The sequence below is a fragment of the Kitasatospora sp. cg17-2 genome (genome assembly GCF_054031055.1).
Map to the genome: position 1 here is coordinate 4,960,936 of NZ_CM132923.1, position 56,620 is coordinate 5,017,555.

General features: G+C 74.8%; 49 protein-coding genes (2 of these 49 running past the window's edge). 25 read left to right on the forward strand and 24 right to left on the reverse strand.

All coding sequences use genetic code 11. The features are described from left to right. From ACW14Y_RS21000 to hisC, 4 genes are all read right to left on the reverse strand, one after another. Positions 1 to 732: the 5' portion of an ABC transporter permease gene (locus ACW14Y_RS21000; protein WP_380388421.1), read on the reverse strand. Its footprint begins 480 nt before the window's first position; 732 of the gene's 1,212 nt are visible here — the first part of the coding sequence; it begins with the start codon at positions 730 to 732; the stop codon falls past the left edge of the window. Continuing rightward, positions 729 to 1,580 (reverse strand): ABC transporter ATP-binding protein, encoded by an 852-nt coding sequence (locus ACW14Y_RS21005; protein ID WP_456982908.1) that lies wholly within the window; start codon positions 1,578 to 1,580, stop codon positions 729 to 731. Before ACW14Y_RS21005 ends, ACW14Y_RS21000 begins: the two co-directional genes overlap by 4 nt. Continuing rightward, a complete protein-coding gene (locus ACW14Y_RS21010; protein WP_456982910.1) occupies positions 1,580 to 3,103 on the reverse strand; it encodes an efflux RND transporter periplasmic adaptor subunit in 1,524 nt (507 codons plus the stop codon). Before ACW14Y_RS21010 ends, ACW14Y_RS21005 begins: the two co-directional genes overlap by 1 nt. A 342-nt stretch (positions 3,104 to 3,445) precedes the next feature. Beyond that, a complete protein-coding gene (hisC, locus tag ACW14Y_RS21015; protein WP_327073744.1) occupies positions 3,446 to 4,516 on the reverse strand; it encodes a histidinol-phosphate transaminase in 1,071 nt (356 codons plus the stop codon). 333 nt (positions 4,517 to 4,849) lie between these two features. On the opposite strand from hisC, the gene ACW14Y_RS21020 reads away from it, so the two are divergent. The 3 genes from ACW14Y_RS21020 (at position 4,850) to ACW14Y_RS21030 (ending at position 8,423) form a co-directional block, all read left to right on the forward strand. Further along, on the forward strand, positions 4,850 to 6,007 hold the full coding sequence (locus ACW14Y_RS21020; protein WP_078879728.1) for a LacI family DNA-binding transcriptional regulator: 1,158 nt from the start codon (positions 4,850 to 4,852) through the stop codon (positions 6,005 to 6,007). Between the two features lie 148 nt (positions 6,008 to 6,155). Next, the gene (locus tag ACW14Y_RS21025) at positions 6,156 to 7,373 is read left to right on the forward strand and encodes a metallophosphoesterase (protein WP_380312079.1); all 1,218 of its coding nucleotides are present in this window, start codon (positions 6,156 to 6,158) and stop codon (positions 7,371 to 7,373) included. Between the two features lie 366 nt (positions 7,374 to 7,739). After that, on the forward strand, positions 7,740 to 8,423 hold the full coding sequence (locus ACW14Y_RS21030) for a hypothetical protein (protein WP_380388427.1): 684 nt from the start codon (positions 7,740 to 7,742) through the stop codon (positions 8,421 to 8,423). 9 nt (positions 8,424 to 8,432) lie between these two features. Here the strand turns inward: ACW14Y_RS21030 and ACW14Y_RS21035 are convergent, their stop codons facing one another. Next, entirely contained in the window at positions 8,433 to 9,386 is a 954-nt protein-coding gene (locus ACW14Y_RS21035) for a LysR family transcriptional regulator (protein ID WP_456982914.1), read from the reverse strand. A gap of 124 nt (positions 9,387 to 9,510) precedes the next feature. Between ACW14Y_RS21035 and ACW14Y_RS21040 the strand changes: the two genes are divergently transcribed. Beyond that, a complete protein-coding gene (locus ACW14Y_RS21040; protein WP_380388431.1) occupies positions 9,511 to 9,903 on the forward strand; it encodes a VOC family protein in 393 nt (130 codons plus the stop codon). A 268-nt stretch (positions 9,904 to 10,171) separates the two neighbouring features. Beyond that, positions 10,172 to 11,629: an LPXTG cell wall anchor domain-containing protein gene (locus ACW14Y_RS21045; RefSeq protein ID WP_380312071.1), complete on the forward strand. Its 1,458-nt coding sequence runs from the start codon at positions 10,172 to 10,174 to the stop codon at positions 11,627 to 11,629. 132 nt (positions 11,630 to 11,761) lie between these two features. Here the strand turns inward: ACW14Y_RS21045 and thiC are convergent, their stop codons facing one another. Then, entirely contained in the window at positions 11,762 to 13,534 is a 1,773-nt protein-coding gene (thiC, locus tag ACW14Y_RS21050; RefSeq protein ID WP_380390414.1) for a phosphomethylpyrimidine synthase ThiC, read from the reverse strand. 366 nt (positions 13,535 to 13,900) lie between these two features. Here thiC and ACW14Y_RS21055 point away from each other — a divergent pair, with 366 nt between their 5' ends. From ACW14Y_RS21055 to ACW14Y_RS21085, 7 genes are all read left to right on the forward strand, one after another. Beyond that, entirely contained in the window at positions 13,901 to 14,107 is a 207-nt protein-coding gene (locus ACW14Y_RS21055) for a hypothetical protein (RefSeq protein WP_266270557.1), read from the forward strand. A gap of 227 nt (positions 14,108 to 14,334) precedes the next feature. Further along, positions 14,335 to 15,876, forward strand: a complete 1,542-nt coding sequence (locus ACW14Y_RS21060) for an SPFH domain-containing protein (protein ID WP_380390378.1) — start codon at positions 14,335 to 14,337, stop codon at positions 15,874 to 15,876. Positions 15,877 to 15,956: 80 nt separating this feature from the next. Further along, positions 15,957 to 16,970 (forward strand): 3-oxoacyl-ACP synthase III family protein, encoded by a 1,014-nt coding sequence (locus ACW14Y_RS21065; RefSeq protein ID WP_380308297.1) that lies wholly within the window; start codon positions 15,957 to 15,959, stop codon positions 16,968 to 16,970. Further along, on the forward strand, positions 16,967 to 17,707 hold the full coding sequence (locus ACW14Y_RS21070) for a glycosyltransferase family A protein (protein WP_380308295.1): 741 nt from the start codon (positions 16,967 to 16,969) through the stop codon (positions 17,705 to 17,707). Before ACW14Y_RS21065 ends, ACW14Y_RS21070 begins: the two co-directional genes overlap by 4 nt. Before the next feature lie 302 nt (positions 17,708 to 18,009). Continuing rightward, complete coding sequence (locus tag ACW14Y_RS21075) at positions 18,010 to 19,497, forward strand: class I adenylate-forming enzyme family protein (protein WP_380437758.1); 1,488 nt, start codon at positions 18,010 to 18,012, stop codon at positions 19,495 to 19,497. Next, entirely contained in the window at positions 19,494 to 20,690 is a 1,197-nt protein-coding gene (locus ACW14Y_RS21080) for a cytochrome P450 (RefSeq protein ID WP_456982919.1), read from the forward strand. The genes ACW14Y_RS21075 and ACW14Y_RS21080 overlap by 4 nt, the downstream gene beginning before the upstream one ends. Beyond that, positions 20,681 to 21,619: an NAD-dependent epimerase/dehydratase family protein gene (locus tag ACW14Y_RS21085; protein ID WP_380390388.1), complete on the forward strand. Its 939-nt coding sequence runs from the start codon at positions 20,681 to 20,683 to the stop codon at positions 21,617 to 21,619. Before ACW14Y_RS21080 ends, ACW14Y_RS21085 begins: the two co-directional genes overlap by 10 nt. 57 nt (positions 21,620 to 21,676) lie before the next feature. On the opposite strand, the gene ACW14Y_RS21090 is transcribed toward ACW14Y_RS21085, so the two are convergent. The 3 genes from ACW14Y_RS21090 to ACW14Y_RS21100 form a co-directional block, all read right to left on the reverse strand. Continuing rightward, a complete protein-coding gene (locus ACW14Y_RS21090) occupies positions 21,677 to 21,877 on the reverse strand; it encodes a DUF5326 family protein (RefSeq protein ID WP_030305494.1) in 201 nt (66 codons plus the stop codon). Positions 21,878 to 22,104: 227 nt separating this feature from the next. Further along, complete coding sequence (gene tenA, locus ACW14Y_RS21095; protein ID WP_380308284.1) at positions 22,105 to 22,773, reverse strand: thiaminase II; 669 nt, start codon at positions 22,771 to 22,773, stop codon at positions 22,105 to 22,107. A gap of 79 nt (positions 22,774 to 22,852) precedes the next feature. Further along, positions 22,853 to 23,170 carry a cupin domain-containing protein gene (locus tag ACW14Y_RS21100; protein ID WP_380390390.1) on the reverse strand — a complete coding sequence of 106 codons (318 nt, stop codon included), beginning with the start codon at positions 23,168 to 23,170 and terminating at the stop codon, positions 22,853 to 22,855. Between the two features lie 103 nt (positions 23,171 to 23,273). On the opposite strand from ACW14Y_RS21100, the gene ACW14Y_RS21105 reads away from it, so the two are divergent. Next, the gene (locus ACW14Y_RS21105) at positions 23,274 to 23,648 is read left to right on the forward strand and encodes a phage holin family protein (RefSeq protein ID WP_456982922.1); all 375 of its coding nucleotides are present in this window, start codon (positions 23,274 to 23,276) and stop codon (positions 23,646 to 23,648) included. Between the two features lie 180 nt (positions 23,649 to 23,828). Further along, positions 23,829 to 24,356, forward strand: a complete 528-nt coding sequence (locus ACW14Y_RS21110) for an NUDIX domain-containing protein (RefSeq protein WP_380308282.1) — start codon at positions 23,829 to 23,831, stop codon at positions 24,354 to 24,356. Between the two features lie 44 nt (positions 24,357 to 24,400). Here ACW14Y_RS21110 and ACW14Y_RS21115 read toward each other — a convergent pair whose 3' ends face one another. The 4 genes from ACW14Y_RS21115 to pdhA all read right to left on the reverse strand — a co-directional run bounded on the left by ACW14Y_RS21115 (position 24,401) and on the right by pdhA (position 30,038). Next, a complete protein-coding gene (locus ACW14Y_RS21115) occupies positions 24,401 to 26,269 on the reverse strand; it encodes a globin domain-containing protein (protein ID WP_456982924.1) in 1,869 nt (622 codons plus the stop codon). A 231-nt stretch (positions 26,270 to 26,500) separates the two neighbouring features. Further along, on the reverse strand, positions 26,501 to 27,877 hold the full coding sequence (locus ACW14Y_RS21120) for a dihydrolipoamide acetyltransferase family protein (protein WP_380390416.1): 1,377 nt from the start codon (positions 27,875 to 27,877) through the stop codon (positions 26,501 to 26,503). Between the two features lie 5 nt (positions 27,878 to 27,882). Then, positions 27,883 to 28,902 carry an alpha-ketoacid dehydrogenase subunit beta gene (locus ACW14Y_RS21125; protein ID WP_380309935.1) on the reverse strand — a complete coding sequence of 340 codons (1,020 nt, stop codon included), beginning with the start codon at positions 28,900 to 28,902 and terminating at the stop codon, positions 27,883 to 27,885. Beyond that, entirely contained in the window at positions 28,899 to 30,038 is a 1,140-nt protein-coding gene (gene pdhA, locus ACW14Y_RS21130; RefSeq protein ID WP_380309910.1) for a pyruvate dehydrogenase (acetyl-transferring) E1 component subunit alpha, read from the reverse strand. Before pdhA ends, ACW14Y_RS21125 begins: the two co-directional genes overlap by 4 nt. Positions 30,039 to 30,202: 164 nt before the next feature. Between pdhA and ACW14Y_RS21135 the strand changes: the two genes are divergently transcribed. Then, positions 30,203 to 30,649 carry an Lrp/AsnC family transcriptional regulator gene (locus tag ACW14Y_RS21135; protein ID WP_078879731.1) on the forward strand — a complete coding sequence of 149 codons (447 nt, stop codon included), beginning with the start codon at positions 30,203 to 30,205 and terminating at the stop codon, positions 30,647 to 30,649. Positions 30,650 to 30,716: 67 nt separating this feature from the next. On the opposite strand, the gene ACW14Y_RS21140 is transcribed toward ACW14Y_RS21135, so the two are convergent. After that, complete coding sequence (locus ACW14Y_RS21140) at positions 30,717 to 31,301, reverse strand: TetR/AcrR family transcriptional regulator (protein ID WP_266270572.1); 585 nt, start codon at positions 31,299 to 31,301, stop codon at positions 30,717 to 30,719. A gap of 159 nt (positions 31,302 to 31,460) precedes the next feature. Here ACW14Y_RS21140 and ACW14Y_RS21145 point away from each other — a divergent pair, with 159 nt between their 5' ends. From ACW14Y_RS21145 to ACW14Y_RS21155, 3 genes are all read left to right on the forward strand, one after another. After that, positions 31,461 to 32,729 (forward strand): hypothetical protein, encoded by a 1,269-nt coding sequence (locus tag ACW14Y_RS21145; protein WP_456982927.1) that lies wholly within the window; start codon positions 31,461 to 31,463, stop codon positions 32,727 to 32,729. 171 nt (positions 32,730 to 32,900) lie between these two features. Then, entirely contained in the window at positions 32,901 to 34,601 is a 1,701-nt protein-coding gene (gene paaN, locus ACW14Y_RS21150; protein ID WP_456982929.1) for a phenylacetic acid degradation protein PaaN, read from the forward strand. A 167-nt stretch (positions 34,602 to 34,768) separates the two neighbouring features. Then, a complete protein-coding gene (locus tag ACW14Y_RS21155; protein ID WP_380309917.1) occupies positions 34,769 to 36,262 on the forward strand; it encodes an FAD-dependent monooxygenase in 1,494 nt (497 codons plus the stop codon). Between the two features lie 106 nt (positions 36,263 to 36,368). Here the strand turns inward: ACW14Y_RS21155 and ACW14Y_RS21160 are convergent, their stop codons facing one another. Beyond that, positions 36,369 to 36,935 (reverse strand): CGNR zinc finger domain-containing protein, encoded by a 567-nt coding sequence (locus ACW14Y_RS21160; protein WP_380309919.1) that lies wholly within the window; start codon positions 36,933 to 36,935, stop codon positions 36,369 to 36,371. A gap of 342 nt (positions 36,936 to 37,277) precedes the next feature. Here ACW14Y_RS21160 and ACW14Y_RS21165 point away from each other — a divergent pair, with 342 nt between their 5' ends. The 4 genes from ACW14Y_RS21165 to ACW14Y_RS21180 all read left to right on the forward strand — a co-directional run bounded on the left by ACW14Y_RS21165 (position 37,278) and on the right by ACW14Y_RS21180 (position 41,743). Then, positions 37,278 to 38,300, forward strand: a complete 1,023-nt coding sequence (locus tag ACW14Y_RS21165; protein WP_380309921.1) for a hypothetical protein — start codon at positions 37,278 to 37,280, stop codon at positions 38,298 to 38,300. A 200-nt stretch (positions 38,301 to 38,500) separates the two neighbouring features. Then, positions 38,501 to 38,968: a VOC family protein gene (locus ACW14Y_RS21170; protein ID WP_380309923.1), complete on the forward strand. Its 468-nt coding sequence runs from the start codon at positions 38,501 to 38,503 to the stop codon at positions 38,966 to 38,968. Positions 38,969 to 39,127: 159 nt separating this feature from the next. Next, positions 39,128 to 40,060, forward strand: coding sequence for a pyridoxamine 5'-phosphate oxidase family protein (locus ACW14Y_RS21175; RefSeq protein ID WP_402723117.1), 933 nt, complete (start codon positions 39,128 to 39,130; stop codon positions 40,058 to 40,060). A gap of 240 nt (positions 40,061 to 40,300) precedes the next feature. Continuing rightward, positions 40,301 to 41,743, forward strand: a complete 1,443-nt coding sequence (locus tag ACW14Y_RS21180) for a peptidoglycan-binding protein (RefSeq protein ID WP_456982933.1) — start codon at positions 40,301 to 40,303, stop codon at positions 41,741 to 41,743. 121 nt (positions 41,744 to 41,864) lie between these two features. Here the strand turns inward: ACW14Y_RS21180 and ACW14Y_RS21185 are convergent, their stop codons facing one another. Next, complete coding sequence (locus ACW14Y_RS21185; protein ID WP_380310688.1) at positions 41,865 to 42,629, reverse strand: TrmH family RNA methyltransferase; 765 nt, start codon at positions 42,627 to 42,629, stop codon at positions 41,865 to 41,867. Further along, positions 42,626 to 43,276 (reverse strand): TetR/AcrR family transcriptional regulator, encoded by a 651-nt coding sequence (locus ACW14Y_RS21190; RefSeq protein ID WP_380310690.1) that lies wholly within the window; start codon positions 43,274 to 43,276, stop codon positions 42,626 to 42,628. The genes ACW14Y_RS21185 and ACW14Y_RS21190 overlap by 4 nt, the downstream gene beginning before the upstream one ends. 103 nt (positions 43,277 to 43,379) lie before the next feature. Between ACW14Y_RS21190 and ACW14Y_RS21195 the strand changes: the two genes are divergently transcribed. Next, the gene (locus ACW14Y_RS21195; RefSeq protein WP_456982936.1) at positions 43,380 to 44,036 is read left to right on the forward strand and encodes a hypothetical protein; all 657 of its coding nucleotides are present in this window, start codon (positions 43,380 to 43,382) and stop codon (positions 44,034 to 44,036) included. Between the two features lie 79 nt (positions 44,037 to 44,115). Here ACW14Y_RS21195 and ACW14Y_RS21200 read toward each other — a convergent pair whose 3' ends face one another. The 5 genes from ACW14Y_RS21200 to ACW14Y_RS21220 all read right to left on the reverse strand — a co-directional run bounded on the left by ACW14Y_RS21200 (position 44,116) and on the right by ACW14Y_RS21220 (position 49,870). After that, positions 44,116 to 46,263, reverse strand: a complete 2,148-nt coding sequence (locus ACW14Y_RS21200) for an FUSC family protein (protein WP_380390404.1) — start codon at positions 46,261 to 46,263, stop codon at positions 44,116 to 44,118. 5 nt (positions 46,264 to 46,268) lie between these two features. Next, a complete protein-coding gene (locus ACW14Y_RS21205; protein WP_456982938.1) occupies positions 46,269 to 47,624 on the reverse strand; it encodes an HTTM domain-containing protein in 1,356 nt (451 codons plus the stop codon). Further along, positions 47,621 to 48,280, reverse strand: a complete 660-nt coding sequence (locus ACW14Y_RS21210; RefSeq protein WP_380437742.1) for a DUF5819 family protein — start codon at positions 48,278 to 48,280, stop codon at positions 47,621 to 47,623. Before ACW14Y_RS21210 ends, ACW14Y_RS21205 begins: the two co-directional genes overlap by 4 nt. 94 nt (positions 48,281 to 48,374) lie before the next feature. Further along, the gene (locus ACW14Y_RS21215) at positions 48,375 to 48,674 is read right to left on the reverse strand and encodes a hypothetical protein (protein ID WP_380310700.1); all 300 of its coding nucleotides are present in this window, start codon (positions 48,672 to 48,674) and stop codon (positions 48,375 to 48,377) included. Positions 48,675 to 48,709: 35 nt separating this feature from the next. Further along, positions 48,710 to 49,870, reverse strand: a complete 1,161-nt coding sequence (locus tag ACW14Y_RS21220; RefSeq protein ID WP_380310702.1) for a rhodanese-like domain-containing protein — start codon at positions 49,868 to 49,870, stop codon at positions 48,710 to 48,712. A 266-nt stretch (positions 49,871 to 50,136) separates the two neighbouring features. Between ACW14Y_RS21220 and ACW14Y_RS21225 the strand changes: the two genes are divergently transcribed. After that, positions 50,137 to 52,938, forward strand: coding sequence for a SpoIIE family protein phosphatase (locus tag ACW14Y_RS21225; RefSeq protein WP_456982941.1), 2,802 nt, complete (start codon positions 50,137 to 50,139; stop codon positions 52,936 to 52,938). A 111-nt stretch (positions 52,939 to 53,049) separates the two neighbouring features. Here ACW14Y_RS21225 and ACW14Y_RS21230 read toward each other — a convergent pair whose 3' ends face one another. Together ACW14Y_RS21230 and ACW14Y_RS21235 are read right to left on the reverse strand one after the other, a co-directional pair. Then, positions 53,050 to 53,817 (reverse strand): hypothetical protein, encoded by a 768-nt coding sequence (locus ACW14Y_RS21230; protein WP_360016839.1) that lies wholly within the window; start codon positions 53,815 to 53,817, stop codon positions 53,050 to 53,052. A gap of 218 nt (positions 53,818 to 54,035) precedes the next feature. Continuing rightward, a complete protein-coding gene (locus ACW14Y_RS21235) occupies positions 54,036 to 55,805 on the reverse strand; it encodes a phosphatidylglycerol lysyltransferase domain-containing protein (protein WP_380392953.1) in 1,770 nt (589 codons plus the stop codon). Between the two features lie 355 nt (positions 55,806 to 56,160). Between ACW14Y_RS21235 and ACW14Y_RS21240 the strand changes: the two genes are divergently transcribed. Then, positions 56,161 to 56,620: the 5' portion of a response regulator gene (locus ACW14Y_RS21240; RefSeq protein WP_266271776.1), read on the forward strand. Its footprint extends 191 nt past the window's final position; the window shows 460 of its 651 coding nt (coding positions 1-460); the start codon lies at positions 56,161 to 56,163; its stop codon lies beyond the right edge, outside the window.

The following is a 56,620-nucleotide window of genomic DNA, read 5'->3' on the forward strand; positions in this document are numbered from 1 at the left end:
CCGGGTGATCTCGGACTGGGCCTGCGCGGTGCTCTCCGCCGAGGCCGCCTGCACCATGATCTGGTTCACCGAGCCGAAGCCGGTGAAGGCGTTCTGCACGGTCGGCAGCGGGGCGATCAGCACGTCGTCCGGGTCGGTGAAGCCGGTGCCGCCCTTGGCCTTGAGCACGCCGACCACGGTGAACGGGGTGCCGCCGACGACGATCGGCTTCCCCACCGGGTCCGCGGTGGCGAAGAGCTGCTTCGCGGTGGTCGCCCCCAGCACCGCCACCTTGCGGGAGGCCAGCACGTCGTCCTGGGTGAAGTACTCACCGTGGTCGACCTTCTGGTTGGCGGTCTCGAAGTACGCCGGGTAGGTGCCGACGATCGAGCCGGGGCTGTACGAGATGTCCCCGTTCAGCGCGGTGCCGCTGGCGGTCACCACCGGCGCCACCGAGCGGACGGCGTGCGGGTCGGCCTCGGTGGCCAGCGCCTTGGCGTCGGCGACGGTCAGCTTCTTGGCGCCGCTCGCGGAGCGCGCGCCGCCGAAGGAGGAACCGGAGGAGACGGTGAGCGAGTTGGTGCCGAGCGAGGTGATCGACTCCTTGACCGCGACCGAGGAGCCGTTGCCGACCGCCAGCAGCAGGATCACCGAGGCGACGCCGATCAGCACCCCCAGCATGGTGAGACCGGAGCGGACCTTGTTGGCGACCAGGCCGCCGGCCGCGAAACGGAGGGTCTGCCAGAGGATCACGCGGGCACCCCCGCCGGGTGCGACGCGGGCGGCGGCCCGTCCACCGGCGCCTGCCGGACGTCCGAGACGATCATGCCGTCCACCAGCCGCAGCACCCGCTTGGCGTGCCGGGCGACCTCGTCCTCGTGGGTGATCAGCACGACGGTGCGGCCGGTGGCGTTGAGGCCGTCGATCAGCCCCAGCACCTCCTCGGTGGAGCGGCTGTCCAGGTTGCCGGTGGGTTCGTCGGCGAGCAGCATCGCGGGCGCGGTGACCAGGGCCCGGGCCACCGCGACGCGCTGCTGCTGGCCGCCGGAGAGCTCGTTGGGCCGGTGTCCGGACCGCTCGGCCAGGCCGACCAGGGAGAGCGCGGCGAGCGCCCGCCGGCGGCGTTCGGCGGCCCGCACGCCCGCGTAGGCGAGCGGCAGCTCGACCTGGGCGAGCGCGGTGGTGCGCGGGACGAGGTTGAAGGACTGGAAGACGAAGCCGATCTTGCGGTTGCGGACCAGGGCGAGCTGCTGCTCGTCCAGGTGGCCGACGTCGATGCCGTCCAGCAGGTAGCGGCCGTCGGTCGGGACGTCGAGGCAGCCGAGGATGTTCATCAGCGTCGACTTGCCGGAGCCGGAGCTGCCCATCACGGCGACGTAGTCGCCCTGCGCGATGTCCAGGTCCACGCCCAGCGGGGCCCCGGTGGCGGGGTCGTCCGGGCCGCGCAGCGCGTGCACGGTGGCGTCGCCGTGGCCGTAGGACTTGGTGAGGCGGCGGATCCGGATCACCGGCGGCGCCTGGTCCGGGTGGCCCTGGTCCGGATGGACCGGCCGCACCGGGCCGGCGCCCGGCCGGGAGCGCAGGAGGGAGCGGCGGGCCATCAGCGGCCACCGCCCCGGGCGGCGCCCGCGCCGCCCGCGGCCCCGCCGCCGCCGACCCCGGCCACACCCACACCGGCACCGGCGCCCGCGCCGCCGCCGTTCCGGCCGCCCTGGCCGCCGGTCGCGCCCGGGAAGGAACCGTTGGGGAAGCCGTTGGAGCCGCTGGTGGAGGCCAGTTCGACCTTGTCGCCCTCGTTCAGGCCGGTCAGCACCTGCACCGTGGTGTCGCCCTCGACACCGACCTCGACGGTCACCCGGTCGGAGCTGCCGTCCTGGTGGACCACGGTCGCGGTACGGCTCGAACCGGTGCCGGACAGGGCCGAGGTGGGCAGCGAGAGCGCGTTGTCCGCCTCGCCGGTGACCACCGAGACGGTCGCGCTGAGGCCGGTCCGCAGCTTGCTGGTGTCACCGGAGATCTGGAGCGTCGCCGAGTACTGCACGGCCGCCGCACCGCCCCCGGAGCCGCTCACCGGCAGCGGGCTGACCGACAGCACCGACGCGTTGAACTTGCTGTCGGACTGCGCGTTCAGGGTGACGGTGGCCGCCTCGCCCTTCTTGAGCTTGAGCGAGTCCAGCTCGGAGAAGTTCGCGGTGACCTGCATGCCGGTCGGGTTGGTCAGCACGATGAAGCCGCTGGGGGCGGTGGTGGAGCTCCCGGTCGACTTGGTGCCGCTGCCGGAGGAGGAACCGCCGCCGGTCGCGCCGACCGTGTCGCCCGCCTTGGCCGCCACCGAGGCGACCGTGCCGTCCACCGAGGCGGTGAGCGTGGTGCCGGCCAGCGCCGTCTGGGCGTTGGAGAGGTTGGTCTGCGCGGTGGCGAGCTGCTGCTCGGCCTGGGCGACCGCCGCCTCGTCCACCTTGGTGGTGGAGATGGTGGTGGTCTGCGGCTCGGGGACGGCGACCGGCGCCGCCGGGACGGTGGCCTGCGCGGACGGGGCGGTCTGCCCGGACGGGTCGGCCGCGGGGGCGGACGCGCTGCTCCCGCCCGCCCCCCGGCTTCCCGTGCCGCCGGTGCTCGCGCCGGACGTGCCGCCGGTGTTCGCGCCGGAGGTACCGCCGCCGCCGGACGAACCCGAGGAGCCCGACGAGCCGTTGGCCCTGGCCGGCAGCTGCTGGACGGTCGTCGTGGTGACGCCCGCCCTGGCCTTGGTCAGATTGACCGAGGCGGTGTTGAGCGCCGCCTGCGCGGCGTCCACCTGCTGCTGGGCGGCGGTGGTGTCGACGGTGGCGAGCACCTGCCCCTTGGTCACCTGGTCGCCGACCGCGACCTTGACCGCGGTGAGCCGCCCGCCGGTGGTGAAGTCCTGGGCGGCGTCGGTGGGCGAGGCCAGGGTGCCGGTTCCGGACACCGTGGCCAGGACCGTGCCCTTGGTCACGGTCGCGGTGCGGACGGGGGCCTTGGCGGCCGTGGTGCCGGAGCCGTCGTCCAGCACGGTGTACGCCAGGGCGGCGGCACCGAGCAGGGCCACACCGAGCGCTGAGTTGACGAGGACGGCACCTCGCCGTCGCGGGAACACCTTCATGGCGGACAGCTTCCCGGGGCGCTCTTGCACCGTCCTGGGCGCCGACTGGGAGAAGGCTGACCGGCCGAACCGGGCATTTGCCGCGCTCCGCCCGCCACCGGGGCCGACTTGGCCGGTTCCGGACGATCCGTTGACCGTTCTCCCAGCCGTCTCCCAGAAAACCCCAGGCACTCCTGAACGTCGGAGCCGCGCTCCGGGGCCCGCGACGGGCCGCCGCCGGGGCCCCGACGGGGCCCCGACGGGGCCCCGGGAACGGCCCCGGAACGCGCCGCGGCGGAGCGGGCGGCCGGTCCGGAACCGGGCCGCCCCGCTCCGCCGCGGGGCCGGACTGCGCGCGGGGGCCTACAGCTCCTTGCGGAACGCCTCCGCCACCGAGAGGAAGATCGAGTTGCCCTCGACCTCGCCGATCGAGATCCGCACGCCCTCCGGGAACGGCCGGACGATCACCCCGGCGGCCGCGCACGCGGCCGCGAAGTCCTGCGAGCGCTCGCCCAGCTCCAGCCAGACGAAGTTGGCCTGCGAGTCCGGGATCTCCCAGCCCTGGGCCCGCAGCCCGGCCACCACCCGGGTCCGCTCCTCGACCAGCGCGTCCACCCGGACCATCAGCGCGGCCTCGGCCCGCAGCGAGGCGACGGCCGCGTCCTGGGCGATCTGGACGACACCGAACGGCACCGCGGTCTTGCGCAGCGCGTTCGCGACCGGCTCGTGCGCGACCGCGAAGCCGACCCGCAGCCCGGCCAGGCCGTAGGCCTTGGAGAAGGTGCGCAGCACGCAGACGTTCGGGCGGTCCCGGTACAGGTCGAGGCCGTTGGGCACCTCGGGGTCGCGGATGAACTCGATGTACGCCTCGTCGACGACGACCAGCACCTCGGCCGGGACGGCGTCCAGGAAGCGCTCCAGCTCGGCGCGGTGGATCACGTTGCCGGTGGGGTTGTTGGGGTTGCAGACGAAGATCAGCCTGGTCCGCTCGGTGATCGCGGCCAGCATCGCGTCCAGGTCGTGGTCGCCGCCGGCGGTCAGCGGCACCGGGACCGGGGTCGCGCCGGCGACCTGGGTGATGATCGGGTAGGCCTCGAAGGAGCGCCAGGCGAACATCACCTCGTCGCCCGGGCCCGCCGTGGCCAGGATCAGCGACTGGGCGACGCCGACCGAGCCGGTGCCGGTGGCGATGTGCTCGACCGGCACGTCGAAGTGCTTCGCCAGTTCGGCGGTCAGCCCGGTGACGGCCATGTCCGGGTAGCGGTTGAGGTTGCCGGCCGCGGCGACCGCCGCCTCCAGCACGCCCGGGAGCGGCTCGTACGGGTTCTCGTTGGACGACAGCTTGTAGGCGTCGGGGCCTGCCGGCTTGCCGGGCTTGTAGGTGGGAATGCCGTCCAGGCTCGGCCTGAGGCGGGGGCCCTGTGCTGCGGTCACGGTCGGTCTCCTTCTGTCTTTCCGCTGCGTTCGCCCGCCACGGTCGGGGTCACCGCCGTGCCCGGGCAGTCGGAACGCGTGCGGTTCCACCCCGGTCGGGTGCCCTGAACGATACCGATCGCACTCACCCGTAGGGGTGAGATGCCCGGTCGGTTTACAGACGCGGATCAGCCATTCTGCTGGGTTCCTTTGGCACATGTCAGAGGTAAAGCAGCTGGTTTCGTACGGGGATCAAAGGGGCGCGCACGGGCTCACTCACGGAGAAACGTATCTCCACAGGCTCCCAATGCGCCGGTCACAGACCCTTGTCAGGAGCCATACGATCGGTCCGCCATGACAGCAGCAGCCAACCAGAGCGGTCGGCGGCCCACCACCTCACGGCGTCTGGAGCGGGCCGGCATCCGGGATGTGGCAGCAGCCGCCGGAGTGTCGATCACCACCGTCTCCGACGCGCTGAACGGGAAGGGCCGCCTGCCCGACGAGACCAGAAGCCGGGTGCGCGAAGTCGCCGAGCGCCTCGGATACCGCCCCTCGGCGGCGGCCCGCACCCTGCGCACCGGACGGTCCGGCCTGATCGGGCTGACCGTCACGACCTACGGCGAAGAGCCGTTCACCTTCACCGAGTTCGCCTACTTCGCCGAGATGGCCCGGGCCGCCACCAGTGCCGCCCTGGGACGCGGCTACGCCCTGGTGGTCCTGCCCGCCTCGTCCCGGCACGACGTCTGGGGCAACATCGCCCTGGACGGCACCGTGGTGATCGACCCGCCCGACCAGGACCCCCTGGTCAGCGAGCTGTACCGGTCCGGGGTCCCGGTCGTCAGCGACGGCAAGCCGGGGAACTGCCCGGTCACCGCCTGGGTCGACAACGACCACGAGGCCGCCGTGCTCGGCATCCTCGACCACCTCTCCGAGGCCGGCGCCCGCCGGATCGGCCTGCTCACCGGCACCAGCACCGACACCTACACCCGGCTCTCCACCGAGGCCTACCTCGGCTGGTGCGCCAAGGTCGGCCAGGAACCGGTCTACGAGACCTACCCCGCGCACGACCCGGCCGCCGGCGCCGTCGCCGCCGACCGGCTGCTCGCCCGCCCGGACCGTCCGGACGCCGTCTACGGCCTGTTCGACCCCAACGGCACCGACCTGCTCGCCGCCGCCCGCCGCTACGGCCTGCGGGTGCCGGACGACCTGCTGCTGGTCTGCTGCAGCGAGAGCGACGTCTACGCGACCACCGAGCCGCCCATCACCACCCTGTCGCTCAAGCCCCGGCGGATCGGCACCACCGTGGTGAACCTCCTGATCGACGCCATCGAGGGGGTGGACTCCGGCACCGGCGTGGACATCGCCCGGCTCTTCCCGCCGCGCTTCCGCACCGCCGGCACCGGCCCGCCGCCCGGCACCCTGATGCCGACCGAGCTCATCGTCCGCGCCTCCTCGCAACGACGGAGCCCGCGCACCACGGTCAGCCCGCCCCGCCCGCCGGGTGAGGTGTGACCCCCGGGACCGCACCCCAGCGGGCTGTGGTCCGGCCCATGCCGAGTCGGGACAAAACGGACCTGACGGACCGCCCGGCTGACGCTCCGGAGGATTGGATACCCACCAGGTGACGACGCCGGGAGAGTGGTCTTCCTATGATGGGCGAATGACACCCGAGGACCGCTTCCCCGGGCCTGAACACCCGGACTCAGGCCCACGCCACCAGCCGGACCTCGACGTGCTGCCGTACGGCACCTATTACGAACCGGACCCCAACGGCGGGTACTCCGCGACCGGCTACGAGGCCGAGACCTACAGCGGCTACGGCGGCGCCCGGTACCTCGAACAGCACTGGCCGGCCACCGGCCCCGAACAGGGCCACACCGTGCACGCCCAGAACGGTCCCCACGACCAGGCCGGTTACGAGCCCACCCTGCCGGACCACCCCTCCCCCGCCCACGGCGGCCACCCCGGCCCCGGACCGCAGAGCGACGACCCGCCGACCATCGAGCTCGGCCCCCCGCTCCCCGAACCCGGCCAGCCCTACCACCCGTACCCGGCCCCCGCCCCCGGCGAGCCGGTCGGCCCGCTCTACGTCGTCGGCGACGTGCACGGCTACCTCGACGAGCTCCGCACCGAGCTGCGCCACCAGGGCCTGATCGACGCCGACGGCCACTGGTCCGCCGGCCGGTCCCGGATCTGGTTCCTCGGCGACTTCACCGACCGGGGCCCGGACGGCATCGGCGTCATCGACCTGGTCATGCAGCTGGCCGCCGAGGCCGCGGCCGCCGGCGGCTACTGCCGGGCCCTGATGGGCAATCACGAACTGCTCTTCCTCGGCGCCGCCCGGTACGGCGACGAGCCCGTCCAGTCCACCGCGGGCACCGCCTCCTTCCTCGCCGCCTGGCGGCTCAACGGCGGACAGCAGAGCGACCTGGAGCGCCTGGAGGCGCACCACATCAGCTGGCTCTCCCGGCTCCCCGCGATCGCCCTGGAGGACGGCCACCTGCTGCTGCACTCCGACACCACCGCGTACCTCGAGTACGGCGAGTCCATCCCCGAGGTCAACGACGCCGTCCACGACCTGCTCGCGGACGAGGGCGTCGACGAGTGGTGGGACTGCTTCCGCCGGTTCACCAAGCGCTTCGCCTTCCGCGGCGACTCCGGCCCGACCGCCGTCCGCGAGCTGCTGGACACCTACGGCGGCGCGCGCGTCGTGCACGGCCACAGCCCGATCCCGTACCTCACCGGCGCGGTGCACGCCGACGACGGCATGCCGCCGCACGTCCCCGGCCCGTACGTCTACGCGGAGGACCTCGCCGTCGCCATGGACGGCGGGGTGACCATGGAGGGCCGGCTGCTGGTCTCCCGCCTGCCGATCTGAGGCGGCGGCACGCCGACCCCGGGGCCGGGCCGCACGCGGTCCGGCCCTTCCGCCGTCCCGGCACGCCCTCCGGCGCCCCCGGAGCACCCTCCGGCCCTTCGGAACGCCCTCCGGCTCCCCGGAACACCCTCCGCCCACGGTAGGTGACGGACCGTCGACCGAACGCGCGTTCCCGGCGCCCGGACGGTCGCGCACGCGCATCCAGGGGCGCGAAATTCCGGAAAGCCACTGTCGACCCGGCCGCACCCACCCCTACCATCGGGGGCACACCACACCCGGCCGCCCCACCGGCGGCCCGACTCCGCGCCCCCGCCCCGTGCCCGTATCGGGGCGGAGAGCGCGGGGGTCCGCACGAACGGGGTCCCCATGAACGACGCCCCGCACCTGCTCGCCGAGGACCGCCCGGACTTCGAGCGCCTCCTCGACGCGGCACTGCGCGACGACACCCTCCGCACCGTCCTGCGCGCGCCCGGCGCACCACCCCCCGACGACCTGCGCGCCCACGCGCTCGCCTCGGCCGACCGCGTCGCCGCCCCGGCGGCCACCGAGTACCAGCACTACCTGCGGCTGCGCGAGAACCTCCGCACCACCCCGCCCGCACCCGGCGAACCCGCCGCCCCCGGACTGCTCACCCAGCTGCGCTCGGAGAACGGCGGCGCCGGACTGCTCCCGGTCCTCACCGTCCTCACCCCGATCCTCGCCTGGACGGCCGCCCTGGTCCTGCTGCTGCTCGGCTACGCGCTGCGGGCCGCCTCCCCGGACAGCGCCCTGGCCCGCTCGCTGCTCACCGCCGGGTGGCTCGCCCTCGCGGCCGGGGTGGCCGCGATGGCGGTCGGCATCGTCGGGCTGATCCTCACCGCCCTGCGCGACGGCTCGGCCCCGCCGACCGTCCCGTTCCCGCCGGGCACCGACCCCGAGCTCGCGGCCGAGCTCGACGACGCCCGCCGCGACTGGCAGCGCGCCCTGCGCGAGCGGGCGCTCGTCCCCCACCTCACCGCCGCCGCCCGGGCGGGCAGCGCCCCGGCCCTCACCGGGCCCGACGACAGCTGACCGGCGCCGCTAGGTCCTCTCTTTCGGATCACGCCAGGCGGCCGCCCCCGGGTCGGCCACCGAGCCGACCGCCACCGAGCCGGCCGCCACCGAGTCCGCCGCCGCCCGGACGAACGCGCGGATCCGCTCGGTGGTGTTCCCCTCCCGCCAGACCGGACCGCGCTCGATCGGCGGAGCGTCCTCGATCGGCACATAGGCGAGGTCCGGACGCGGGTGGTACCGCAGCGAGAGCTCGCCGACCGGCAGCACGCCCCGGCCCAGCGCGACCAGCGTCAGCATCTCCGAGAAGGTCGCGCCGACCGGGCCGGGCGCCACCGGCCGCCCCGACGGGGTCCGGTCCGGTGTGCGGTCCCGCTTGAAGGCCGCCGAGGTCACGGCCGGGTACTGCACCACCGGGTGGTCGCCCAGCACCTCCAGCGACACCGAGGCGGCCCCCGCCAGCGGGTGCCCGGCCGCGACCGCGAGCACCCGGCGCTCGGTCATCAGCACCGGGCCGTTCGCCATGCCGTCGAACGGGAAGGCGGCGATCAGCACGTCCACCGAACCGTCCAGCAGGCTGGACCGGGTGTTGGCCAGCTGGGCCTCGCGGACGTCCACCCGGCAGTCCGGGTGCCGCTCGTTGAACAGCGCGACCGCCCGCAGCAGCACCGGCGCCGTCCCCTCGCCGAGGAACGCCACCCGCAGCTCACCGGCGACACCCCGGTTCGCCTCGGCCGCCCGGCGCACCGCCGCCGCGATGCCCTCCACCAGCGGCGCCAGCTCCTCCGCCAGCCGCAGGCCCACCGGGGTGATCCGCACCGACCGGCTGGTTCGCTCGAACAGCGCACCCCCGAGCCGCCGTTCGAGCTGCCGCAGCACCTGGCTCACCCGGCCGGTGCTGAGCCGCAGGCGTTCGGCGGCCCGGCCGAAGTGCAGCTCCTCCGCGAGTGTCAGGAAGACCTCGATCTCCACCCGTTCCAGCACTGTCCGCCCCCTCCACCGTTTACTCCGGCTCAATGATCGTTGACCGATGCCGTCTTGATGGCACCGGCCGCCTGGCGGATCGTGGAACACGTCACCGGCAGCACCCCTCCCGACTGGAGCCACCATGACCGCCATCCGTGTGAAGGCCTTCGACCACCTCGTGCTCAACGTCCGCGACATCGAACGCTCGCTGGAGTTCTACGGCGGCCTGCTCGGCCTGGAGCCGGTCCGGGTCGACGAGTGGCGCGCCGGCAAGGTCTCCTTCCCGTCCCTCCGGGTCACCCCCGAGACGATCATCGACCTGATGTCCCGCCCGCGCGGCGAGTCCAACGTCGACCACATCTGTCTCACCGTCGACCCCCTCGACTGGCAGCAGGTCATCGACAGCGGCGTCTTCAAGGTCCTGGAGGGCCCCGTCCCCCGCTACGGCGCCCGGGGCAGCGCCACCTCCGTCTACGTCCAGGACCCGGACGGCAACACGGTCGAACTCCGCTGGTACCCCCAGGACGCCGCCTGACCTCCGGGCCCCGGACCGCCGGTCGGCGAGGCCCGGCGGTCCGGGCCCAACGATCGTGGGGGCAAAGGGTCTTGAGTACCGGTACGACCCACCCCCGGGCGTCGGCGGAACCGTCCGGCGCCCCGTTACACAGCGGTGACCGTCACACGATGGTGAGTGGACGAATCTTCTGAGAGGATCTCCGCATCGCAGCTGCGGTACCCGCGAGAACGCGGTGGAGGAACCGTCGAACAGCTGCTGGTCATCAGTCCTCTGGGGGATCTCACTCATGCTGGCGCACTCGCCGACCCGCCGTTCCCGTCTGCTCGCCGCCACCACGCTGATAGCCGCCACCGGCGTCACCGTGCTCGCCCCGGCCGCGGCCTTCGCCGACACCGCACCGACTGCCGGCCCCACGCCGGCGGCCGTCGCCCCGGCCGCGGCCGCGCCGACCGCGAAGGCCGACGAGAACGCCGCCAAGCCCCTGGCCGCCACCCTGGAGACGGCTCCGGGACAGGCCCCGATCACTCGCGGCGGCGAGGGCGCGACCATGAAGCTGACCGTCACCAACAACTCCGACCAGGAGCAGCAGTACCACCCGGCGATCTCCGTCACCCCCCTGGGCACCGCCCCGTCCAGCTGGAGTTGGATCGAGTTCACCGCGAAGGAGATCTCGGGCGCGGAGGCGAGCTACGGCATCCGGACCTTCGGGACCGACGGCTTCGCCGGCTACGTCCTGCCCAAGAACGGCATGATGTCCAGGACCTTCACCGTCCCGGCCCGTACGACCTACAGCTGGTCGGTCACCGTCCAGGTCCGGGCCGCCCTGCCCGTGGACAACACCGCCGTGAAGCTCACGCTGCTGAACGACCGGGACAACAGCACCAACAGCGCGCCGATCGACCTGGCGGTCGCCGCCCCCACCGAGGCCCTGTTCCAGCACTTCAGCCCCTCCGACGGCACCATCAAGTTCGACCAGCCGTGGGAGACCGACCTCTCCCTGCTCAACAACGGTGCCGCCACCGCCTCGCCGATCACCCCCACGCTGCGGTACCCCGTGACCGGCGCCGACCTCAAGCTGGACCTGCAGCAGCCGAACGGCACCTGGACGACGGTCGCGGGCTCGAACAACACCTGGCAGCTGCCGCCGGTGATCGCCGGTATCGGCAAGGGCGAGAGCTACCACTACCGGCTCCGGTTCTCGCTCGACAGCCTCACCGGGACCGGGATGTTCTTCTCCGGCTGGCTCAGCCTCCTGCCGAACACCGACCAGGGCCCGATCGACGTCGCCGAGGGCGCGCTGGTGAAGGTGGACGGCTACCGCGCCACGCCGACCCCCCGGCCCGAGCCGACGCCGACCGCGACCACCCCGGCCCCGACCACCACGCCGACCGACACCCCGAGCACCGCCCCCACCGGGACCCCGACCACCACGCCGACCACCGCGCCGACCACCCCCCGGCCCGACGCGACCACGACGGCCGCCGCCCCGGTCACCGTCCCGACCACGACGCCGAGCGCGACCGCCGGCGCCAAGGTCGTCGCGGCGGGGTACAACTCCGGGAACCGGGCCGGCACCACGACCACCACCACGGCCACCGGCACCACCGGCGCGACCGGCACCACGCTGGCCTCGACCGGGGCCGGCGACTCCGTCGCCATGGTCGGCACCGCCGGCGCCCTGGTGCTGCTCGGCTCCGGCGCGGTCCTCTACGCCAAGCGCCGCCGCACCCGGCCCCAGGGCTGACCCGGCACGCCGGTGCCCCCGGACGGCCGAGGCCGTCCGGGGGCACCGGCGCTTTCCGGGCTCGGACCACGGCGGGGCCGACCCGCGGCCCCCACGGGTCGCGGGGCGGCCCCGCCGTTCCGGTGGACCCGCTCAGTCCGCCAGCGGCAGGTACACCCGGTTGCCCTGGGCGGCGAACTCCGCCGACTTCTCGGCCATCCCGGCGAGCGCGTCGGCCGCGTAGCCGGACTCGACGGCGGTCGAGCCGTCGCCGTGCTCCTCGCGGATCTTCTGCGAGATCTTCATCGAGCAGAACTTCGGACCGCACATGGAACAGAAGTGGGCGGTCTTGGCGGGCTCGGCCGGCAGGGTCTCGTCGTGGAACTCGCGGGCCGTCTCCGGGTCGAGGGCCAGGTTGAACTGGTCCTCCCAGCGGAACTCGAAGCGCGCGTCGGAGAGCGCGTCGTCCCACTCCTGGGCACCGGGGTGGCCCTTGGCCAGGTCGGCGGCGTGGGCGGCGATCTTGTAGGTGATGACGCCGGTCTTCACGTCGTCCCGGTTGGGCAGCCCCAGGTGCTCCTTGGGCGTGACGTAGCAGAGCATCGCGGTGCCCCACCAGGCGATCATCGCGGCGCCGATGCCCGAGGTGATGTGGTCGTAGCCGGGCGCCACATCGGTGGTGAGCGGGCCCAGGGTGTAGAACGGGGCCTCGTCGCAGATCTCCTTCTGGAGATCCATGTTCTCCTTGATCTTGTGCATCGGGACGTGGCCCGGGCCCTCGATCATCACCTGGACGTCCTTGGCGCGGGCGATCCGGCCCAGCTCACCCAGGGTCTGCAGCTCGGCGAACTGCGCCTCGTCGTTGGCGTCCGCGATCGAGCCGGGGCGCAGGCCGTCACCCAGCGAGAAGGTGACGTCGTAGCGCGCGAGGATGTCGCAGAGCTCCTCGAAGTTGGTGTAGAGGAAGTTCTCCCGGTGGTGCGCCAGGCACCAGGCCGCCATGATCGAGCCGCCGCGCGAGACGATGCCGGTCTTGCGACGGGCCGTCATCGGCACGTAGCGCAGCAGCACGCCCGCGTGCACGGTCATGTAGTCGACGCCCTGCTCGCACTGCTCGATGATCGTGTCCCGGTAGACCTCCCAGCTGAGCTCCTCGGCCCGGCCGTCGACCTTCTCCAGCGCCTGGTAGAGCGGCACGGTGCCGATCGGCACGGGGGAGTTGCGCAGGATCCACTCGCGGGTGGTGTGGATGTTGCGGCCGGTGGAGAGGTCCATGACGGTGTCGGCGCCCCAACGGGTGGCCCAGGTCATCTTCTCCACCTCCTCCTCGATCGAGGAGGTGACCGCGGAGTTGCCGATGTTGGCGTTGATCTTCACCAGGAAGTTGGTGCCGATGATCGCCGGCTCGACCTCGGGGTGGTTCACATTGACCGGGATGACGGCGCGGCCGCGGGCCACCTCGTCCCGCACGTACTCGGGCGCCAGGCCCTCGCGCAGGGCGACGAACTCCATCTCGGGGGTCACGATGCCGCGCTTGGCGTAGCCGAGCTGGGTGACCGCGGCGTCGCCCCGGCCGCGCAGCGGACGGCGCGGGCGGCCGGGGAACACGGCGTCGAGGTTGCGGAGGTTCCCGCCGCGCGGCGAGGTGTGCTTGATGCCGTCGTCCTCGGGACGCGCCTCGCGGCCGTCGTACTCCTCGACGTCGCCGCGCTGGCGGATCCAGGCGTCCCGCAGCGCGGGCAGTCCGCGCCGGACGTCGGGCTCGTAGGCCGGGTCGGTGTACGGCCCGGAGGTGTCGTACAGCGGGACGGTCTTCTCGTTGGTCAGCACGACCTCGCGGTACGGCACGCGCAGGTCGGGACGGGACCCCTCGCGGTAGGCCTTGCGCCAGGCGGGGGTGGGGTAGCCGGTGCCGGCGCTGGTCACGGCGCCGTGCCCGGACGGCGGCTGGGCGGACGGCGACTGGGCAGACTGCGGCTGTGCCTCAAAGGTGGTCAACGGACCTTCAACTCCCTACGCCGGCATTACCCGGTCAGGTTCCTGCGGTCGACGCAGCCTCCGGTCCGTCGTCCGACGTCCCGTTCAGCGCCCTCTCAGCCCGGTGCTCCGAGCTCCCGCGTCCGCAGGCGGTGTTGCCCGCGCATGACGTCCAACACCGTAGCGAGCCGACCGCCGGAGGTCCAGAGGGGGTCCCCGCGGGAGAACGGCGAGGTCCGGCGGGTGAACGGTGGGGCACGGAGGCCCTCCGCCGGGCAGACTGGCCTCGGAGCTGACGAGTCGAGGGAGGCCGGCGTGATCGGGAGCACGGGGCGGGTCACCGGAGCGGTGGGTGCCGGGCTGGTCGGCGAGGTGATGGTGCACGTCCCGGAACGGCGGGGCGCCGAGGCGTTCCTCGCCTACCTGGCCGTCCCCGGGGACCGGCTGGTGGTGGGGACGCCGGTGGTGGTGATCGAGTACCAGCCGCCACGGACCGTCTACGTCGCGCCGCTCGGGCCCTGAGGCCCGGCCCGGCGGGGTCCGAGGGCCGGACCGGCGGGGTCCGGGGCCCGGCCCGGCGGGTCCACCCGTCGGGTCCCCGCCGCCCGGCGCGCCGGTCCGTGACGATCCGCGGACCCTCCCGTGACGACCTTGTGACGGTGTGTCATGTCACTTCCCTTTCCCCGCGACCGACCCGGGCGGACAATCCATTTCGGCGCATCTCCTGCGCCAGAAGGGGGAGTTGAACCATGGGATTCGTCATCGCCGGGGCGGTCGCCGCGGCCGTGGTGGTCATGATCACGCTCTTCAAGCTGATGTGGCGGGTGGCCGAGCCGAACGAGGCACTGATCATCTCCGGTTCCCGCCACCGCACCGAGGGGGTCGGTGACGGGCTGGGCTTCCGGATCGTCACCGGCCGGGGGACCCTCGTCACGCCCGGCCTGCAGGGCGTCCGGCGGCTCTCGCTGGACCTCAACGAGGCCGAACTGAACGTCGAGTGCGTCACCACGCAGGGCATCCCGGTCCGGGTCAAGGGCGTGGTCATCTTCAAGGTCGGCGACGACGACGTCTCCATCGCCAACGCCGCCCGCCGCTTCCTCGACCAGCAGAAACTGATCAGCCAGCGCGTCCACAACGTCTTCGCCGGACACCTGCGGTCGATCGTCGGCGGACTCACCGTCGAGGACATGATCCGCGACCGCGAGCGGCTCACCGGCGAGACCAGGGCCGCCTCCGGACTGGAGATGGAGAAGCTCGGGCTGATCATCGACACCCTGCAGATCCAGGAGATCATCGACCCGACCGGCTACATCAAGAACCTCGCCATCCCGCACGCCGCCGCCGTCCAGCGGGACGCCAGGATCGCCCAGGCGGCGGCCGACCGGGTCGCCACCGAGGCCGAGCAGGAGGCGGCCGCCCGCAAGGCCGAGGCCACCCGCAACAGCGAGATCCAACAGGCCTCCTACCAGGCCGAGATGGACACCGCGACGGCCCGCGCCCGACAGGCCGGACCGCTCGCCGACGCCGCCTCCCGGCAGGAGGTGGTGGTCCAGGAGACCCGGGTCGCCGAACTGGAGGCGCGGCGCAAGGAGCAGCAGCTCCAGATCGACGTGCGCAAGCCCGCCGACGCCCGCGCCTACGACACCCGCACCAGCGCCGAGGCTGCCCGTGACGCCCGGATCTCCGCCGCCCAGGCGCAGGCCCAGGAGACCGAGCTGGCGGCCGCCGCCGAGGCCGGCCGGGTCCGGATCGCCGCCGAGGCGGACGCCGATGCCACCAGGGCGCGCGGTCTCGCCCAGGCCGAGGCGACCACGGCCACCGGACGGGCGGAGGCCGCCTCGATCGAGGCCCGCGGCCTGGCCGACGCCGCCTCCGCCCGAGCGGTCGCGCTGGCCAGGGCCGAGGGCATCAAGGCCCGGGCCGCCGCCCTCGCCGAGAACCAGGAGGCGGTGGTGGCCCAGGAGTTGGCCGAGCAGTGGCCGCAGATCGTGCGGGCCGCGGCCGAGTCCTTCGGCAATGTGGAGCACATGGTGCTGCTCAACGGCGCCGACGGGATGGGCGAGCTCTTCGCCAAGGCGCTCGCGATGGGCGGCACCGGGCTCGGGCTGGCCCGGCAGTTGCTGTCCACCGTCGGGGCGGACGGCGCTTCCGGCGCCGCCGCTCCCGCGGCCGGTGCGCCCGTTGCCGCGGCGACGGTCTCCGTCCCGGTACCGGTGGACGCCGTGCCGGCCGGCTTCCTCCCCCGCGACGGCGCCGACCGCCGCGAGGACGAGGAGCCCGAGCGGGACTGACCCGGTCCGAGTAGCCCGGCGGCGCCCGCCTGAGTACCCGTACTCAGGCGGGCGCCGCCCGTCCGCCGCACGATGGGGCCATGCACCCAGCAGCCACCGCGCGGATCGGCATCACCGCCGTCGGATCCCAGCTCCCCGCCCGCCGACTGACCTCCCGGCAGCTCCAGGACGAGATCACCGCCGGCGGCCGGCTGCGCCTGCCGGAGCGGACCTTCGAGAAGGCCACCGGCATCGTCACCCGGCACTTCGCGGCCGACGGCGAGTACGCCTCCACCCTCGCCCTCGGCGCCGCCCGGCGCGCCCTGGACAGCCGCGGCCTGGACCCGCTGGACATCGACCTGCTGCTGTTCGCCTCGGCCACCCGGGACGTCGCCGAACCCGCCACCGCGCATCTGGTGCAGTCCGAACTCGGCTCGCGCGCCCACGCCCTGGACGTCAGCAATGCCTGCAACAGCTTCCTCAACGGGATCGACCTGGCCCGCTCGATGATCCTGGCCGGCCGGGCCCGGCGGGCCCTGGTGGTCACCGGCGAGACACCCAGCCGGGCGATGCGGCGGGACCCCGGCGGGGCGGCGGAGTTCCGCGAGGGCTTCGCCGGCTACACCTTCGGCGACGCGGGCGCCGCCGTCGTGGTGGAGGCGGTGGAGCGCGGCGGCATCCTCGACGTGGAGACCGAGACCGCCTCCGAGCACTGGGGGACCGGCGGCATCCCCGGCGGCGGCTCGCGCCACCCGCGCGGTGACGAGTACAGCTACTTCCGCGGCGGCGGCACCGAGTTGCGCGGCGTCTTCGAGAAGATCGGCCTGGACATCCTGACCCGGGTGGCCGCCCGCACCGGCCTCGGCTGGCAGGACTACGCCCGGGTGCTGGTGCACCAGGTGACCGTCCCCTATCTGGAGCGCTTCGTGGAGGCCACCGGGGTGCCGGAGGAGAAGCTGGTGGTGACGGTGCCCGAGCTCGGCAATGTCGCCAGCGCCACGATCGGGATCCAACTCGACCGAATACGCGAGGAGCTGGCACCGGGCGACAGAGTGCTGATGCTCGGCCTCGGCGGCGGTGTGAGCCTGATGACGATGGTCTGGGAGGCGTCGTGACCGCGCTCTGGGTGGTCGTCCCCGCCTACCGGGAGGAGGCCAGGATCACCGCCACCCTGAACGCCCTCGCCGCCCAGCGGGACCGGGAGTTCACCCTGCTGGTCGCCGACAACGGCTCCACCGACGGCACCGTCGGGGCCGTCCGCGCCTTCGCCGCCCGGGCACCCTTCCCGGTCGAGGTGCTGGTCGAGCCGGAGAAGGGCGTCGGCTCGGCGGTCGACACCGCGTTCCGGCACGCCATCGCGCGCGGCGCCACCCTGCTCGCCCGCACCGACGCCGACTGCCTGCCCGACCCCGGCTGGACCGCCGCCGCCCGGGCCGCCCTGCTCGACGGCGGCGGACTCGTCTGCGGCCGGGTCACCGCCCGCCGGGACGAGCACGGACCGGCCGGGCGCGCCGTCTTCCTGGTCCTGGTCGCGCTGGGCTCGTTCTTCGGCCGGATCCGGCCCGCACACCGTCGGCGGCACGGCTACCTCACGCCGTACCGGATGCACGCGGGTAACAACATGGCGATCACCGCCGAGCTGTACCTGGCGGTCGGCGGCATGCCGCGCCGGCCCTCGCCCACCGACCGGCTGTTCATCAACCGCGTCCGCCGGCACACCACCGCGATCACCCGGCGCCGCGACATGGTGGTGCAGAACTCCACCCGCCGGATCCGCGCCTACGGGGTGGTCGGCACCGCCCGCTGGTACCTCGAACGCGGCGCCGGCACCCGCGCCGTCGACGTCCGGTGACTGCGGGCTGCGGGTTGCGGGCCGCGGGCCGCTTGCTGCTGACCGCTGCCACTTCCACGCCCACGTCCACACGCACCGCCACGCCCGCACGCACTGCCACTGCCACCGCCACCGCCACCGCCACCGCCACCGCCACCGCAGGGCACTTTGCAAAGTCCTGACGGGACTTTGCAAAGTGTCCCGAACCCCCTCGTTCCTGGCCTGGAGTGGACTTTGCAAAGTCTCAGCAGACTTTGCAAAGTCCCCGGACCACCGACCCACCGCCCCCAGGCCCCGGACCCACCGCACCCCGAGGACACCCCGTGCTCGACCGGCTCGCCCACGACCTGCGCACCCGGCACCCCGACCGCCCCGCCGTCCTGGCCCACACCCGGCTCGGCGGCACCCGCGTCCGGATCCGCCGGGGCGAACTCGCCGCCCTCGCCGACACCTACGCCGTCGCCCTGAACGCCCGCGGCCTCGGCGAGGACACCACCCTCGGCCTCGCCCTGCGCCCCGGCCCGCGCGCACTCGCCGTCATGCTCGCCGCACACCGGCTCGGCCTGCGGATCGCCGTCCTCGACCCGACCGCGGGCCCCGACGTCCTGGCCGCCCGGCTCGCGCTGGCCCGCCCGGACCTGGTCCTCGCCGACGCCGCCGCCCAGGCGGTGGCCGGCTGGGCCCGGCCGCTGGCCCGCCGCGCCGACCTCGCCCTGCCCCCACTGGAACTGCTCGGCCCGGTCGCCACCCTCGGCCGCCGGCTGCCCGGCTGCGCGCCCCGGCTGCGGGTCGGACGGTTCGGCGCGTCGGTGCCGAGCATCCCCGGCTCCGACGCACCCGCGCGCGACACGGACGCCGTCATCGTCTTCACCTCCGGCACCACCGCCCGCCCGCGCGCCGTGGTGCACTCCCGGGGCGGCCTGGCCACCGGTCTGCGCACCGTCGGCGAACTGGTCGACCCGCGCCCCGGCTCCGTCGTCCTGGGCGGCACCTTCTTCGTGCTCGTCCCCGCGCTGAGCGCCGGTGCCGCCGTCGCCCTGCCCGCCCGCGAACCGGCCGCGCTGGCCCGCCAGCTCGCCCGGCTCACCCCCGCCCACACCTACCTCACCCCGCCGCAGCTGCGCGCCGCGCTCGGCGCCGGAGCCCGGTTCACCGGCCGGGTCTGGACCGGCTCCGCACCCGCCGACGCCACCCTGCTCCGCCGGGTCAAGCAGGCCGGGGCGGAACAGGCCTGGGGCGTCTACGCGCTCACCGAACTGTTCCCGGCGGCCGCCGTCGAGGAGGCCGAGAAGAGCGCCTTCACCGGGCCCGGCGACCTGGTCGGCGCACCGCTGCCGGGCGTGCGCACCGCGCTCGCGCCGGACGGCGAACTGCTGCTCGGCGGCCCGGGCGCCCGGCACCGCTACCTCGGCGAGGAGCCCGACCCCTGGGTGCGGACCGGCGACCTCGCCACGCTCGACCCGGACGGCCGGATCGTGCTCGGCGGGCGACTCAAGGACATGGTGCTGCGCCGCGCCGAGAACATCTATCCCGGCCTCTACGAACCGTCCCTGCACCTGCCGGGCGTCGAACTCGCGGTGCTGGTCGGCGTCCCGGACGGGGACGGCGACGAACGGCTGGTCGCCCTGGTCCAGCCCTCGCCCGGCACCGACCCGCGACAGCTGCGCGCCGCGCTGGCCGGACCGCTGGCGCGGATGGGCTCGGCCCGCCCGGACGCGGTGCTGTTCGGCCGGGTGCCGCTGGCCGGGCGCTCCCGCAAGCCGGACCGCGCGGCGGCGTCCGCCCGGTGCGCCCGGGAGCTGGCCGGATGAGCGGGAACACGCGCGCGGCGGACCGCGCGACACCGGTACCGGCCGCGCACCGGGCCGCCCGCCGCCGGGACCGCCGGGTGTATCTGCGCAGCCACCCCCTGCTGTTCGCACTGCTCGCCGCCACCCGCCGCCGCCCGGTCGCCCGGCTCGGCCGGACCCTGCTGGTGCACGACGCCGAGGCCTACCGCACCGCGCTCACCCGGATCCCGCTGGACCGCACCGCCCCCGGCACCACCGGTGGGGCCGCCGCCGAACTCACCTCCGGCGGGCTGCTGTTCGACCAGGACGGTGCCGAACACCGTTCCGCCCGGCGGGCGTTGGCGGTCGAACTGGACGCCTCCGCCGTTGAGCGGCTCCGCCCGGCCTGGCAGGCGGTGCTCACCGCGCGGCTCCCCGAACTCGTCGACGGCGGCCTCGAACTCGTCTCCCTGGCAAGGGAGTTGGCCGGGGTCACGGCAGCAGCGCTGACCGGAACGGCGGCCTGCCCGGCGACCCTGGCCGGAGCCGCCGCCGAAGCCGCCGCGGCCGCCGCCCGCGACCATCTGCCCGGCCCCCGCCCGCCCGGCGCGGCCCGGACGGCCGCCGCCCGGGCCGCCGAACTCGCCGCGCTGCTGCCCGACCCCCGGGACGCCATGGTCGCGGTCGCCGCCGTCAACACCAGCGTCGCCGCGCTCCCCCGGGCCGCCGCCTGGTGCGCGGACGCCGGACTCTGGTCCTCGGCCGACGCCGCCGGAGCGCCCGCGCTGGCCGCCGAACTGCTCCGGCTCACCGCACCCTCCCCGCTGCTCCCCCGGGTGGCCGCCGCCGAGGCCGTGCTGGCCGGGCACCGGGTCCGGGCCGGGGACCGACTGGTCCTGGTCGCCCGGCACGCCGCCGGGGCGCACCGGCCCGCGCCCGCCCCCGGACCCGCCGCCACCCAGGCGGTGTTCGGCGCCGGGCCGCACGCCTGCCCCGGTGCCGGGGTGGCCCGCGCCCTGCTCGCCGAACTGCTGCTCGCGCTCGCGCCGTACCGGCCGGTGGTCGTCCGGGCCCGGGTCGACCGGCGGGCCGCGCTGCCCGGCTGGGCCGAACTCACCCTGCGCGCCACCCGAAGCCCCGAACAGCACCTCACCGGACCACACCCCGAAAAGCCACACCCCGCCGGACCACGAACCACCGAACCACGCCCCACCGAGGAGACCCGATGCGGATAGCCGTCACCGGCGCGAGCGGCTTCTGCGGCTCCCACGTCGTCCGGGCCGCCCTCGCCGCCGGCCACGAGGTGGCCTGCCACGGCCGCCGCCCCGGACCGGCCGGCCGCCACGTCCCCTGGGACGCCACCGCCGGGGAGCCCGACTTCACCGGCGCCGACGCGGTCGTGCACTGCGCCGCCGCCGTCGCCGACCTGCCCCGGGGCACCGGGGCCGAGGCCGAGGCCGCCCAGTACGCCGTCAACGTCGCCGGCACCGAGCGGCTGCTGCGGGCCGCCGGGGACCGCCCGCTGGTCTGGGTCTCCAGCGCCAGCGTCTACGACCCGAGGGCCGACCGGGGCTCCGTCGGGGAGGACCACCCCACCGAGGCCGGCCAGCTCAACGCGTACGGGCGCACCAAGGCCGCCGGTGAGCGGCTCGCCCTCGCCGCGGGCGCCGTGGTGCTGCGCCCGCGCGCGGTGTACGGGCCGGGCGACCCGCATCTGGTGCCGCGGCTGTTGGAGCGGGTCCGGCGGGGACGGCTGCTGCTGCCCGGCGGCGACGTGCGGCTCAGCCTCACCGCGGTGCAGAACCTCGCGGACGCCTGCCTGTCCGCGGTCGGGGCGGGCCGTACCGGCGACCGTCCGTGGACGCCGGTCGCCTACAACATCGCCGACGCCCGCCCGTACCGGCGCGACGAGGTGGTCCGCGCGGTGCTGGCCGCACACGGCGTGACCGCGCGGATCCACCATGTGCCGGCCCCGCTGGCCCGGCTGGCCGCCCGCACCGGGCGGCTCCCCGGCCTGACCCCGTACGCGGTGGACCAGCTCTCCCGCGACGTCGTGCTGGACCTCACCCGGGCCCGGACCCAGGGCTGGCGGCCGCACCGGGACCTCGACGCCTTCCTCCGCGAGACCGGGGGAGGCACCGTCCGTCCCGCGCCCCGCCCGTGAACGCCCGACGCCCGCGCCCCGGAGCGGGGGCGCGGGCGTCGGGACAGGTCCGGGGCGCTAGTTCCTTGCGGCCTTCTTGACCAGGATCACCACGGCGGCGGCGATACCGACCACCACCAGCGCCTTGACGGCGAAGGCCAGCAGCGCGCCGACCACACCGAAGACGAACATCAGCAGGTTCCACGCCAGGATCAGTACCAGTACCGGAACAACGATGTTCCGCACCCACGAGGGCAGCGACTTCCAGAGCTCAGCCATGTCCGTTCCTTCTCTCCCCTTGGGGTCGGCTGCCGTCCGGTGCCGCATCCCGCTCGCTTTCGTACTTCGATCGTACGGCGGCCGGAGGGACGGAACGAGGGCCAACGGCCCCGAGAGAACCCGGAGATCACCCCGACCCCGGACCCCGGGTGAACCCGGCCCCGACCTCGGGGAACGAGCCTCGACCCCGGCCCGCCCCTGCCTCGCGGACGCCCCCGTCACGGGCCTCAGACCGGCCAGGACTCCCGGCGCCAGGCGGCGTCCCAGAACATCCACTCGTACCGGGAGGTGGTGACGAAGTGCTCGACCACCCGGCGCCGCTCGGCGGGGGAGATCTCCTCGCCGAGCCGGTCGGTCAGCGCCAGCACCCGCCGCACCACCGACTGGAACGCCTCGTCGCCGTAGGTGGCGATCCACTTCGCGTAGAGCGGGTCGGGGGAGCCCTCGGCGAGCAGCCGCTCGCCGACCCGGGCGTAGATCCAGTAGCAGGGCAGCACGGCGCCGACGGCCTCCGCGAAGGAGCCGCCGTAGACCGTGGCGAGCAGGTAGCTGGTGTAGGCGCGGGTGGTCGGCAGCACCGGTTCGGCGGCGGCCTTCTCGGCGGTGTCGCCGAAGGCGTCGAGGAACTCGGCGTGCATCCCCTGCTCGGCAGCCAGCGCGCCGATCGCGTCGTCGGCGAAGGCCCGCACCTCCTCCTCGCCCGGGGCCCTGGCCGCGCAGACGGCCAGCGCACGGGCGTAGTCGCGCAGGTAGTGCGAGTCCTGCACGACGAAGTGGCGGAACGCCTCCCGCGGCAGGGTGCCGTCGGTGAGGCCGGAGATGAAGGGGTGGTCGAGGATCTCGGCGTAGACCGGCTCGATCGCCGCCCAGAGTTCTTCGGTCAGGCTCAGGCTCATGCCCCGACCCTAACCGGACGTCCGCCGCGCCCCCGGTCCAGTGCTCCGCGCTCCCGGTCCGGTCCTTCGCGCCCCCGGTTCAGTCCTCCGGCGGGGAGAACACCACCAGCACCCGCAGTTCCTCGGTGATGTGGTGGAAGCGGTGCGGGGTGCCGGCCGGCACGTAGACGACGGTGCCCCGGCCGACGGTGGCGGTCTCGTCCCCGACCGTCAGCTCGGCCCGGCCGCTGACGACCTGGTAGATCTCGTCCTGGGCGTGCGCGGTCTGGGTGTCGGTGTCGCCGGGGGCGAGCGCGTAGAGGCCGGCCGACATCCGCGGCTCCCGCAGGAAGCGCAGGTACGCGCCGTCGTTGGCGGCGCGCTCGGCGTCCAGCTGGTCCAGTCGGAACAGTTTCATCGGGGAGCACCCCTTCTCGTACGGACCTCGAACCACCGGCATTCAACACCACCGGGCCGCCCGGAGCGGCGTCACCCCTTGACCGACCTGGGACGCTGGCCCCATGAAGGGTTTCGTCATCAAGACACTGATCAACGCGGCGGCCATCTGGGTCGCCGCCTGGATCGTCCCCGCGATCACGCTCACCGGGGACGACTGGAAGCACAAGACGCTCACGGTGGTCGCCGTGGCGCTGGTCTTCGGCGTGGTCAACTGGCTGATCAAGCCGGTGGTGAAGTTGTTCTCCCTCCCCCTGTTCATCCTGACCCTCGGCCTGTTCACCTTCGTGGTGAACGCGTTGATGCTGTGGCTCACCTCGTGGACCTCGGACAAACTCGACCTCGACTTCCACGTCGACGGCTTCTGGGCCGCGCTGTTCGGCGCGCTGATCGTCAGCCTGGTCTCCTGGGGCCTGAGCCTCGCCCTCGACGAGGACTGAGCGCGAACGCCGCCGCCCCGCTCCGAACGCCGCCGCTCCGAACACCACCGCCCCGGACGGCCGTCGCCCCGCTCCGAACGCCGCCGCCCGCCCCGGACGGACGCAACCGGGGCGGGGCGCGTTTCGGCCGGGCCGGGCTGCGGGAGAATCCCGCACAACGCTCCAGCCCCGGAGGTCGCCGTGCGCACCCCGCCCCGCCCAGTCGTCAAGCGCACCGCCCGGGCGATCGTGCTGGAGACGGATCCGAACGACCCGTACGGACCGGCCTCGCTGGTCCTGATCAGGCGCACCCGCCCCGGCTCCCCGCACCCGTACTGGATCACGCCCGGCGGGGGTGTCGAGCGGAGCGACCGCAGCGTGGTCGAGGCCCTGCACCGCGAGGTGGACGAGGAGCTCGGCGGCAAGGTGGTCGACGTGGTCTCCGCCTTCGTGGACACCATCAGCCACACCCACCACGACGACGGCAGCCTGCTCCACCCGCACGGGGTCAAGGTGCAGCACTTCTTCGTCTGCCGGCTCGCCTCGATGGACCTCGACCGCCGGCACGGGCCCGAGGTGGAGGAGCCCAACGGCGACTACGAGGTGGTGCGGGTGCCGTTCACCCGCGAGGGCGTGACCTCGGTCAATGTGGTGCCGCCGGCCCTGCGGGCCTACCTCGCCGCCAACATCGAGGGTGTCCGCGCCCTGCTCGCCCCCGACCTCGTCTGACGGTCCGCGGCCCGACCGGGCGGCTCACGACGCCGTGGGGCGGCTCACGGCGCGGCCAGGTCGCCGACCAGGTCGTGCCGGATCCGCTCGGCCGGCAGCCCGGACCGCAGCAGCACCCCGCTCGTCCGCCGGACCATCGCGGGCGGCCCCGACAGGTAGGCCGTCCGTCCGGTCCACGGCCCGAACCGGGCCACCGCCTCCGGGAGTTCGCCCGCGAGCAGGCCCGCGGCGGCGGCCTCCGCCGTCCCGGCGCCGGGGCCGGAGAGCACCGCGCGCACGGTCAGCCAGCGGTGCCGTTCCGCCGCTTCCCGCAGCGCCGCCAGCTCGTAGAGCTCGGCGGGGGTCCGCGCGCCGTGGAACACCTCCACCGAGCGGCCCCCGCCGCGCCCGGCGACCTCCTCGACCAGGGCCCGCAGCGGCGCGATCCCGGTGCCCCCGCCCACCAGCAGCAGGTCGGCGTCGTCGGTGTCGTCCAGGGTCATCCCGCCGACCGCCGGGCCCAGCCGCAGCACGTCGCCGGGCGCGGCCCGGTGCACCAGGGCGTTGCTCACCCAGCCCGCCTGCACCGCCTTGACGTGGAAGGTCAGCAGACCGTCCGGCCGGGGCGCGGAGGCGAACGAGTAGTGCCGCCAGACCCGGGGCCACCAGGGCGTCTCCAGGCTGGTGTACTGCCCGGCGCGGTACGGGTACGCCTGGTCCGGGCGGACGGTGAGCACCGCGACGTCCGGGGTCCGGCGCTCGTGCGCCACCACCTCGCCCTGCCACCAGGGCGGCGAGGTGCGGGCGGCCTCCTCGGCGGCCTCGATCATGATCGAGGAGACCAGCCGGTACACCCGGCGCCACGCCAGCTCGGTCTCGGCGTTCCAGCGGCTGCCCGCGTACTTGGCCAGTGCCGCCACCAGGCATTCGCCGACCGGGCCGTAGTGGCCGGTCAGGGTGCCGTAGCGGCGGTGGCCCCGGCCCAGCGCGCCCAGGTGGGCGCGCAGCCCCTCCGGGTCGCCGGCGCTGCGGGCGGCCGTCAGCAGGGCGCGGAACAGCCGGTCGCGCTGGACGTCCATGGCGGCCGGGAAGAGCGCCCTGATCTCGGGGTGGCCGAGGAAGATCAGCGCGTAGAAGTGCGCGGTGGCCCGGTCCGCGACCGGCTCGACGACCGCCAGGCTGGTCCGGATCAGCTCGATGTCCCGGGCGGTGGGCGGCAGTTCGGCGGCGTCGCGGGGTTCCGTCGGCGCGGCGGGCGCCTGCGGCGCTTGCGCGACCGGTGAAGCGTCCTGCGAGGCGACCGGTGACGCGTCCGGTGACGCGTCCGGTGAAGCGGCCCCGCCGAGGGTGCGCAGCGCCCACGCGCGGGACCACTGGTCGCCGGGTCCGGCCCAGTTGAGACCGGGCGCGCTGGTGAACAGCGGCTCGATCGCGGGACCGCCGGTCACCGCCGCGGGCGGGGCCGGGGCCGGGACGGCGGGCGGTTCGACGGGCCGTGGGGGGACGACCGGCGGCGCCGGGGCCACCGGCCGGACGGACTGGACCGGCACCACGGGCAGGACGGGTTCCGTCGGGAGCATCGGCAGGACCGGCCCGGTCACGATCGGCGCGGGCGCCACCCACGGGGGCGCCACCGGCCCGGGCGCCGACGAGGAGGGCGCTCCCGGCCCGAGCACCACCGGCCCGGGCGCGACGGGCCCGAACACCGGCGGCAGGTCCGGCGGAACCGGCGGCGCGGCGGGCTCAGCGGCTGGCGCGACGCCCACGACCGCGTCCCTCGCCGCGTCCGTCACCGAGCCCGTCCCGGCCTCCGGCGCGATGCCCGGCAGGCCGTCCGGTACGACGCCCGGCGCCGCCTCCGGCAGGCCGGGCACGGCCGAGGCCGCCGCCGATCCGTGCCCGGTACGGACCAGGAGTGTTCTGCGGGACTTCACCGCAACGTTTCGAGTACCCAAGAGAATCGTTTCGCCTCCGGCCGGCCTACGCCACCACCTGGCTTGTCTCTGTTGACGCCCAGGAAGCGTGGCATGCCCGAAGTGCTCATCCGACAAATAGCGTGAAGCCCGGACACCCGCCCCCCGGACGCGCTACTCTCCCCGCCGCGCTCGCCCTGGGCGGCGGTTCCACCACCCAGGGCGAGCGACCTCGCCGACCGGAACGCGGGCTCAGAGCCGCCGCAGCAGCACGCCCGGCTGTTCGACGCAGTCCGCGACGAACCGCAGGAACCCGCCCGCGGTACCGCCGTCGCAGACCCGGTGGTCGAAGGTGAACGACAGCTGGGTCACCTCGCGCACCGCCAACTCGCCCTGGTGGACCCAGGGTTTGGCGACGATCCGGCCGACCCCGAGCATCGCCGCCTCCGGGTGGTTGAGGATCGGGGTGGAACCGTCCACCCCGAACACCCCGTAGTTGTTCAGGGTGAACGTGCCGCCGGTCAGCTCGGCCGGAGCGATCGCCCCGGTCCGCGCCGCCTCGGTCAACCGGCCCAGCTCCTCGCCGAGTTGCTCGGTGGTGAGGCGCTGCGCGTCCCGCACCACCGGGACGACGAGGCCGCGGTCGCCCTGCGCCGCGAAGCCCAGGTGCACCGCCGAGTGCCGCAGGATCCCCGAACCGTCCGGGGTCACACTGGAGTTGAGATCGGGGAAGCGCTCCAGCCCGACCGCGCAGATCCGGGCGAGCAGCGCCAGCACGCTCACCTTCGGCCCCGGTACGGCGTTCAACTGCCGCCGCAGCGCCATCAGTTCGGTGGCGTCGGCGTCCACCCAGCAGGTCGCGGCGGGGATCTCCCGGTGGCTGCGGCCGAGCTTCTCGGCCACCGCCTTGCGCAGCCCGCGCAGCGGGACGACGGACCCGGCCCCGGAGGACAGCGGGTCCACCGGCGCGACGGCGGGTGCGGCGGGCGCCGCGGCGACCTTGGCCGCGACCGCCCGTTCGACGTCCGCCCGCAGGATCAGGCCGTCCGGCCCGCTGCCGGCGACCGCCGCCAGTTCCACGCCCTGCTCCCGCGCCAGCCGTCGCACCAGCGGCGAGATCACCGCGGGCACACCGCCCGCGACGACCGGCACCACCGCGGCCGCCGGCACCGGGGCCGGAGCAGCCGCAGGCACCGCCACCGGCGCCGGGGGAGCCACCGGAGCCGCGGCCCGGGCCACCGGGGCCGAAACCCCGCCGCCCCCGACCCGGCGCCGCCGTCCGCCCCGGTCCGGCTCGGCGACCCCGTACCCGACCAGCGGCCGTTCCACCGCCGCCGCCCGCTCCACCACCGGCACCGCCGCGAGCGGCGGCTCGCCCTCGCCCGGCGACACCGCGACCGTCACCAGCGGCGCGCCGACCAGGACCTCCTCGCCGACGGCGCCGAACAGCGCGGTCACCACCCCGCCGTAGGGACAGGGCACCTCGACCACCGCCTTGGCGGTCTCCACCTCCACCACCGGCTGGTCGATCGCGATCACCTCGCCGACCTCGACCAGCCAGCGCACGACCTCCGCCTCGGTGAGTCCCTCACCGAGGTCGGGCAGGGTGAACTCGCGCACGACGGGCATCATCCTCAGTCCTCCCACTGCAGCCGGGCGACCGCGTCCAGGATCCGGTCCACCCCGGGCAGGTGGTGGTGCTCCAGCATCGGCGGCGGGTACGGGATGTCGAATCCGGTGACCCGCAGCACGGGCGCCGCCAGGTGGTGGAAGCAGCGCTCGGTGACCCGGGCGGCGATCTCCGCGCCGGTGCCGCCGAAGCCGACCGCCTCGTGCACCACCACGGCCCGGCCGAGCGAGCGCACCACCCGGCAGACCGTCTCGTCGTCGAACGGCACCAGGGAGCGCAGGTCCAGCACCGCGAGGTCCCAGCCCTCGGCCTTCGCCACCTCGGCCGCCTCCAGGCAGACCGGCAGCGAGGGGCCGTAGGTGATCAGCACCGCGGAGGTGCCGGTCCGGCGCAGCACGGCCCGCCCGATCGGCTCGACTGGGGCGGCGGGGTCGAACCCGTCCTTCCCCCAGTACATCCGCTTGGGCTCCAGGAAGACCACCGGGTCGTCCGAGGCGATCGAGGCCCGCAGCAGCCCGTAGGCGTCGGCCACGGTGGCGGGCGTGACCACGTGCAGGCCGGGGGTGGAGGCGTAGTACGCCTCGGAGGCGTCGCTGTGGTGCTCGACGCCGCCGATGCCGCCGCCGTAGGGGATCCGGACGGTGATCGGCATCGGCAGCCGGCCGGCGGTGCGGTTGCGCATCTTGGCGACGTGCGAGAACAGCTGCTCCAGCGCCGGGTAGGCGAAGGCGTCGAACTGCATCTCGACCACCGGCCGCAGCCCGTACATGGCCATGCCGACGGCGGTGCCGAGGATGCCCGCCTCGGCGAGCGGGGTGTCCAGGCAGCGGTCCGGGCCGAACTCGGCGGTGAGGCCGTCGGTGATCCGGAAGACGCCGCCGAGCGCGCCGACGTCCTCGCCGAGCACGTGCACCGTCGGGTCCTCGCGCATGGCGTCGCGCAGCGCCGTGTTGAGCGCCTGCGCCATGCTGGCCGTCCGGGCGGGGGCGGCCGGGGCGGCGGGGGAGACAGCGGTCGTCATCAGGACTGCACCTCGGCCTCGGCGGCCAGTTCCTCGGCCAGCTGCGCCGCCTGCTCGCGCAGTTGCGGGGTCGGCTCGGCGTACACGTGGGCGAACAGGGACATCGGGTCGAGCTCGGGCTCGGCGTGGAACTCGGCGCGCATCCGGGCGGCGAGCGCCTCGGCCTCCTCGGCGGCGTCCCGGACCAGGTCCTCGTCCAGTACCCGGAGCTCGCGCAGCGCGCGCTCCATCAGCAGGATCGGGTCGTGCTCCCGCCAGGCCGCGACCTCGTTCTCGGTCCGGTAGCGGGTGGCGTCGTCGGCGTTGGTGTGCGCCTCGACCCGGTAGGTGAGGGCCTCGACCAGGGTCGGGCCGCCGCCGGTGCGGGCCCGTTCGACCGCCTCGGCCAGCACCCCGTGCACGGCGGGCGCGTCGTTGCCGTCGACGAGCCGGCCGGGCATCCCGTAGCCGACGGCCTTGTGGGCCAGGGTCGGGGCGGCGGACTGGGCGCTGAGCGGGACGGAGATCGCGTAGCCGTTGTTCTGGACCAGGAAGACCACGGGGGCCTGGAGCACGGCGGCGAAGTTCAGTGCCTCGTGGAAGTCGCCCTCGCTGGTGCCGCCGTCGCCGAGCATGGCCAGCGCGACCGCCGGCTCGCCGCTCAGCCGGGCGGCGTGCGCCAGTCCGACGGCGTGCGGGCCCTGGGTGCCGAGCGGGGTGCAGAGCGGCGCGGTCCTGGTGGCCCTGGGGTCGTAGCCGGTGTGGGCGTTGCCGCGGAGCAGGGTGAGGGCCTCCAGCGGGTCGACGCCGCGGGAGACGACGGCCAGGGTGTCGCGGTAGCTGGGGAAGAGCCAGTCGCGTTCCTCCAGCACCAGCGCGGCGGCGACCTGGCAGGCCTCCTGGCCGGTGGAGGCGGGGTAGACGGCGAGCCGGCCCTGCTTGGTGAGGGTGGTGGCCTGCTGGTTGTAGCGGCGGCCGACGACGAGGCGGCGGTACAGCTCGCGGAGCAGCACGGGGTCGTACTTCTCCAGCGCGGGAGTACCGAGGACCCGGACCGGAGCGGGGTCGGGGAGCAGCGGGGCCGGGTCGGTGCGGGGGGCGGTGGCCCCGGGCAGCCAACCGGGCACGGCCGTGTGGTGTCTGTGGTCGAGAACGGTCATCTCGGGGCACCTCCAGGGGTGGCGGGGGCTCCCTACCGATTGTTCGGTCGTCTGTTCATCTTGACCAGAAGCGTGCGAAGGTGGTGGACAATCGGCCCGGGTGGCGGTCGACTGGTGGCATTGCGTCCAATCGTCGGGGGTGGGGGGTCATGTCGGCTGAACAGATGTCCAGACTCGACCGGGTCGACCGGGCGATCCTGCGGCTGCTGCAGCAGGACGGCCGCGCCTCCATCCGCTCGGTGGCCGAGCGGGTGCACGTGTCCCGGGCGAACGCGTACGCCCGGATCTCCAGGATGGTCGAGGACGGCGTGATTCGCGGCTTCACCGCCAGGGTGGACCACGAACGCGCAGGTCAGGGGGCTTCCGCCTACATCACCCTGAAGATCGTGCAGAACTCCTGGCGGACGGTGCGGGAGCAGTTGCTGGCCCTGCCGGGGGTCGCGCACATCGCGCTGGTCGGCGGTGACTTCGACGTCCTGCTGCTGGTGCACACGGCCGACAACCACGCCCTGCGGGAGCTCGTGCTCAACCGCATCCAGTCGATCCCGCAGGTGCTCGGCACCCGCACCATGCTGGTCTTCGAGGAGACGGACCAGGTCCCGCCGGACTGACGGCGGGGTCCCCGTCCCCGCCGGACCGACGGCGGGCTCCCCGCCGGGCGGCCGCCCGGGGAGCGCCCTACCGCGCCCGGAGGCCGTCGAAGGCCAGGTGGACCACCGCGTCGGCGACGCCGTCGGCGGCCTTGAGGCCCGGCCGGTACCACTCCACGATCGAGTTGATCATGCCGAAGAGCAGCCGGGTGGCCAGCCGCGGCTCGACGTCCGCCCGCAGCGCGCCGTCCGCGACGGCGGCCCGCAGCAGCTCGGCCACCTGGTGGTCGAAGTCCCGGCGGCGCTCCAGCGCCCACTGCTCGGTGACCGTGTTGCCGCGCACCCGCAGCAGCAGGGTGACGTAGGGCAGCTCCGCGAGCAGCACCTCGGCGGTCCGCCGCACCACGTGCTCCAGCCGCTCCACCGCCGGCCCCTCGACCGCGGCCGGCTCGGCCAGGATCCCGAACAGGCCGTCCAGCGCCCGCCCGACGGCCAGCCGGAGCAGCTCCTCCTTGCCGCGCACATGGTGGTAGATCGAGGACTTGGAGATCCCGGCCGCGCGCGACAGGTCCTCCATCGAGGTCCCGTCGTACCCGCGCTCGTTGAACACGTCGACGGTCACCGCGAGCAGGGACTCCACGGTGTAGGCGGTGCGCGGGGTGTGATCGGCCATTCCCCGAGTATCCCCGCCCGGCCCGACCCGGCCGCGCCCGGGTGCCCGCTCCGCCCCGCCCCGACGGCGCCCGGGGTGACCTGGTCCACACCAAAGCCCGGATCCAGACCCTAGACTCGGCGGACGATCCGTCCGAGGCCGAGCAGGTGGGGAAGTCGCATGAGCGCAATACCGGCAGTCGAATCCGATCTGCCCGAACAGCGCAGCGGCGTCACCACGGCCGAGCCCGCCCTCGACTGGCGTGAACGCGCCCGGGACCTCGTCCTGCGCTTCGGGCCGGCCGTGTGGTGCTACGCCGTCCTGAAGCTGGTCGGCTTCACCGTCTTCATGAAGCTGCTCTCCTTCTCCGGGGACTACCTCAAGAAGCACCCCCGTTTCGGCGGCGGCGCCAACCCCTGGGACGTGCTGGCCAGCTGGGACGGCTGGTGGTACCAGCAGGTCGCCCAGTTCGGCTACCACCCGGCGCTGGTGGCCGTCCCGAACGGCGTCCCCGGCTTCACGATCGAGCAGAACTCGGCCGCCTTCTTCCCGCTCTACCCGGGCCTGATGCGGCTGGTCTCCGAGGTGACCCCGTTCGGCCTGTACGGCGCCGGGATGATCGTCTCGGTGGTCGCCTCGCTGTTCGCCGCGGCCGGCATCTACGCCGTGGTGGACCGGATGGCCGGCCCGCGCGCGGGCGTGATCGCGGCCGGCCTGTGGGCGATCGCCCCGGGGTCGGGCGCCGAGTGGGCGCTCTACTCGGACTCGCTGTTCGTCGCGCTGGCCGCCTGGTCCTGCTACTGCGTGATGACCAAGCAGTGGGTGGCGGCCGGGGTGCTCACCCTGGTCGCGGGCCTCAACCGACCCACCTCGGCGGCGCTGATCGGCGCGGTCGGCCTGGCCGCCCTGGTGGAGCTGTACCGGCGGGAGAGCGGGGTGGCGCGCCCGCTGACCGCGATGCTGCTGGCCCCGCTGGGGCTGCTCGGCTACGTCGGCTGGGTGGGCTGGCGGACGGGCGAGTGGGGCGGCTACTTCACCCTCCAGCACGACGCCTGGCTGCACTACTTCGACTGGGGCCAGGGCACCTGGGCCGCGCTCCGCGGCGTGCTGCTGGGCCGCAACGACTACCCGTTCGCCTGGCACACGGCCGACATGCTGGCGACGCTGATCGTGCTGAGCCTGCCGGTGCTGATCGTGCTGCTGGTCCGGCTGCGCCCGCCGCTGGTGCTGACCGCGTACACCCTGGCCACCATCGTCTCGGTGCTCGGCAGCCTGGGCATCTTCGGCAACACCTCGCGCTACCTGCTGCCGGCCTTCCCGCTGCTGATCGCGCTCGCGGTGGCGATGCGGAAGCTGAGCTGGCCGGTGCTGGCGGTGGTCCTCGGCTTCGGGGCGGTCGCCTCCGGCTGGTACGGCGGGTACGTGATCTTCGAGCTGGGCATCCCGTAACCGCTCGGGTCACCCGTCGCCTCCCGGGGGCGCGTCCGCTTCGGACGCGCCCCCGCCGTTTTGGCCCGCCCCGTACGCTCCGGGACTCCGTTCCCGTTCGCCCTCTTGAGCCGACCGATCGTTCGGTTACCCTGTGACGTGTCCCGTCCTCCCCTCTGAGGAGCGCACACCATGTCCGCAGCGGTCACCCACCCCCTCGTCGCCGAACTCGTCGAACGCCACCGGGCCACCCTGGCGGCCGCGGTCGACGCCGCCGCCAAGCGCGACTACTGGTCGCCCTACCCCGAGTTCCCGAAGGCCTACGGCGAGAGCGCCGCCGCGGACGGCAGGGCCGCCTTCGACGCCCTGCTGAACCAGCCGTTCGAGCTGCCCGGCCACCCCGCCGACGGCGACACGGTCGGCGGCGAGGTCTCCCCGTACGGCCTCGAACTGGGCATCGGCTACCCGCACGCCGGACCGGACGCCCTGATCGCCTCGCTGTCCGCCGCCCGCCCGGCCTGGGCCGCCGCCGGCCCGCTCACCCGCGCCGCGGTCTGCCTGGAGATCCTGGCCCGGATCAACGCCCGCTCGCACGAGTTCGCCAACGCGGTCATGCACACCACCGGCCAGGCCTACGCGATGGCCTTCCAGGCCGGCGGCCCGCACGCCCAGGACCGGGGTCTGGAGGCCGTCGCCTACGCGTACGCCGAGCAGACCCGGCTGCCCGAGAGCGCCGGCTGGACCAAGCCGCAGGGCAAGCGGGACCCGCTGGTGATGACCAAGGAGTTCACCGTCGTCCCGCGCGGCCTGGCGCTGCTGATCGGCTGCAACACCTTCCCCACCTGGAACGGCTTCCCCGGCCTGTTCGCCTCCCTCGCCACCGGCAACCCGGTGCTGGTCAAGCCGCACCCGCGGGCCGTGCTCCCGCTGGCGCTCACCGTCCGGATCGCCCGCGAGGTGCTGGCCGAGGCCGGCTTCCCCGCCGACCTGGTCTGCCTGGCCGCCGAGCACGAGGGCGGCACCGTGGCCCGGACCCTGGCCGTCCGCCCCGAGATCAGGCTGATCGACTACACCGGCTCCACCGCCTTCGGCGACTGGCTGGAGGAGCACGCCGGGCAGGCCGAGGTCTACACCGAGAAGGCCGGCGTCAACACCGTCGTCGTCGACTCCACCGACGACTACAAGGGCATGCTGAACAACCTGGCCTTCTCGCTCTCGCTGTACAGCGGCCAGATGTGCACCACCCCGCAGAACCTGCTGGTCCCGCGCACCGGCATCGACACCGACCAGGGCGCCAAGTCCTACGACGAGGTGGTCCGCGACCTCGCCACCGCCATCGAGGGCCTGCTCTCCGACGACGCCCGCGCCGCGGCCGTCCTCGGCGCCGTGGTCAACCCCGGCGTGCTGCAGCGCTCGGCCGCCGCGGCCGGCGGCGAGTACGGCGAACTCGCCCTCGCCCCGCGGGCCGTGGAGCACCCGGACTTCCCGGGCGCGACCGTCCGCACCCCCGCCCTGGTCAAGCTGGACGCCGACAAGCCGGACGACCGCGCCGTCCTGCGCGCCGAGTGCTTCGGCCCGGTCTCCTTCGCCGTCGCCGTCGAGGACACCGCCGCCGCCGTCGAGCTGCTGCGCGACACCGTCCGCACCCAGGGCGCGATGACCGCCGCCGCCTACACCACCTCCCCCGAGGTCGAGGCCGCCCTGGTCGGGGCCGCCCTCGACGCCGGCGTCTCGCTCTCCCTCAACCTCACCGGCGGGGTGTACGCCAACCAGACCGCCGCCTTCTCCGACCTGCACGGCACCGGCGCCAACCCGGCCGCCAACTCCGCCTACTGCGACGGCGCGTTCGTCGCCAACCGGTTCCGCACCGTGGAGATCCGCCGCCACGGCTGAGCCGCCGCGACCCCGCCGGCGCCACCCTCCCGGTGGCCCGCGCCTCCGGTCCCCGGCCACGCGCCGGGGACCGGAGATTCACAACGCCACTCCCGGGAAGCGATGATGGGGACGGGGAAACGCCACACACGGCGTCCAGCCGCTGTTCGAGCACCGGGAGCTGACACATGACCGAGAAGCAGACCGTCACCGACGTCATCGTGGTCGGCGCCGGGCCGACCGGCCTGCTGCTGGCCGGGGACCTCGCCGCGGCCGGCCTGGGCGTCACCGTGCTGGAGAAGCGCGGCACCGAGTCCAACCTCACCCGGGCGTTCGCCGTGCACGCCCGCACCCTCGAACTCCTCGACGCCCGGGGCCTCGCCGACGACCTCATCGCCACCGGCCGCCCGGTCGAGGCGCTGAAGGCCTTCAACCGGGTCCGGATCGACCTCGGCCACCTGCCGACCCGCTTCCCGTTCGTCCTGCTCACCCCGCAGTACAACACCGAACGGCTGCTCCACGACCGGGCGGTCAAGGCCGGCGCGACCGTCCTGCGCGGCACCGAGGTCACCGGACTGCGGCAGGACCCCGAGGGCGTCACCGTCGACACCGTGCGCGACGGCGTCACCAGCACCCACCGGGCCCGCTACGCGGTCGGCGCCGACGGCGTCCACTCCACCGTCCGCGACCTGCTCGGGCTGCCCTTCCCCGGCGAATCGGTGGTCGACTCGGTGCTGCTCGCCGACGTCCGCCTGGAGCGCGAGCCCGAGGACGGCATCGCCGCCGGCGCCGACGAGAACTGCTTCGCGCTGCTGGTCCCGTTCGGCGACGGCTGGTACCGCGTCCTCGCCCGGGACCGCGCCGAGCAGCTCCCGGACGGCACCGCGCCCGGCCCCGAACTGCTCGCCGACATCACCCGCCGCGCCCTCGGCGAGGACTACGGACTGCACGACGTCCGCTGGAGCTCCACCTTCCACAGCGACGAGCGGCAGGTCCCCGACTACCGCTCCGGCCGGGTGTTCCTGGCCGGCGACGCCGCCCACTGCCACTCCCCGGCCGGCGGCCTGGGCATGAACACCGGCCTCCAGGACGCCGCCAACCTCTCCTGGAAGCTCGTCGCCGTCCTGCGCGACCGGGCCGACGACAGCCTGCTCGACAGCTACCAGAGCGAGCGGCACCCGGTCGGCCGGACGGCCCTGCGCGCCTCCGGCGCGATGATCCGGGTCGCGCTCGCCCAGTCCGCCGCCACCCGGGCACTGCGCGGGGCACTGGTCCAGGTCGCCGGGCGGGTCGACGCCGTGGTGGACCGGGGCGCCCGCACCGTCTCCGGCCTCGGCATCTCCTACGCCGCGCCCAAGGACGCCCACCCGCTGGTCGGCAAGCGGGTCCCGGACCTGCGGCTGACCGGCCTGGAGCCGCCCCGCGAGGACGGCCCGGCCGCCCCGGAGCGGCTCTACGAGGCACTGCGGGCCGGACGGTTCGTGCTGGTCAGCAATGACGAGGTGGCGGCCGCCGACCCGTGGCGGGAGCGCCTGGTCACGGTCGCCCCAGCCGACCCGCACGGCAAGCTGCGCGACACCGTGCTGCTGATCCGCCCGGACGGCTACGCCGCCTGGGCCGCCGTCGACCCGGGCGCCGGCGAGCTGCGCGCCGCCCTCACCGAATGGCTCGGCGAGGCCTGACCCGCCCGCGCGGCCCGTCCGCGCGGCCCGTCCGTCCGGCCCGGGGGAGCGGCGCTCCTCCGGGCCCGCCCGGCCGCCGACACGCCACCGGCGTACCGCCGGCGCGCTACGGACGCGCCTTCTCGTAGTGCCGGGCCGCCTTGGCCCGGTTCCCGCACACGGCCATCCGGCACCAGCGGCGCCGGCCGTTCTGCGAGGTGTCGAAGAAGTGCAGGATGCACGCCTCGTGCGCGCACTTCTTGATCCGCCCCGGCCCCTGCGCCAGCAGCCCCAGGAAGTCGTCCACCACCAGCCAGGAGGCCAGCCACCGGGGCTCGTCCACCTCGACCCGGTCCACCGGCCCGGCCGCCGAGGCCTCCCGCCGGACCCGCCCGTGCCGCAGCACCGCGTCCAGCCCGGCCAGCGCGCCGGCCCCTGGCACCCCGCCCGCGTCCAGCTCCCGGACGGCCGCCCCGACCGCCTCCCGGGCCTCCCGCAGGGCCGCGAGCCCGGGCCCGTCCGCCGGGCAGCGGTCGGCCAGCCCGGCCGTGGAGAGCCAGATCGCGTGGCCGTCCGGCTCGGCGAGCAGATCGTTCACCGGCTCACCGGCCCACCGCGTGTTCAGCAGGTCGAGCGCGAGCGGCTCACCGAGCAGCGGGCGCGGGTCCCGCGGGTCTGCTGTCCACTCGGTCATCGGCGCTCCCTCGCTCTCGGCCGTCGCTCGCTCCCGGCCGGTTCGCTCGCTCCGGGCCGGTCCCCGAGTCTACGTCGGGCCCCCGTCCCGGGACCCATGGCCGGAACCTGCCGCCACCGGTCCGGAACGCACCACCCGGCCGGGAAACGGCCCGTCTGTTTCCGCACTGTTTCAAGATCGCTAACCCTGCGGTCCACCGCCCGTGACCACTGTCATACGCACGACTGATGACGTAGCCTCTCGACCGTGCATAGGGTTCCCCACAGCTCGGCGAGGCCGTTGACGGCGCGTTCCGGCGCCGTTCCGGGTCTGCCGCACCCGCTCGGTGGGGAAGGTAACCACATGGCCTCACAGCATCCCCAGGACGCCCGCCTCAGACTGGTCGGGCCGCGCCCTGACACGGCCGCGCCCGCACCCCGGCCGCCCGTGCCCCCGCTGTCGCCCGCGCCGACGCCGGGCCGTCCCAGCCCGACCGGCGGCTTCGCCGACACCCTGCACGTGGCGATCGAGGCCAGCGGCCTCAGCCTGGACCGGATCCGCGCCGCCCTGGCCCAACGCGGCGTCAGGGTCAGTGTCACCACGCTGAGTTACTGGCGGCGCGGCCGCAGCCAGCCCGAGCGGGCCAGCTCGCTGCGCGCCGTCCACCTGCTGGAGGAACTCCTCGGCCTGCCGCACTCCACGCTGTCCGCGCTGCTGGGCCCGCCGCGCCCGCGCGGCCGCTGGGCGGCCACCGCCGGCGCCAGCCACCTGCGGCTGGAGGACGTCTGGCCGGGCGAGCAGCAGATCGCCGACGTCTTCGCCGAACTGGACGCGCCGCCGGCCGGCGAGCTGGAGCGGCTCTCGGTCCACGACTCGTACTTCGTGGACGCCGAGCGGCGCGGCAACCTGCTGCGGATGCGCCAGGTCGTCCGCGCCACGGTGTCCGGGGTGACCCGCTGCCTGGTCGTGCACAAGGCCGACGAGGAGGCGACCGGCTGCCCGGAGATCACCGGCGTCCGGCACGGCCGGCTCGGCCGGGTGCGCCGCCGCCCGGACACCGGCCTGATCGTCGGCGAGGTGATGCTGGACCGCCCGCTGGGCCTCGGCGACAGCACGGTCTTCGAGTACGAGGTCGAGATCCCCTCCGGCGGCGCCCAGACCACCGAGTACAGCCGCCGCTTCGCCACACCGGTGCGCGAGTACGTGCTCCAGGTCCACTTCGACCCGGCGACCGTGCCGGTGCACTGCGAGCGCTACGACCGCGACCCGGGCGCGGACGTCGACCGCCGTCGTGAGCAGCTCTGGATCGGCGCCTCGGCCAGCGCCCAGATCCTCGCCCCCGACCAGCAGCCGGGCCACATCGGCGCCCGGTGGGAGTGGGAGTAGCCGCACCCCGGCCCGGCGCCCGCGCGCCCGCTCCTCCGCACCCCGCGCTCCCGGATTTGTCATGGCACAGCCATGATCGAAATTTCTAACCATTGAAACCGCCTGTACCGGTTGACCCTCTCCCAGGATAACCACTAACGTCGTTGGCAACGGTTAGAAGGCGGCGCCCCGGGGCGCCCCGGCCACGGGAGTGATCAGGCATGTCCGGCACCATCAGCAGCACCCTGCAGACCGGCCACGTGGGCCTGAACGTCACCGACCTCGCCCGCTCCACCGCCTTCTACCGGCGCGTGCTCGGCCTGGAGCTGGTCGCGGAGGGCACCGACCCGGAGCAGCGCCACGCCTTCCTCGGCCGCGACGGCCGGCTGGTGCTGACCCTCTGGCAGCAGAGCGAGGGCGCCTTCGCCACCGCCGCCCCCGGCCTGCACCACCTCTCCTTCCAGGTCGACTCGCTGGACGAGGTCCTCGCCGCCGAGGCCCTGCTGCGCGAGCTGGGCGCCTCGTTCGCCCACGACGGCGTCGTCCCGCACCGCGAGGGCGCCGCCTCCGGCGGGATCTTCTTCACCGACCCCGACGGCATCCGGCTGGAGATCTACACCCCGGCGGGCGTCGACGGGACCGGCGCCGAGGCCCCCAGCGGCACCGCCCCGACCTGCGGCTTCTTCTGACAACTCTTTGCAAAGTCACACTTTGCAAAGAGTATCCGGGACTTTGCAAAGTGTGACTTTGCAAAGTCCCCCAGGGCGTACCGGCCGGCCCGACGGGCCGGCCCGCCTCGCCCGCTCTGTGGCCCACCCAGCCCGCCCGGCCCGAGGAAGGAACCCGTCATGACCGCCACCGGCACCCCCTACCACCCCGGCGAACGGGCCGTTCAGGCCCGGGCCGGCCGCACCGACCGGGCCGACCACTCCGGCCGCGCCGTCGGCAGTACCGTCCCCGCCGTGGCCGCCCGCTTCCTGACCGAGCGGCGGATGCTGGTGGTCGGGGCGGCCGACGCCGACGGCCGGCTCTGGGCCACCCAGCTCAGCGGACCGGCCGGCTTCCTGCGGGCCCCCGACGAGCGGACGGTGACGGTCGCCGCCCACCCGGCCGAGGCCGACCCGCTGGCCGCTGCCCTGGCCCGCCCCGCCGAGGTCGGCACCGTGGCCCTGGACCCGGCCGCCCGCCGCCGGATGCGGGTCAACGGCCGCTCCACGCCGGACGGCCGGGGCGGCCTGGTGATCGCCGCCGAGCAGGTCTACGCCAACTGCCCGAAGTACATCCAGCGCCGCCACCCGCTGGACCGCCCCGGGGCCGGTGCCCCGCGCCGGGTGGCGGCCGGTCCGCTGCTGAGCACCGCCCAGCAACTGCTGCTGAGCACCGCCGACACCTTCTTCGTCGCCACCGTCGGTCCGGACGGCCGGACGGACGCCTCGCACCGCGGCGGCAACCCCGGTTTCCTGCGGGTCCTCGGCCCGGACCGGCTGCGCTGGCCCGACTACGCGGGCAACAACATGTTCATGACCCTGGGCAACCTGGAGTTCGACCCGCGGGCCGGACTGCTCGTCCCGGACTGGGAGACCGGCGGCGCCCTGCTGGTCACCGGCGAGGCCAGGACCGACTGGTCCGACCCGGCCGCCGCCGGACTGCCGGGAGCCGAACGGGTGGTCGACCTGACCGTCACCGGCGTCGTCGAGCTGGCCGACGCCACCCCGCTGAGCTGGACCGATCCCGAGTACTCGCCCGCCAACCCGCCCTCCTCCGCACGCCCCGTCAGCTGACGGCCGAACAGTTCGCCGGACCTCCCGCCCCGCTCCCGCCCCGCTCCCGCTCCGCCCACCGCGCCACGCCCGGGATACCGAACGACCGTCACCCACGCGGCGCATCCCACCGCGCCGACCAGGTGTCCGTCTTGGGACTTTGGTCCGGACGACACCCGGTGTCGCCCTGGGAAGGAACGTGCTGTCGCGCCGTCAGCGGCCCGCCGGACACCCTCCCCCACCAGGAGAAAGAGGCGGAGCATGACCAGAACCGGCCGACCGGCCCCGTTGCCGCGGTCCGACTCGCCGCAGTTCGACCCGCCGCGGTCGGCCCCACCGCGGTCCGACGAGCGCTCCGACGCCCGGTCCGACCTGCGGTCCGACTCGCTGCGGTTCGACGAGGTCGAACCGGACGACGACTGCATATGCGGGGGCTGCGCCGCCCGCCGCCGAGCCCGGCTGCACGCCGCACCGGTGCACGAGGGCGGCCACGCGGCGGCCCGCAGCGTCCGCCGCCGGGCCGCCGTCCTGATGGCCGCCGTCGGCACCGCCCTCGGCGGCGGCGCGGTCGGGGCGGCCACCGCGGCGCCCACCCCGGCCCCGACCCCCGGCGGCCCGGCCGCCCCCCGCGTCGACACCCCGCAGGGCGAGGTCGGCGGCCTCTACGGCGAGAGCGCCACCGACGAACGGGCGGCCGCCGCGCAGCCCGTCACCCGGGCCTCGATCATCGAACGGGCGCAGCGCTGGGTGGACCAGAAGGTCCCGTACAGCATGAGCCGCTACTGGTCGGACGGCTACCGCCAGGACTGCTCCGGCTTCGTCTCGATGGCCTGGGGTCTGGGCAGCAGCCAGACCACGTGGACGCTGCCGGACTTCGCCGAGCGGATCACCAAGGCCGAGCTCCAGCCCGGTGACGTCCTGATCCACAACGATCCGGCGAGTCCCCGGAGCGGCTCGCACGTCACCGTCTTCGGCGGTTGGACGGACTCCGCCCGCACCCGTTACGTGGCGTACGAGCAGACCTCCCCGGGTGCCACCAAGCGCGTGACCCCGTACGCCTACTGGTCGAACTCGGCGACCTACCTCCCGTACCGCTACAAGGCGCTCACCACCGGTGGGAGCAGCAGTGACGGCGCGGCGGCCACGGCCTTCCCGGGGGCGGACAAGTTCGGTCCGGGCGCCGACAACGCCTTTGTCACGAGGCTGGGCGAGATGCTGGTGCGGCGCGGCGGCGGCCGGTTCTACACCGAGGGGCCGGGGCCGCGCTGGAGCGAGTCGGACCGGCGGGCCACCGAGGCGTTCCAGCTCGCGCAGGGCTGGCGCGGCGGCGAGGCGGACGGCATTCCGGGCAAGGACACCTGGGACTACCTGGTGAACGGCAAGGGCCGGGACATCGCCCCCGCCGCCCCGCTGCCCCCGCCTCCGCCGTCGCAGCCGTCCCCGGCCCCGTCCCCCGGCGGCAGCTCGCCGGCCTTCCCCGGCCCCGGTGCCTTCGGGCCGGGCGCGGTGGGCGACCAGGTCGAGCTGCTCGGCGGTCAGCTGGTCCGCACGGGGTTCGGCGCGGCCTACACGGAGGGTCCGGGGCCGCGTTGGACGGATGCCGACCGGAGCAATGTGCGGGCGTTCCAGGAGGCCATGGGCTGGAGCGGCGCCGAGGCCGACGGCTACCCCGGGCCGGACACCTGGCGGGTGCTGTTCTCCTGACCCGCCCGGCCCTCCTGACCCGCGGCCCTCCTGACCCGCCCGACCGCCCCCCTCGACCTGCCAGGCCCTCCCGACCCGCCCGGCCGCACCCTCGGCCAGGCCCGCCCATCCGTCGCCCGGGTCAGCCCGCCCCGCCCGGCGGGCGCCCCGACATCCAGTGGAACAGCCCCATCGCCACGCTGGTCGCCAGGTTGAAGCTGGAGACCCCGGGCCGCATCGGCACCGCGACCAGCCGGTCGGCCCGCGCCCGCAGCTCCGCCGAGACGCCGTGCCGCTCGGTGCCGAAGGCGAGCACCGCGTCGTCCGGGAAGGCCGTCTCCCGGATGTCGGTGCCCTCCGGGTCCAGGACGTGGAGCGGACCGGCCGGCAGCTCCGGCAGGGTCAGCCGTTCGACGGCGGTGGCGAAGTGCAGGCCCGCGCTGCCGCGGAGCACGGCGGGGTGCCAGGGATCCAGTTCGCCGGTGGTGACCACGCCGGCCGCGCCGAAGCCGGCCGCCAGCCGGATCACGGCGCCCACATTGCCGAGGTTGCGCGGGTTCTCCAGCAGGACGACGGGCGCCGGCCGGGGCCGGACGGCCAGCGCGGCGCGGTTGGCCTCGGCGGTGGGGCGCACGGCCAGGGCGACCACCCCGGTCGGGCTCAACCGGGGTGCGAGCGTGCGCAGCGCGGCCTCCGGGAGTTCGACGGCCAGCGCGTCCAGGGCCGGGGCGACGTCCGGGGCCAGTTCGGCGGCCAGTGCCAGCAGCGCGGACCGGTCGGCGGTCAGCACCTGCCGGACGGCGCCGCCGAAGCGCAGCGCGTGCTTCAGCGGGTGGAAGCCGTCCAGCAGGACCGCGCCGGGCTCCTCGGCGCCGGTCCGCCAGGCGCGCAGCAGTTCCTCGTTCATCCGGCCCACTCTGCCACCACGGGCTCGCCCGGCCGTCCGGCGGCGGCGATCACCTGGTCGAAGGTGAGCGGTTCGCCGCTCTGCTCCTCGGACGCTCCGGGCCGCAGTCCGGCGAGGGCGAGGTCGAGGTGCCGGTGGACGAGCGTGCCGTCGGCGTCGAGTGCGGCCAGCCCGCCCGGGAGCGGGCGGGAGACCCGGACGCAGAGCAGCACGAGGTCGCCCATGCCGACGTCGGTGCGCAGCCGGCCGGTGTCCTGGGCGGCTCGCAGCAGTTCCCCGACGGCTTCGACGGCGGCGGACCGGGCGGCGGCGAGTTCCTCGTCGACGACCAGCCGTTCCAGGAGCACGACGATCGCCGCGCCCATCCGCAGATCGGCGGCGGCGTGCACGAAGCGGCGCAGTGCGCGGTACGGGTCCGGTTCGTCCTCCCGGGCGCGGACGGCGGCTTCGGCGAGCCGGGTGAGCAGGTCGGTGACGAGGGCCCGGACCAGCGCCTCGCGGTCGGGGAAGCGCCGGTAGAGGGTGCCGGGGCCGACGCCGGCCCGGCGGACCACGGCGTCGAGCGGGGCGTCGGGGCCGCGTTCCAGGAAGACCTCGCAGGCGGCGTCCAGGATCCTGCGTCGACTGCGTTCCGCGTCCGCTCTCATCGCCAGCCCTTAACCGGAGGAATTTTCTCCTCCTATGCTACCGTCCAGCAAGACGGAGAAATTCTCTCCGTTTAGCGGGGCACCCGATCCGAGGAGCGACGCCATGACCACCACCTCACCGCCGACCGTCCACACCGACATCGACGGCACCGGGCACGACCGCGCGGCCGTCCTCGCCTGGGAGCTGGACCGCTCCCGGGCCGCCCTGCGACTGCTCAAGCAGCGCCTCGGCGACGACCGCGTCCGCGACCTGCTGGCCCCCGACACCGCCGCGGCCGACGCCGCGATGGCCGGCTGGCTGGACGCCTCCGGCGGCCGGTGGCGCGCGGCCGTCACCGAGCTGACCGCCACCGGCCTCGACGCCGGGACCTTCCTCGCCTGGTGGCAGGGCCGGCTGCACGACGGCGACCGGGCCGCCCTGCTGGCCGCCAACCCCGAGCACTACCTGGCCGACTCCACCGGCGGGACGGTCGAGATCATCGAGACGGTCGGCGCCGGGCCGCTCCGCTTCCACCTCCGCTTCCACCCCACCCCGGCGACGCCGGAGTACCCGGTCCGGATCGGCGGCACGGGCCACCTGGCGGACGGTTCCGAGGTGCTGCGGGTGATGCACGAGTTCGCCGACTCCCCCCGGGGGCTGCGGATCCGGCTCACCGTCGAGTTCCCGGCCGCGACCCCGGCCGAGCTGTCGACCGGTCATCAGTGGCACTTCACCTGCGAGTTCGCCAACTGGCTGGAGGCGGCAGCGGCAGCCGCCTGACGACGGCGCGGCACAGCGGACCGACCGCCGCCCGGCACGGCGGACCGACCGCCGCCCGGCACGGGCCGGAGGAAACGGCCTACCGCCCCGTCGGCTCCGGCTCGCGCCGCCCGGCGGAGGCCGCCGTGCCGCCGCCCCGCAGCGCCCGCTCCAGGTCCTTCAACGCCTGCAGCAGCAGCCTGGTCCCGGCCCGCACCACGTCCCGCTGCACCCCGGGCGGCGCGTCGGCCAGCCGTCGTTCCAGCTGCTCCTGGGCCTCCCGGACGGCGCCGAACTCCACCGGCCGCCCGGTCAGCAGCGCGCCCGCCGCCACCGCGGTGGCCAGCCGCAGCTCCTCGGCGAACTCGGCCGCCCCCGGCACCGGCTCGGCGTCGGGCCCGGGCAGGTGGGCCTCCAGCAGGACGGCGACCCGCCCCAGGTGGCCGACCGCCGCCCGGGCCCGGTCGAGCTGGCGACGGCTGACCCCGGGCAGACCGGAGGCGTGCCGGCCGGGTTCGGCGTCGGCCCGCTGCATCGCCTGCAGCAGTTCCGAGCGCGCCTCCCGGGAGTCCAGCAGCGCCCCCCGCACCTCCCGCCCGCGCGGGGCGGCCGGCCGCTCGTAGACGGCGATCACCTCGGCCGTGTACCGCCCGGCGGCGGCCAGCCACTCGGCCAGCCGCTCGCCGAGCCTGGCGGTCTGCCAGGTGGGGAAGAGCGCGTAGACGAGCAGGGCCAGCGAGCCGCCGAGCAGGGTGAGGCCGACCCGTTCGACGGCGGTGACCAGCGGGTTCCCCTCCTGGAGCCCGAGCAGGAAGACGGCGTAGGAGGAGATGCAGGCGGTGACCACGGCGTAGCCGGTGCGGAAGGCCAGATAGGCGCCGCCGATCGAGAGCACCGCGAGTGCCGCCAGCACCCACTCACCGGGCTGCGCCAGCTGCACCACCAGGGTGGAGACCGCCACCCCGACCGAGGTACCGGCCAGCCGGGCGACGCCGCGGCTGTAGGTCTGCGCGAAGTCCGGGCGCATCACCATCGCGGCGGTCATCGGCGCCCAGTAGCCGTGCTCGAAGCCGACCAGCCGGGCCAGCAGATAGGCGGCGGTGACCACTCCGGCCAGCCGGACGGCGTGCTGGAAGACCGCCGAGTGCGGCCGGAACTGCCGCCGCACCGCGCGCAGCGCCGTCGGCAGCATCCGGATCAGCGGCGGCTTGCGCAGCGTCCCGCCGGGCTGGACGTCGGGGGTGTCGATGGTGTCCTCGGAGCCCCGGTCGAGCGCGTCGGCGGCGCCGCGGAGCAGTCCGGCCAGCCGGCGGGCGGCCCGGCGGGCGGCGCCGCGCAGCTCCGGGCCCTCGGTCCGGGCGACCAGGGTGAGGGCGGGGGCGGAGGAGGGCAGCCGGAGCGGGTCGCCGGTGCGGATCGCCCGGGCCAGGGCGTCCATCGCCTCGGCGGCGGCCGCCAGGACCTCCCGGGCCCGGTCGCGTTCGGGGCCCTCCTCGGGGGCGCCGACCTTGGGGTCGGCGATGGCCGCCAGGGTGGGCCTGATCCGTTCGGCGAGGCCGCGAAGGCCGCGCAGCTCGGGCGGGCGGTTGCGGTCCTGCCAGGGGGTGAGCGCGGCGGCGTGCCGGGCCGTCATGAACGGGGCCGGGTCGATGTGGGCGGTCGGGTCCTGGCGCAGCCGCCGGGCGTAGTCGGCGAGTTCGGCGTAGGTGTCGGCGAGCGCCTCGCGCTGGGCGGTCCAGCTGCCGATCGGCCAGACGGTGATGACCAGGGCCTGGACGGCGCCGCCGAGCGCGCAGACCAGTCCGTGGCCGAGCGCGGTGAGCGGGCTGACGGGCAGCTGGACGACGATCAGCATCACCGAGAGGGTGTTGGCGGCGACGATCCCGGCGGTCGGGCCGATCGCCCAGGTGAGTCCGGCGCCGAAGGCCCAGACGGCGAGCAGGACCGGGAAGGCCCCGGGGATCCCGACCGCCAGGTAGCCGAGGAAGGTGCTGATGCCGAGTCCGGTCCCGGCGGCGACGGCGAGGGTGGCGCGGGGCCGGAAGCTGCGCTGGAAGGTCGCGGTGCCGGCGATGAAGGCGCCCATCGCGGCGGAGGTGGCGAGCCGGGCGCCGCCGATGGCCAGGGTCGGGAAGAGCACCAGGGCGACGGCGACCGCCCCGCGCACGGCCCGTTTGGGATCGGTGAGCGCCCGGTCGACGGTCAGTCCGGTCCGCGCGGTGTCTCGAAGTGCGGCGAACCAGGACATAACGGTCAGCTTAGTGGCGCCCTCCGCAGCCGGATCCGAGCGACCCGCGCCCCGACCCAGCACAGCGCCGCCGTCGGCAGGAAGACCGCGTCCGCCGCGATCATCGCCAGCGAGAACACCGGCAGCCCGAGCAGGACGGCGATCCCGACGTGCTCGGCCATCATCACCACCAGCAGCGCGTTCTTGACCCTCCGGTCGACCAGCGTGAACGGGAAGCCGACCTGGAGCAGCACCGTCCCGTAGGAGATCAGGAACACCGGCAGCAGCGCCCCGCCGACCAGCCCGGACAGTCCCGGCCAGGGCGTGAAGTAGTCCAGGTGCAGCGGGTAGTAGAGCGCGGTGCCGTCCTGCCAGCGCGAGCCCTGCACCTTGTACCAGCCGGCGGTGGCGTAGATCAGCACCACCTCGACGGCGATCACCAGCATCGCGCAGTTGTGCACCATGGTCGCCAGCGCGTCCAGTACCGCCCGGGTCTCGCCCTCCGGGGCCAGCCGCTCGACGAGCCACCACAGCCCGGCCACCGCCCACAGCGCCCAGAACAGCGGCGCCCAGCCGACGTACGGGAACGCCGGGCTCGTCCAGTCCAGGCTCGTCCCGGCGAAGCCGCCCAGCTGACAGACCAGCAGCAGCGCCCCGAGCAGCGTCCACAGCGGCACCCCGCTCCGCCCGTGCTCCCCCCGGCGGGCGTCCAGCGACCACACCTCGGCGCACCGGGTGAAGACCAGGTAGATCGCCATCAGGTGGACGATGTTGTCGCCGCCGTCGCCGAGGAAGACGTTGCGGTTCTGCAGCGACAGCACGGTGACCAGGAACAGCACCGTGCTCGCCCTGGTCCGCCAGCCGAGCAGGACGGCCAGCGCGGCCAGCACCGCCAGGTGGTAGACCAGTTCGAACCAGAGCCGCCCGCCGAACCAGGGCAGCACGGTCAGCGCCCCGTTGTCGGCCAGCAGCCGCTGGGCGAGCTCGGTCGACCAGGGCGAGGTGTCGCCGTACAGCAGCCGCCGGTTGGGCCACTCCCGCAGCAGGTACGCCAGCCAGACCAGCCCGAAGCCGATCCGCACCGTCGCCGCCTGGTACCGCCCGAGGACCCGCCCGGTGAACACCGCGAGCGCCCGCCCGGCGAGGCCGGCCGGTCCGGGCCGACGGGCACCGGCGGGCGCGCCGGGCGCCTCCGGACCGGGCTGCCGGGGGATCCCGGCCACCACGGCCGCCGCCGACGCCGCCAACGCCGCCCCGGCCGCGTCCCCGGCCTTCTCCCCGGACGTATCCGTCGCGACGACCGCCTCGACGACCTCGGTCACGACCGTCACCTCGGCCGCGTCCGTCACCTCGCCCGACCCGCCGGGCACCGCCGCGCTCACCGCAGCCCCCGCAGGTCCCCGGCCTTCACCGGCCACCAGGGCAGCTCCCGCACCTTCGGCGCGGCGGGCGCCGCCTCCTCGCTCCACTCCGGCGGCGCGACCGTCGTACTGGTCACCCGCAGCTCGACCGCCACCACCGGCCGCCCGTCCACGCTCGGGCCGATCCGCTGCACCGCGATCCGCTTCAGGTACTCCTCGGCGAGCGCGCCGCGCGGATTGGTCGTCGACTCGTCCTGGGCGCTGTGCGAGCCGTCGTAGAAGTCCCAAGCGCGCCGCAGCAGGTTCTGGTCCGCGTGGCTGGGCGCCGGATTGCCCCGGATCGCGGCGATGTCCCGCGCGGTCAGTCCGACCCACTCGTGGATCCGGGCCTCCCCGTCCGGCGACTCGGTGCGCACCCGGGCGTCCACGGCGATGTTCTGCTGCAACGGGTTGGGCGCGAACAGCTTCCAGTTCTGCTCGAACTCCGGATAGATCAGGCCGTCCACCTGCTCCCGGTACTCCCGGGACAGCGAATTGGCGGGCGCCACGTGCAGGAAGACCGCGGCGAGGAAGAGCCCGGTGGTGCCGGTCAGCAGGGCTCCCGCCACGCCCAGGACGACCCGCGCGGGCGTCGACCAGGGCCGGCGGACGGGCGGCGGGTCCGTACTCTCGGCCATGAACTCCCCCGGGGACGGGTGGGGCCGGCACCGCGCCGGCCCGGTCGCGCGCCCATCCTGCCCTACTCCCCGGGGCGGGCGGATCCCCCCGGCCTCAGCCGGTCCGCTCCGGCACCTGCCCCGGCTCCGACGCCGCCTCCTGCACCGCGAGCAGCGCCCGCCGCCGCCGGCGCAGCAGCGGCACGGCGATCAGCAGCAGCAGCCCGCCGACCGCGGCGGCCGCGATGGCCGCCACCGAGTGGCCGGCCGCCAGCAGCAGCTGTCCGACCACCTCGACCACCAGCGCCGACCCCGACACCAGCAGCACCGAGCGCCGCAGTGCCGCGAGCGCCGCGGCGACCTCGGCCGGCACCTCCTCGGCCCCGGCCGGACCCGCCCCGTTCTCCCCGCTCATGGTTCCCCCCGTCGTTCGTTCCCCCGGGAAACGCCCTACAGGACGAAGGCGTCCTGCCCGCCGCTGCTCACCATCGGGCGGCCGGCGCCGTCCCAGGCGTACATGCCGCCGTCCACGTTGACCGCCTCCCGGCCGTTCTGGACCAGGTACTGGACGACCTGCGCGGAGCGCCCGCCGACCCGGCAGAGCACGTACAGCTTCTCGTCCGGCAGCTCGCCGAGCCGGGCGACGACCTCGCCGATCGGGATGTGCAGCGCGCCCGCCACGTGTCCGGCGTCCCATTCGTCCTGCTCCCGGACGTCCAGCAGGGCGGCGTCGGCGGGCACGGCGGCGGCGTCGATGGTGGGGATCTGCGCGAACATCGTCTGGTTCTCCTGGGCTTCGGGATCGGCGCCGTCATTCTCCCCCACCGGACGGCCGCCGAGCAGCCCTTCCAGCTCGGCCTGCTGCGCGGCGGCCCGGGCCAGCAGCTGCTCGGCCAGCTCGGCCAGCAGTCCGTCCGGGTCCTGCGGCGCCAGCGCCAGCAGCTCGCCCATCGCGCTGCGCTCCAGCCGGACCTGCTCGGCGGCCAGCTCGCCGATCCGCCCGGTCAGCCACTCCAGCCGACGGCGCAGCCAGCCGAGCCGGTCGGGGGAGTCGGCCGCGGGCGCGGCCTCGGGCGCGGTGGACCACTCGGCGGACAGCGCCTCCAGGGCGCCGGTGTCGCCGTACGCGTAGGCCTCGTTGACCCGGGCCAGGAACGCCGCGCGGCGCTCCTGCTCGGCCGGGTCGGTGGACAGGTCGGGGTGGGCCCGGCGGACCAGCTCGCGGTAGATCCGCTGGGCGTCCCGGCCGGGGCGCACCCGGACCGGCGCGGGCGGCGGCGGGGCGTCCTCCTGCGCCTGGACGCTGTCGAACAGCGCGTCCAGGTCCGGCATGTCGTCGACCCGCTGCCGGGCCTCGTGGGCCCGCCGGAGGTCCTCCGGCAGCCCGGTGCGGGCGGCCACGGCCTCGGCCAGCAGCGCGTCCAGCTCGTCCAGCCGCGCGTAGAGCGGGCCGAGCAGCTGGTGGTGGATCAGCGCGAAGTTGTCGATCTCGACGCGCAGCGTCCGCACGTCGACGTCCATCGTCAGCCAGGCGAGTTCGGCGGCCTCGACCCGCTCCTCCAGCTCCCCCTGCTGCGGATCCGTCCAGCGGACGGGGATCTGCGCGGTCACCTCTGGCCTCCGTCTCCTGCGGTCCGGTGCGGGGCCGGCCGGGCCCGTGCTGCGACCCTACCGCCCGTACCGGGCCCGGCCTGCGGGCCGGACGGGGAGTGCGGAGGGGCGCACGGCCCGTGACACGCAACTGATACCGAGGAATCTCCCCGTTTCGCTATCGAGTCCCGGCCGGTCCGTGCTTCGCTGGTATCCGCACAGCATGCCTTCCTCCGGAGAACCGGCCGTCTCCAGGCGTGGCGGCCAGGCGGGAGCAGACCGAATCCATGGTGGACGACCCAAACTCCACACCGCGTCCGACGGGCACCGCTCCGGAGCCCGGCACCGCACCGGGCGACCAGCCGTCGGGGGTGGTCGCCCTGGTCAGACTCGCCGTCGTGCTGGTCGACCGCGAGGGGCGGATCGCCCAGTGGAGCCGGGCCGCCGAGGAGCTGTTCGGACACCGCGCCGAGGCCGTCCACGACCGGCCGGCCGCCGGACTGCTGCCCGCCGCCGAGCCGCGCAGCGTGCCGGGCCAGGCCGGGCCGGGCACCACCGGCCGCCGCCGCGACACCTTCACCACGCTCGCCGAGCTGACCTCGGACGGCGCCGCCTGGGCGGGGCAGCTGCCCGTGGTCGACCGCGAGGAGCACCTGCGGGACGTGCTCTGGTGGGCCTACCCGCTGGACGGCCCGGCCGGCCGGCTGCTGGCCCTGGCCGCCGACGCCCGCCCGCTGCGCACCGCCGGCCCCCGGCTGGCGCTCGGCGAGCGGCTGCTGCCGTTCGCCGCCGCCGCGGGCGCCCTGGGCGGCTTCCACCGGCTGTCCGCCGCGCTGGGCGCCGCCGGCCGGCCGGTGCCCGGAACGCTCGCCGCCGTACTGCCCGGTACCGCCGAGCGCCGCGGGCCGCTGCTGGCCGCGCTCGCCCGGGGCGGACTGCCGGCCCTGCGGCTGGATCCGAGCACCGTGCTGCCGCTGCACCCGGCCGACCCGGCGGCCGGCACCGCCCACGCGGCGGCCGGGATCGGCCGCCGCTACCCGACCGCGCAGCAGCGCACCGCCCGGCTCGGCCCGCCGGCCCCGCCCGAGCAGTCCGCGCCCGGACGCCGTCCCGCCGCCGTCCCGCCGGCCGCCGCTCCGCTGCCCGCCCAGCGCGAGGCCGCGGCCGCCCCCGCCGCCGCGGACCGGGCCGCCCGCTCCGACCGCCCCGGGGGCGAGCTCACGACCGGCGGCGTCCCGGCCCCGCCGAGAGGAGGCACCACCATCGAGCAGACCACCGTCGGACCGTCCGCCAACGGGCACCGGCTCCACGCGGACGACCCGGCCGCACCGACGGCGCCGACCGCACCCGCCGCACCGATCACCCTCCCCGGACCCGCCGCCGCGGCCCCGCCCGGAGCGTCGACCGGCCGGTTCGGCCCGTTCCTGACCAACGGCCACGCCGGCGAGCAGCTGGCCCTGCTCAACGAGGTCGGCGGCAAGGTCGGCACCACCCTCGACCTCGGCTTCACCGCCCACGAGCTGTGCCGGGTGCTCGTCCCCCGGGTCGCCGACTTCGCCTGCGTCGACCTCGTGGACGGCCTGATCTCCGACTCCGAGCTGCCCGCGGCCCGCCCCGACGACGACACGATGCTCCGCCGGGTCGCCCTGGCCCGCAACGAGTCCGCCGGCCAGTGGGACCACGTGCTGGCCGAGGGCTCGCTGGTCGCCATGCCCCGCCGCACCCCGCCCGGCATGGCCCTCCAGCTGAACCAGCCGGTCCTGGTCCCGGTGGTCACCCGGGACGTCGCCGTCGACTACGCCGCCGCGCTCGGCGGCCCCGAGCTCGTCCCGGTGGTCTCCGGCCGCTCGATGCTGGTGGTGCCGCTGTCCGCCCGCGGCACCGTGCTCGGCATCCTCAAACTGCTCCGGCTCCCCGACCGGGACCCGTTCGACGAGGGCGACGCCGCCACCCTCAAGGAGCTGGCCGCCAGGGCCGCGCTGTCGCTCGACAACGCCCGGCTGCACCGGGCCGAGTCCCGGGTCGCCACCACCCTCCAGCGCTCGATGATCCCGACCCGCCCGCCGCAGATCCCCGGCGTCCAGATCGCCCACCGCTACCTGCCCGGCGACTCCCGGGCCGAGGTCGGCGGCGACTGGTTCGACGCGATCCAGCTGCCCGGCAGCCGGGTCGCGCTGGTGGTCGGCGACGTCATGGGCCACGGCCTCCACTCGGCCGCGGCGATGGGCCGCTTCCGCACCGCGATGCAGACCCTGGCCGCACTCGACCTGCCGCCCGGCCAGTTGCTGCGCCATCTCGACAACCTGGCCCACAAGCTCGGCGACGACCATCTCGCCACCTGCCTGTACGCGGTCTACGACCCGATCAACCGGACCTGCGAGCTGGCCAGCGCCGGCCATGTGCCACCGGTCCTGGTCCACCCGGACGGCACCGGGGAGCTGCTGGAGATCCCGGCCGGCGCCCCGATCGGCGTCGGCGGGGTGCCGTTCGTCGCCAAGACCATCGAGGTCACGGACGGCTCGATGCTGGTGCTCTGCACCGACGGCCTGGTCGAGGTCCGGGGCGGCGACATAGGGGCGGGGCTGGCCGCGCTCTGCGGCAATCTGATCGACCCCCGGCAGAGCCCGGAGGAGGCCTGCGACGTGGTCCTCGACCGGCTGCACTCCGACGACCGCAAGGACGACGTCGCGCTGCTGGTGGCCCGCTTCGACGGGGTCGCGCCGAGCGAGGTCGCCACCTGGGACCTCACCGTCGACCAGCGCGAGGTCGGCCGGGCCCGCGCCCTGGTCCGCGAGCAGCTGGCCGCCTGGCACCTGGAGTCGATCGGCGACACCGTCGTGCTGCTGGTCAGCGAGCTGGTCACGAACGCCGTCCGGGTGGCCCGGGACCGGGTCCAGCTCCAGCTGATCCGGGTCGACAAACTGCTGGTCGAGGTCAGCGACGACAACCACAACCTGCCGTCGCTGGAGCCCGCCGAACAGCTCGGCGAGACCGGCCGGGGCCTCACCCTGGTCACCAAGCTCGCCGAACGCTGGGGCACCGCCCGCAAGGCGGTCGGCAAGGTCGTCTGGTTCGAACTGCCGCTCTGAGCGCCCGGGCGCCGCGCGCGGCGAAGAACCACGGAGCCGTGAACGACAGGAGCCCGCGGACCGTCCGGTCCGCGGGCTCCTCGCGCTCGTCGTACGTACTGCTCGGCCCCGCTACGGCACGGCCGCGCCGGCCGGGGTGCGGCGGCGAACGTCCGCGGCCGCCGCCTCCAGTGAGGCGGTGGCCGTCGCCACCACGTCCGCCGCGCCGACCCCGGCCAGCACCCGGGGCCAGAAGTCCCCGAACACCTCCACCGAGACCGCGATCAGCAGCGCCGCTATCACCGCGACCACGTGCTCCATCCCGGCCAGGTTCGGCAGCACGATCGCCTCGCCGACCATCGTCGCCACGACCAGCCCGGCCGTGAACCAGGCCCGGCAGCGGAACGCGACGCAGATCGCCAGCGCCACCACCGCGGCCGAGGGCCCGGTGTCCCGCACGTGCGCGACCCACTTCGGGAACCCGAAGAGGTGGTCCGGGCCGATCGCCACCCCGACCCGGGCGAACAGCGTCCCGGCGAGGGTGCAGGTGTAGGCGACCACCAGGGTCAGCCGCCGGCCGAGCACGATCTCCGCGATGCCGAAGACCACGAAGACCTGCGCCAGCGCCCCCCACACCGGCAGGTCCAGGGCCGGCACGTACAGCGACAGCGGCGTGCGCAGCAGCGAGACGTCCAGCGGCAGCGCCGCCTTGACCACGCCGATCCGGGTGACGAACTGCGCGCCACCCGGGAGGTGCTGGACGATGCTGAACAGCAGGATCAGGCAGGTCGCCGCGGTGGCCAGTGGAACGGCCGCGAACTTCTTCCGCGCGACCTGCTCCCGGACCGTCCCGAACAGCGCTCCCCACTCGGCGACAGCGGCCTCTTTGGCAATAGCCACCGGCCCCTTTCGCACGCCCCCCGCGTGGGTCCTCCGCATCACAACCGGTTCTCCGAATCCCCGTTGGCGCAAGCGCCTTCTCGACTACCTCCACATTAGAAGCCGGTTAACGAATCCACATCGGCAATTGTGCGGATCCCAGTCATCCTCAAGGGGGAGAAACATCCATGAGATCCCCCCGGACGGCTGCCCGGCCCCCTCCGCCCCCCGGCGGAGGGCTACCCCTGCCCGTCCTGTGCCGCCACCGGCACCCGGGGCTCCGTGCCGGACGGTCCCTGGTGCCGGCGACGGAACAGCGCGGGCAGGCTCGGTGCGGTGATGAAGCCCTCGGCCCGGGCGCTGGCGATGCCGATCCGCGGAATCTCGCTGCTCTTCTCGAACAGCAGATAACGCGGCTCCCAGATCGGCCGGTACTTGGCGTTGGCCCGGTAGAGCGATTCGATCTGCCACCAGCGCGAGAAGAAGCCGAGAACGGAGCGCCAGAGCCGCAGCACCGGTCCCGCCCCGAGCTTCGAGCCCCGTTCGAAAACGGAACGGAACATGGCGAAGTTCAGCGAGACCCTGGCCAGGCCGACCTCGCCGGCGCGCTGCAGGAGTTCGATCACCATGAACTCCATCAGGCCGTTCTCGGTGTCCCTGGCCCGGCGCATGAGGTCCAGCGAGAGCCCGTCCGCACCCCACGGCACGAAGCTGAGCAGGGCCTTCAGCTCACCCTCGCCGTCGTGGCACTCCAGCATCACGCAGCGCCCGTCGCCCGGGTCGCCGAGCCGGCCCAGCGCCATCGAGAAGCCCCGCTCGGTCGCGCCGTCGCGCCACTGGTCGGCCTTGGCCACCAGCTCGGCCATCTCGGCCTCGGGGATCTCCTCGTGCCGGCGGATCCGCACCGTGTAGCCGGCCCGCTTGACCCGGTTGTACGCCTGGCGCACCACCCGCATCGCCCGGCCGTCCAGCGAGAACTCGTCGAGTTCGACGATCGCCTCGTCACCCAGCTCCAGCGCGTCCAGCCCGTGCCGGGCGTAGATCACCCCGGCCTCCTCGGAGGCGCCCATCACGGCCGGCGCCCAGGCGTGCTCGCGGGCCTCGGTCAGCCAGGCGTCGATCGCGCCGGGCCAGGCCTCGGGGTCACCGATCGGGTCGCCGGAGGCCAGCGAGACGCCGCCGACCACCCGGTAGGTCACCGCCGCCTTGCCGCTCGGCGAGAACATCACCGCCTTGTCCCGGCGCAGCGCGAAGTAGCCCAGCGAGTCCCGCCCGCCCTGCTTGTCCAGCAGTCCCCGGATCCGCTCCTCGTCCTCCGCGGTGAGCAGCTCGGTGTTCCGCGGGCTGCGGAAGGCCACGTACAGGACGAGCAGGAAGAGCACCGCGCCCATGGCGTTGATGACCGCGTTCACCCAGGTCGGCGCGTCGATGACGGAGCGCAGGTGCTCGGAGGGGGTGATGGTGATCATCCGGCCGACCGAGTAGCGGAACATGTCCCAGAAGTCGGCCGCGCCGTGCAGGTTGTTGGTCAGGGCGACCAGGGCCGCGCCGACCACCCCGCCGAAGCCCAGGCCGGCCACGAAGGTGGCGGCGGCGGTCTTCGGGTTGGAGCTGTCGCCCTTGGAGGTGAACTCCTTCCGCCCGACCAGCAGTGCCAGGACGAATCCGCAGGTCAACACGGTGGAGACGTAGTTCAGCGGGTGCTTGGTGAAGCCCCCGTCGGGCAGCGTCATGGCGAGCAGGTAGAGCACCGCGAACAGACCGGCCAGCGCGGTGTTGAAGATCCAGGCGGCCCGCTTGCGGCGCCGCATCGCGATCGCCAGGAAGACCGAGAGCACCGCGCTGCTCAGTCCGGCGGTCATCAGGTAGGGGGTGAAGTACTCGCCCTCGTTGTGCGTCTCGACCTGGTCCCGGAACGGGGCCAGGAGCACCGTGACGAGGTTCAGCAGGGCGATCAGCCGCAGGTACCAGACGGTCGCCGTCGCGGCCCGCGGGCGCCAGCGCGCCATGAGGGCACCGGACCCGGATCCGGTGGGGGAGGTGGACGGCTCCGGCTTCACAGTGGACGACACAGCTCAATTCCAAACGATCAGATGGTGGGCCGCATCCGCACGCGACCCGGCCGGCCACCCACCCCGGCCGCGGACCGACCGAACGGCAGCCGATTCCCATGGTTCCCCACCATCGGTGAGAATCGCGTGAACCAGGCAGCGGATTCACACCCCCGCCGTTCGGCGGGGGTTGCCCGGGAGGCCGGGCCCGGCGAAGCCGCCGGTCAGGCCCTACTCTCGATTCCAGTCATGCGGACCGGCCCGAGCCGTCCGCCGAACCGAGGAGAGACCCATCACCACCACCCGCGTGCTGATCGTGGACGACGAGATCCTGGTCCGGTCCGGGCTGGGCCTCATCGTCGGCTCCGCCCCCGACCTGGAGGTGGTCGGCGACTGCTCGGGCGCGCAGACCGAGGAGTACGTCCGGCGGCTGCGTCCGCACGTGGTGCTGCTCGACATCCGGATGCCCGACCTGGACGGCATCTCGGTGCTGCGCCGGCTGCGGACCCTGCCCGATCCGCCGGCCGTGGCGATGCTGACCACCTTCGACACCGAGGAGCACATCGGCACCGCGCTGCGGGCCGGCGCCTCCGGCTTCCTCCTCAAGGACACCGCCCCGGACCAGCTGGTGCACGCCGTCCGGGTGCTCGCGGCCGGCGGCAACATCCTCTCCCCGACCGTGACCCGCACCGTGATCGGCGGCTACGTGGACGGCGGCGGCCCGGACGCCGAGGCCGCCACCCTGGCCCGCACCCTGACCGGCCGGGAGCTGG

Coding starts and splice junctions, on each gene's coding strand:
- ACW14Y_RS21105 (WP_456982922.1), top strand. CDS start 23,274: ATGAAGGGTTTCGTCATCAAGACACTGATCAACGCGGCGGCCATCTGG.
- ACW14Y_RS21225 (WP_456982941.1), top strand. CDS start 50,137: ATGGTGGACGACCCAAACTCCACACCGCGTCCGACGGGCACCGCTCCG.
- ACW14Y_RS21030 (WP_380388427.1), top strand. CDS start 7,740: ATGAACGACGCCCCGCACCTGCTCGCCGAGGACCGCCCGGACTTCGAG.
- ACW14Y_RS21200 (WP_380390404.1), bottom strand. CDS start 46,263: ATGTCCTGGTTCGCCGCACTTCGAGACACCGCGCGGACCGGACTGACC.
- ACW14Y_RS21040 (WP_380388431.1), top strand. CDS start 9,511: ATGACCGCCATCCGTGTGAAGGCCTTCGACCACCTCGTGCTCAACGTC.
- ACW14Y_RS21100 (WP_380390390.1), bottom strand. CDS start 23,170: ATGAAACTGTTCCGACTGGACCAGCTGGACGCCGAGCGCGCCGCCAAC.
- ACW14Y_RS21025 (WP_380312079.1), top strand. CDS start 6,156: ATGACACCCGAGGACCGCTTCCCCGGGCCTGAACACCCGGACTCAGGC.
- ACW14Y_RS21140 (WP_266270572.1), bottom strand. CDS start 31,301: ATGGCCGATCACACCCCGCGCACCGCCTACACCGTGGAGTCCCTGCTC.
- pdhA (WP_380309910.1), bottom strand. CDS start 30,038: ATGACCGTTCTCGACCACAGACACCACACGGCCGTGCCCGGTTGGCTG.
- ACW14Y_RS21145 (WP_456982927.1), top strand. CDS start 31,461: ATGAGCGCAATACCGGCAGTCGAATCCGATCTGCCCGAACAGCGCAGC.
- ACW14Y_RS21060 (WP_380390378.1), top strand. CDS start 14,335: ATGGGATTCGTCATCGCCGGGGCGGTCGCCGCGGCCGTGGTGGTCATG.
- ACW14Y_RS21045 (WP_380312071.1), top strand. CDS start 10,172: ATGCTGGCGCACTCGCCGACCCGCCGTTCCCGTCTGCTCGCCGCCACC.
- ACW14Y_RS21085 (WP_380390388.1), top strand. CDS start 20,681: ATGCGGATAGCCGTCACCGGCGCGAGCGGCTTCTGCGGCTCCCACGTC.
- ACW14Y_RS21010 (WP_456982910.1), bottom strand. CDS start 3,103: ATGAAGGTGTTCCCGCGACGGCGAGGTGCCGTCCTCGTCAACTCAGCG.
- ACW14Y_RS21175 (WP_402723117.1), top strand. CDS start 39,128: ATGACCGCCACCGGCACCCCCTACCACCCCGGCGAACGGGCCGTTCAG.
- ACW14Y_RS21065 (WP_380308297.1), top strand. CDS start 15,957: ATGCACCCAGCAGCCACCGCGCGGATCGGCATCACCGCCGTCGGATCC.
- ACW14Y_RS21155 (WP_380309917.1), top strand. CDS start 34,769: ATGACCGAGAAGCAGACCGTCACCGACGTCATCGTGGTCGGCGCCGGG.
- ACW14Y_RS21210 (WP_380437742.1), bottom strand. CDS start 48,280: ATGGCCGAGAGTACGGACCCGCCGCCCGTCCGCCGGCCCTGGTCGACG.
- ACW14Y_RS21135 (WP_078879731.1), top strand. CDS start 30,203: ATGTCCAGACTCGACCGGGTCGACCGGGCGATCCTGCGGCTGCTGCAG.
- ACW14Y_RS21170 (WP_380309923.1), top strand. CDS start 38,501: ATGTCCGGCACCATCAGCAGCACCCTGCAGACCGGCCACGTGGGCCTG.
- ACW14Y_RS21020 (WP_078879728.1), top strand. CDS start 4,850: ATGACAGCAGCAGCCAACCAGAGCGGTCGGCGGCCCACCACCTCACGG.
- ACW14Y_RS21080 (WP_456982919.1), top strand. CDS start 19,494: ATGAGCGGGAACACGCGCGCGGCGGACCGCGCGACACCGGTACCGGCC.
- tenA (WP_380308284.1), bottom strand. CDS start 22,773: ATGAGCCTGAGCCTGACCGAAGAACTCTGGGCGGCGATCGAGCCGGTC.
- ACW14Y_RS21180 (WP_456982933.1), top strand. CDS start 40,301: ATGACCAGAACCGGCCGACCGGCCCCGTTGCCGCGGTCCGACTCGCCG.
- ACW14Y_RS21120 (WP_380390416.1), bottom strand. CDS start 27,877: ATGCCCGTCGTGCGCGAGTTCACCCTGCCCGACCTCGGTGAGGGACTC.
- ACW14Y_RS21185 (WP_380310688.1), bottom strand. CDS start 42,629: ATGAACGAGGAACTGCTGCGCGCCTGGCGGACCGGCGCCGAGGAGCCC.
- ACW14Y_RS21190 (WP_380310690.1), bottom strand. CDS start 43,276: ATGAGAGCGGACGCGGAACGCAGTCGACGCAGGATCCTGGACGCCGCC.
- ACW14Y_RS21195 (WP_456982936.1), top strand. CDS start 43,380: ATGACCACCACCTCACCGCCGACCGTCCACACCGACATCGACGGCACC.
- paaN (WP_456982929.1), top strand. CDS start 32,901: ATGTCCGCAGCGGTCACCCACCCCCTCGTCGCCGAACTCGTCGAACGC.
- ACW14Y_RS21215 (WP_380310700.1), bottom strand. CDS start 48,674: ATGAGCGGGGAGAACGGGGCGGGTCCGGCCGGGGCCGAGGAGGTGCCG.
- ACW14Y_RS21165 (WP_380309921.1), top strand. CDS start 37,278: ATGGCCTCACAGCATCCCCAGGACGCCCGCCTCAGACTGGTCGGGCCG.
- ACW14Y_RS21160 (WP_380309919.1), bottom strand. CDS start 36,935: ATGACCGAGTGGACAGCAGACCCGCGGGACCCGCGCCCGCTGCTCGGT.
- ACW14Y_RS21090 (WP_030305494.1), bottom strand. CDS start 21,877: ATGGCTGAGCTCTGGAAGTCGCTGCCCTCGTGGGTGCGGAACATCGTT.
- ACW14Y_RS21235 (WP_380392953.1), bottom strand. CDS start 55,805: ATGGCGCGCTGGCGCCCGCGGGCCGCGACGGCGACCGTCTGGTACCTG.
- ACW14Y_RS21005 (WP_456982908.1), bottom strand. CDS start 1,580: ATGGCCCGCCGCTCCCTCCTGCGCTCCCGGCCGGGCGCCGGCCCGGTG.